Source organism: Escherichia sp. WS1450, assembly GCF_046487395.1.
Classification (GTDB): Bacteria; Pseudomonadota; Gammaproteobacteria; order Enterobacterales; family Enterobacteriaceae; genus Escherichia; species Escherichia coli.
In genome coordinates this window covers 1-57,671 of sequence record NZ_JBJQJO010000014.1, presented here as the reverse complement: position 1 = coordinate 57,671, position 57,671 = coordinate 1, and the positions used below count along the sequence as shown (strand labels likewise).

Annotated in this window: 52 protein-coding genes, 1 tRNA gene and 7 pseudogenes (1 of these 60 running past the window's edge); 18 read left to right on the top strand and 42 right to left on the bottom strand. The window is 48.3% G+C overall.

Annotated features, from left to right (window positions below):
* A protein-coding gene (paoD, locus tag ACJHYR_RS16935; protein WP_000122401.1) for a molybdenum cofactor insertion chaperone PaoD crosses the window boundary here: on the top strand, positions 1–815 show its 3' portion. It extends 142 nt beyond the left edge of the window; the window shows 815 of its 957 coding nt (coding positions 143–957); its start codon lies beyond the left edge, outside the window; its stop codon occupies positions 813–815.
* A gap of 180 nt (positions 816–995) precedes the next feature.
* On the opposite strand, the gene ACJHYR_RS16930 is transcribed toward paoD, so the two are convergent.
* Together ACJHYR_RS16930 and ACJHYR_RS16925 are read right to left on the bottom strand one after the other, a co-directional pair.
* Complete coding sequence (locus ACJHYR_RS16930; protein WP_000171079.1) at positions 996–2,123, bottom strand: MFS transporter; 1,128 nt, start codon at positions 2,121–2,123, stop codon at positions 996–998.
* A gap of 141 nt (positions 2,124–2,264) precedes the next feature.
* A complete protein-coding gene (locus ACJHYR_RS16925) occupies positions 2,265–3,323 on the bottom strand; it encodes an alpha/beta hydrolase (RefSeq protein ID WP_001586705.1) in 1,059 nt (352 codons plus the stop codon).
* Between the two features lie 264 nt (positions 3,324–3,587).
* Here ACJHYR_RS16925 and ACJHYR_RS16920 point away from each other — a divergent pair, with 264 nt between their 5' ends.
* Together ACJHYR_RS16920 and ACJHYR_RS16915 are read left to right on the top strand one after the other, a co-directional pair.
* Positions 3,588–4,472 (top strand): LysR family transcriptional regulator, encoded by an 885-nt coding sequence (locus tag ACJHYR_RS16920; RefSeq protein WP_001119037.1) that lies wholly within the window; start codon positions 3,588–3,590, stop codon positions 4,470–4,472.
* 229 nt (positions 4,473–4,701) lie between these two features.
* Positions 4,702–4,770: pseudogene (locus ACJHYR_RS16915) on the top strand (hypothetical protein); the annotation flags it as partial.
* Between the two features lie 153 nt (positions 4,771–4,923).
* Here ACJHYR_RS16915 and ACJHYR_RS16910 read toward each other — a convergent pair.
* From ACJHYR_RS16910 to ACJHYR_RS16900, 3 genes and pseudogenes are all read right to left on the bottom strand, one after another.
* Positions 4,924–5,808 carry a nucleotidyl transferase AbiEii/AbiGii toxin family protein gene (locus ACJHYR_RS16910; protein WP_001615045.1) on the bottom strand — a complete coding sequence of 295 codons (885 nt, stop codon included), beginning with the start codon at positions 5,806–5,808 and terminating at the stop codon, positions 4,924–4,926.
* Complete coding sequence (locus ACJHYR_RS16905; RefSeq protein WP_001134467.1) at positions 5,795–6,577, bottom strand: type IV toxin-antitoxin system AbiEi family antitoxin domain-containing protein; 783 nt, start codon at positions 6,575–6,577, stop codon at positions 5,795–5,797. Before ACJHYR_RS16905 ends, ACJHYR_RS16910 begins: the two co-directional genes overlap by 14 nt.
* 376 nt (positions 6,578–6,953) lie before the next feature.
* Positions 6,954–7,264, bottom strand: a pseudogene (locus ACJHYR_RS16900) (helix-turn-helix domain-containing protein).
* 68 nt (positions 7,265–7,332) lie between these two features.
* Here ACJHYR_RS16900 and ACJHYR_RS16895 point away from each other — a divergent pair.
* From ACJHYR_RS16895 to ACJHYR_RS16865, 7 genes are all read left to right on the top strand, one after another.
* Positions 7,333–7,563 carry a helix-turn-helix domain-containing protein gene (locus tag ACJHYR_RS16895; protein ID WP_001577779.1) on the top strand — a complete coding sequence of 77 codons (231 nt, stop codon included), beginning with the start codon at positions 7,333–7,335 and terminating at the stop codon, positions 7,561–7,563.
* An 80-nt stretch (positions 7,564–7,643) separates the two neighbouring features.
* Entirely contained in the window at positions 7,644–7,868 is a 225-nt protein-coding gene (locus tag ACJHYR_RS16890) for a helix-turn-helix domain-containing protein (RefSeq protein WP_024187424.1), read from the top strand.
* A gap of 276 nt (positions 7,869–8,144) precedes the next feature.
* Positions 8,145–9,794 (top strand): DNA phosphorothioation-dependent restriction protein DptF, encoded by a 1,650-nt coding sequence (dptF, locus tag ACJHYR_RS16885; RefSeq protein ID WP_001586703.1) that lies wholly within the window; start codon positions 8,145–8,147, stop codon positions 9,792–9,794.
* A gap of 4 nt (positions 9,795–9,798) precedes the next feature.
* Positions 9,799–11,124, top strand: coding sequence for a DNA phosphorothioation-dependent restriction protein DptG (gene dptG, locus ACJHYR_RS16880; protein WP_001586702.1), 1,326 nt, complete (start codon positions 9,799–9,801; stop codon positions 11,122–11,124).
* Positions 11,105–16,165 carry a DNA phosphorothioation-dependent restriction protein DptH gene (gene dptH, locus ACJHYR_RS16875; RefSeq protein WP_001586701.1) on the top strand — a complete coding sequence of 1,687 codons (5,061 nt, stop codon included), beginning with the start codon at positions 11,105–11,107 and terminating at the stop codon, positions 16,163–16,165. The genes dptG and dptH overlap by 20 nt, the downstream gene beginning before the upstream one ends.
* A complete protein-coding gene (locus tag ACJHYR_RS16870; RefSeq protein WP_001586700.1) occupies positions 16,158–16,697 on the top strand; it encodes a hypothetical protein in 540 nt (179 codons plus the stop codon). The genes dptH and ACJHYR_RS16870 overlap by 8 nt, the downstream gene beginning before the upstream one ends.
* A 2-nt stretch (positions 16,698–16,699) precedes the next feature.
* Positions 16,700–17,851 (top strand): DGQHR domain-containing protein, encoded by a 1,152-nt coding sequence (locus ACJHYR_RS16865; protein ID WP_001586699.1) that lies wholly within the window; start codon positions 16,700–16,702, stop codon positions 17,849–17,851.
* Between the two features lie 58 nt (positions 17,852–17,909).
* On the opposite strand, the gene dndE is transcribed toward ACJHYR_RS16865, so the two are convergent.
* The 4 genes from dndE to dndB are packed head-to-tail and all read right to left on the bottom strand — an operon-like array spanning position 17,910 to position 22,969.
* Positions 17,910–18,263, bottom strand: coding sequence for a DNA sulfur modification protein DndE (gene dndE / locus ACJHYR_RS16860; RefSeq protein WP_001586698.1), 354 nt, complete (start codon positions 18,261–18,263; stop codon positions 17,910–17,912).
* On the bottom strand, positions 18,263–20,263 hold the full coding sequence (gene dndD / locus ACJHYR_RS16855; RefSeq protein ID WP_001586697.1) for a DNA sulfur modification protein DndD: 2,001 nt from the start codon (positions 20,261–20,263) through the stop codon (positions 18,263–18,265). The genes dndE and dndD overlap by 1 nt, the downstream gene beginning before the upstream one ends.
* Positions 20,253–21,887 carry a DNA phosphorothioation system sulfurtransferase DndC gene (dndC, locus tag ACJHYR_RS16850; RefSeq protein ID WP_059327850.1) on the bottom strand — a complete coding sequence of 545 codons (1,635 nt, stop codon included), beginning with the start codon at positions 21,885–21,887 and terminating at the stop codon, positions 20,253–20,255. The genes dndD and dndC overlap by 11 nt, the downstream gene beginning before the upstream one ends.
* Complete coding sequence (dndB, locus tag ACJHYR_RS16845; protein ID WP_001577770.1) at positions 21,884–22,969, bottom strand: DNA sulfur modification protein DndB; 1,086 nt, start codon at positions 22,967–22,969, stop codon at positions 21,884–21,886. The genes dndC and dndB overlap by 4 nt, the downstream gene beginning before the upstream one ends.
* 1,113 nt (positions 22,970–24,082) lie before the next feature.
* Between dndB and ACJHYR_RS16840 the strand changes: the two are divergent.
* Both ACJHYR_RS16840 and ACJHYR_RS16835 read left to right on the top strand, forming a co-directional pair.
* Positions 24,083–24,966, top strand: a pseudogene (locus ACJHYR_RS16840) (integrase domain-containing protein).
* Positions 24,967–25,759: 793 nt separating this feature from the next.
* Positions 25,760–26,119: a hypothetical protein gene (locus tag ACJHYR_RS16835; protein ID WP_001371750.1), complete on the top strand. Its 360-nt coding sequence runs from the start codon at positions 25,760–25,762 to the stop codon at positions 26,117–26,119.
* On the opposite strand, the gene ACJHYR_RS16830 is transcribed toward ACJHYR_RS16835, so the two are convergent.
* The 5 genes from ACJHYR_RS16830 to ACJHYR_RS16810 form a co-directional block, all read right to left on the bottom strand.
* Positions 26,112–26,654, bottom strand: a complete 543-nt coding sequence (locus tag ACJHYR_RS16830; protein WP_001678051.1) for a plasmid pRiA4b ORF-3 family protein — start codon at positions 26,652–26,654, stop codon at positions 26,112–26,114. The genes ACJHYR_RS16835 and ACJHYR_RS16830 overlap by 8 nt on opposite strands.
* Positions 26,655–26,697: 43 nt before the next feature.
* Positions 26,698–27,132: a hypothetical protein gene (locus ACJHYR_RS16825; protein ID WP_032283080.1), complete on the bottom strand. Its 435-nt coding sequence runs from the start codon at positions 27,130–27,132 to the stop codon at positions 26,698–26,700.
* Between the two features lie 2 nt (positions 27,133–27,134).
* On the bottom strand, positions 27,135–27,590 hold the full coding sequence (locus tag ACJHYR_RS16820) for a Panacea domain-containing protein (protein ID WP_001371753.1): 456 nt from the start codon (positions 27,588–27,590) through the stop codon (positions 27,135–27,137).
* 321 nt (positions 27,591–27,911) lie between these two features.
* Positions 27,912–28,097 carry a hypothetical protein gene (locus ACJHYR_RS16815; protein ID WP_001371755.1) on the bottom strand — a complete coding sequence of 62 codons (186 nt, stop codon included), beginning with the start codon at positions 28,095–28,097 and terminating at the stop codon, positions 27,912–27,914.
* A gap of 296 nt (positions 28,098–28,393) precedes the next feature.
* Positions 28,394–28,675 (bottom strand): PerC family transcriptional regulator, encoded by a 282-nt coding sequence (locus ACJHYR_RS16810; protein ID WP_000617442.1) that lies wholly within the window; start codon positions 28,673–28,675, stop codon positions 28,394–28,396.
* A 271-nt stretch (positions 28,676–28,946) separates the two neighbouring features.
* Here ACJHYR_RS16810 and ACJHYR_RS16805 point away from each other — a divergent pair, with 271 nt between their 5' ends.
* The 3 genes from ACJHYR_RS16805 (at position 28,947) to ACJHYR_RS16795 (ending at position 30,827) form a co-directional block, all read left to right on the top strand.
* Complete coding sequence (locus ACJHYR_RS16805) at positions 28,947–29,390, top strand: hypothetical protein (RefSeq protein WP_001344215.1); 444 nt, start codon at positions 28,947–28,949, stop codon at positions 29,388–29,390.
* A 79-nt stretch (positions 29,391–29,469) separates the two neighbouring features.
* Entirely contained in the window at positions 29,470–29,691 is a 222-nt protein-coding gene (locus tag ACJHYR_RS16800) for a hypothetical protein (RefSeq protein ID WP_001378274.1), read from the top strand.
* Between the two features lie 521 nt (positions 29,692–30,212).
* Complete coding sequence (locus tag ACJHYR_RS16795) at positions 30,213–30,827, top strand: hypothetical protein (RefSeq protein ID WP_000087354.1); 615 nt, start codon at positions 30,213–30,215, stop codon at positions 30,825–30,827.
* Positions 30,828–30,846: 19 nt separating this feature from the next.
* Here the strand turns inward: ACJHYR_RS16795 and ACJHYR_RS16790 are convergent, their stop codons facing one another.
* The 18 genes and pseudogenes from ACJHYR_RS16790 to proB all read right to left on the bottom strand — a co-directional run bounded on the left by ACJHYR_RS16790 (position 30,847) and on the right by proB (position 46,281).
* Positions 30,847–32,952, bottom strand: a complete 2,106-nt coding sequence (locus ACJHYR_RS16790) for an injection protein (protein WP_072837337.1) — start codon at positions 32,950–32,952, stop codon at positions 30,847–30,849.
* Positions 32,952–34,418, bottom strand: a complete 1,467-nt coding sequence (locus ACJHYR_RS16785; RefSeq protein WP_072837338.1) for a phage DNA ejection protein — start codon at positions 34,416–34,418, stop codon at positions 32,952–32,954. The genes ACJHYR_RS16790 and ACJHYR_RS16785 overlap by 1 nt, the downstream gene beginning before the upstream one ends.
* Positions 34,419–34,422: 4 nt before the next feature.
* A complete protein-coding gene (locus ACJHYR_RS16780) occupies positions 34,423–34,596 on the bottom strand; it encodes a hypothetical protein (RefSeq protein ID WP_001018522.1) in 174 nt (57 codons plus the stop codon).
* Positions 34,597–35,169: 573 nt separating this feature from the next.
* Complete coding sequence (locus tag ACJHYR_RS16775; protein WP_001244106.1) at positions 35,170–37,926, bottom strand: TOPRIM and DUF927 domain-containing protein; 2,757 nt, start codon at positions 37,924–37,926, stop codon at positions 35,170–35,172.
* Between the two features lie 12 nt (positions 37,927–37,938).
* Positions 37,939–38,541, bottom strand: a complete 603-nt coding sequence (locus tag ACJHYR_RS16770) for a hypothetical protein (RefSeq protein WP_061356477.1) — start codon at positions 38,539–38,541, stop codon at positions 37,939–37,941.
* Entirely contained in the window at positions 38,534–38,755 is a 222-nt protein-coding gene (locus ACJHYR_RS16765; protein ID WP_000181940.1) for a hypothetical protein, read from the bottom strand. Before ACJHYR_RS16765 ends, ACJHYR_RS16770 begins: the two co-directional genes overlap by 8 nt.
* On the bottom strand, positions 38,752–39,015 hold the full coding sequence (locus ACJHYR_RS16760) for a hypothetical protein (protein WP_001024675.1): 264 nt from the start codon (positions 39,013–39,015) through the stop codon (positions 38,752–38,754). The genes ACJHYR_RS16765 and ACJHYR_RS16760 overlap by 4 nt, the downstream gene beginning before the upstream one ends.
* Positions 39,012–39,206: a hypothetical protein gene (locus tag ACJHYR_RS16755; RefSeq protein ID WP_001065738.1), complete on the bottom strand. Its 195-nt coding sequence runs from the start codon at positions 39,204–39,206 to the stop codon at positions 39,012–39,014. Before ACJHYR_RS16755 ends, ACJHYR_RS16760 begins: the two co-directional genes overlap by 4 nt.
* A gap of 203 nt (positions 39,207–39,409) precedes the next feature.
* Positions 39,410–39,604 (bottom strand): host cell division inhibitor Icd-like protein, encoded by a 195-nt coding sequence (locus ACJHYR_RS16750; RefSeq protein ID WP_001377265.1) that lies wholly within the window; start codon positions 39,602–39,604, stop codon positions 39,410–39,412.
* A gap of 26 nt (positions 39,605–39,630) precedes the next feature.
* A pseudogene (locus tag ACJHYR_RS16745) lies at positions 39,631–39,840 on the bottom strand (ash family protein); the annotation flags it as partial.
* A gap of 419 nt (positions 39,841–40,259) precedes the next feature.
* The gene (locus tag ACJHYR_RS16740; protein WP_000476150.1) at positions 40,260–40,442 is read right to left on the bottom strand and encodes a DUF4222 domain-containing protein; all 183 of its coding nucleotides are present in this window, start codon (positions 40,440–40,442) and stop codon (positions 40,260–40,262) included.
* Positions 40,435–41,268 (bottom strand): antA/AntB antirepressor family protein, encoded by an 834-nt coding sequence (locus ACJHYR_RS16735; RefSeq protein WP_072837339.1) that lies wholly within the window; start codon positions 41,266–41,268, stop codon positions 40,435–40,437. Before ACJHYR_RS16735 ends, ACJHYR_RS16740 begins: the two co-directional genes overlap by 8 nt.
* A gap of 12 nt (positions 41,269–41,280) precedes the next feature.
* Complete coding sequence (locus ACJHYR_RS16730; RefSeq protein ID WP_000412538.1) at positions 41,281–41,712, bottom strand: hypothetical protein; 432 nt, start codon at positions 41,710–41,712, stop codon at positions 41,281–41,283.
* On the bottom strand, positions 41,712–41,915 hold the full coding sequence (locus ACJHYR_RS16725; protein ID WP_000035054.1) for a helix-turn-helix transcriptional regulator: 204 nt from the start codon (positions 41,913–41,915) through the stop codon (positions 41,712–41,714). Before ACJHYR_RS16725 ends, ACJHYR_RS16730 begins: the two co-directional genes overlap by 1 nt.
* A gap of 427 nt (positions 41,916–42,342) precedes the next feature.
* Positions 42,343–43,557 carry a tyrosine-type recombinase/integrase gene (locus ACJHYR_RS16720; RefSeq protein ID WP_021511808.1) on the bottom strand — a complete coding sequence of 405 codons (1,215 nt, stop codon included), beginning with the start codon at positions 43,555–43,557 and terminating at the stop codon, positions 42,343–42,345.
* 165 nt (positions 43,558–43,722) lie between these two features.
* Positions 43,723–43,798, bottom strand: a tRNA-Thr gene (locus ACJHYR_RS16715).
* A gap of 114 nt (positions 43,799–43,912) precedes the next feature.
* The gene (gene proA / locus ACJHYR_RS16710) at positions 43,913–45,166 is read right to left on the bottom strand and encodes a glutamate-5-semialdehyde dehydrogenase (RefSeq protein WP_059327851.1); all 1,254 of its coding nucleotides are present in this window, start codon (positions 45,164–45,166) and stop codon (positions 43,913–43,915) included.
* An 11-nt stretch (positions 45,167–45,177) separates the two neighbouring features.
* On the bottom strand, positions 45,178–46,281 hold the full coding sequence (gene proB, locus ACJHYR_RS16705; protein ID WP_001285288.1) for a glutamate 5-kinase: 1,104 nt from the start codon (positions 46,279–46,281) through the stop codon (positions 45,178–45,180).
* A 287-nt stretch (positions 46,282–46,568) separates the two neighbouring features.
* Here proB and phoE point away from each other — a divergent pair, with 287 nt between their 5' ends.
* A complete protein-coding gene (gene phoE / locus ACJHYR_RS16700; RefSeq protein WP_000749881.1) occupies positions 46,569–47,624 on the top strand; it encodes a phosphoporin PhoE in 1,056 nt (351 codons plus the stop codon).
* Positions 47,625–47,662: 38 nt separating this feature from the next.
* On the opposite strand, the gene crl is transcribed toward phoE, so the two are convergent.
* The 3 genes from crl to gpt all read right to left on the bottom strand — a co-directional run bounded on the left by crl (position 47,663) and on the right by gpt (position 49,916).
* Positions 47,663–48,064, bottom strand: a complete 402-nt coding sequence (crl, locus tag ACJHYR_RS16695) for a sigma factor-binding protein Crl (protein ID WP_000174684.1) — start codon at positions 48,062–48,064, stop codon at positions 47,663–47,665.
* Between the two features lie 57 nt (positions 48,065–48,121).
* Positions 48,122–49,366 carry an esterase FrsA gene (gene frsA, locus ACJHYR_RS16690; RefSeq protein ID WP_000189541.1) on the bottom strand — a complete coding sequence of 415 codons (1,245 nt, stop codon included), beginning with the start codon at positions 49,364–49,366 and terminating at the stop codon, positions 48,122–48,124.
* A gap of 91 nt (positions 49,367–49,457) precedes the next feature.
* Positions 49,458–49,916 (bottom strand): xanthine phosphoribosyltransferase, encoded by a 459-nt coding sequence (gpt, locus tag ACJHYR_RS16685; protein ID WP_001291990.1) that lies wholly within the window; start codon positions 49,914–49,916, stop codon positions 49,458–49,460.
* A gap of 260 nt (positions 49,917–50,176) precedes the next feature.
* On the opposite strand from gpt, the gene pepD reads away from it, so the two are divergent.
* Complete coding sequence (gene pepD, locus ACJHYR_RS16680) at positions 50,177–51,634, top strand: cytosol nonspecific dipeptidase (protein ID WP_072837340.1); 1,458 nt, start codon at positions 50,177–50,179, stop codon at positions 51,632–51,634.
* Between the two features lie 56 nt (positions 51,635–51,690).
* On the opposite strand, the pseudogene prfH reads toward pepD, so the two are convergent.
* From prfH to lafU, 7 genes and pseudogenes are all read right to left on the bottom strand, one after another.
* Positions 51,691–52,043 (bottom strand): annotated as a pseudogene (prfH, locus tag ACJHYR_RS16675) (peptide chain release factor H); the annotation flags it as partial.
* Positions 52,039–52,245: pseudogene (locus ACJHYR_RS16670) on the bottom strand (RNA ligase RtcB family protein); the annotation flags it as partial. The pseudogenes prfH and ACJHYR_RS16670, both read right to left, overlap by 5 nt.
* 245 nt (positions 52,246–52,490) lie before the next feature.
* Positions 52,491–52,943 (bottom strand): GNAT family N-acetyltransferase, encoded by a 453-nt coding sequence (locus ACJHYR_RS16665; protein WP_001059899.1) that lies wholly within the window; start codon positions 52,941–52,943, stop codon positions 52,491–52,493.
* Between the two features lie 9 nt (positions 52,944–52,952).
* Complete coding sequence (yafO, locus tag ACJHYR_RS16660) at positions 52,953–53,351, bottom strand: type II toxin-antitoxin system mRNA interferase toxin YafO (RefSeq protein ID WP_001521903.1); 399 nt, start codon at positions 53,349–53,351, stop codon at positions 52,953–52,955.
* Positions 53,352–53,353: 2 nt separating this feature from the next.
* The gene (yafN, locus tag ACJHYR_RS16655) at positions 53,354–53,647 is read right to left on the bottom strand and encodes a type I toxin-antitoxin system antitoxin YafN (RefSeq protein WP_000554758.1); all 294 of its coding nucleotides are present in this window, start codon (positions 53,645–53,647) and stop codon (positions 53,354–53,356) included.
* A gap of 51 nt (positions 53,648–53,698) precedes the next feature.
* The gene (gene dinB / locus ACJHYR_RS16650; protein ID WP_001226177.1) at positions 53,699–54,754 is read right to left on the bottom strand and encodes a DNA polymerase IV; all 1,056 of its coding nucleotides are present in this window, start codon (positions 54,752–54,754) and stop codon (positions 53,699–53,701) included.
* A 70-nt stretch (positions 54,755–54,824) separates the two neighbouring features.
* On the bottom strand, positions 54,825–55,610 hold the full coding sequence (gene lafU / locus ACJHYR_RS16645) for a putative lateral flagellar export/assembly protein LafU (protein WP_000207556.1): 786 nt from the start codon (positions 55,608–55,610) through the stop codon (positions 54,825–54,827).
* Here lafU and ACJHYR_RS16640 point away from each other — a divergent pair.
* A pseudogene (locus ACJHYR_RS16640) lies at positions 55,576–57,294 on the top strand (flagellar biosynthesis protein FlhA); the annotation flags it as partial. The gene lafU and the pseudogene ACJHYR_RS16640 sit on opposite strands and share 35 nt — an antisense overlap.
* Positions 57,295–57,671: the final 377 nt, after the last annotated feature.

The following is a 57,671-nucleotide window of genomic DNA, read 5'->3' as shown; positions in this document are numbered from 1 at the left end:
AGATACGCGGCGGCGCGGCGCGCCCGCTCGGGGCGCAGATGGTGGTGCGCGAAGATGGCCGTTACTGCGGTTTTGTCTCTGGCGGCTGCGTGGAGGCCGCTGCCGCTTTTGAAGCGCTGGAGGTGATGGGCTCAGGCCGCGATCGCGAAATTTGCTATGGCGAAGGTTCGCCGTGGTTTGACATCGTTCTGCCCTGCGGCGGTGGGATCACGCTGACGCTCCATAAACTACGCTCGGCACAGCCTCTGCTCGCCGTGCTGAACCGCCTGGAACAGAGAAAACCGGCGGGTCTGCGCTACGATCCGCAAGCTCAATCGCTGGTGTGCCTGCCCACGCAAACCCGGACGGGCTGGAATCTCAATGGCTTTGAGGTGGGGTTCAGGCCATGCGTCAGTCTGATGATTTACGGACGTTCTCTTGAGGCGCAGGCAACCGCGAGTCTTGCAGCAGCCACAGGCTATGACAGCCATATCTTCGATCTTTTTCCGGCCTCAGCCAGCGCTCAGATCGATACCGATACGGCGGTCATTTTGCTGTGCCATGATCTCAACCGGGAGCTGCCAGTGTTGCAGGCCGCGCGAGAAGCAAAACCCTTTTATCTCGGCGCATTGGGCAGCTATCGAACCCACACTTTACGTCTGCAAAAGCTCCACGAGCTGGGATGGTCCAGGGAGGAGACAGCGCAAATCCGGGCACCCGTCGGGATATTCCCCAAAGCCCGGGATGCGCATACTCTGGCACTCTCCGTGCTGGCAGAAGTCGCCTCTGTACGTCTCCATCAGGATGAGGATTCATGCCTGCCCCCGTCGTCCTGATCCTTGCGGCCGGGCGTGGAGAGCGCTTTCTCGCCTCCGGGGGAAATACCCATAAATTAAGAGAAAAAATCTGCAGTAGCCGTTTTAGAAAATCACCTAAATCGTTTAAAAGAGCGCCCAACCCATAGTGGGCGCTCATCGCCTTGTGTAACTTATTCAGCAACGCGCGCCCTCGCCGGACTAAAGCGCACCGGCCTTCTGGCGTGCGGTAACAAAGGTCAGTACGCCAGCGCAAAGGAGCAGCACGCTACTCATAGCAAACGTGCTCTGCCAGCCAAGGCGGTCAAACACAATGCCTCCTGCCGTTGATCCAAGGGCGATGGCGAGCTGAATCACCGCGACCATGAGCCCGCCTCCAGCTTCGGCGTTGTCAGGCAACGTACGCGCAATCCATGTCCACCATCCGGTTGGCGCGGCGGTGGCCAGCATGCCCCAGAGTCCTAACAGCAGCGAGACCGTCCAGACGTGATGCCCGGTAAGCATCAGACCGATGGCAATGACGGCCATCAGTCCGGGTATGGCCATCAGCGTGGGGTAGAATTTTCTGTTGAGAAATGCCGAAACAACCAGCGTGCCAATAAAACCGGCCACGCCGATAATCAGCAAAATCGACGACAAGCCTAAGGAATTAACCCGTGTCACCGACTCCAGAAACGGGCGCACATAGGTGAATAGCGCAAACTGCCCCATGAAAAACAGGCCACAAGCTATCATGCCGACCACAACCATGCGGCGGCTAAATAAGCGGAATACCGCGCCACATGAAGTGTGGCTTTTATTCGCATCCATGCTTGGCAGGCTGATGCACTGCCAGATAAAGGCGACAACCGCGATGGGCACCAGGCACAAGAAAGCGCCTCGCCATCCGACCGTAGCCCCCAGATAGCTTCCCAGCGGTGCGGCCACGACCGTCGCCAGCGCATTACCGGCGTTGAAAATTGCCAGCGCACGCGTGACCTGATGCTGCGGCACCAGACGAATCGCCGTTGCCGCTGACATCGACCAGAATCCGCCAATAGCCACACCAATCATCGCACGACCGACCATATACATCAGATAACTGGAAGCCAGCGCAATAATAAGCCCCGATACGGCCATCAGAACCGTCATCCCCAGCAGCAGGAACTTACGATTCATCTTTCCAGCTAGCGTTGAAAGCGTCAGGCTGGTCAGAACCGCCTGCGCGCCGGAGATAGCAATCCCCTGCCCTGCAAGCCCCTCCGTCACGCCTAAATCGCGGGTAATCGGCGTGAGCAGGCTGACGGGCATAAATTCAGAAGCAATCAGCACAAACACGCACAGGGTCATGGCAAAAATACCGCCCCAGTATGCGCGCTGATGATGAGGTGATAGTGTTTGGCTTAGTGTCGACATAGTGAAATTTCACAAAGATCAGGATAAAAGCCACCAGCCTATGGCCGGTGGCTTTGCATCAATTCAGGAGAGGTTTTATTTCAGTTTGGTCTGGAAAAATTGTTCGAACTTCGCGAAAGGTATTTTTCCGGCCACGTTATCGTACAGGTCCACGTGATTTGCCCCTGGTACCACCACCAACTCTTTGTCTTTACTGCCAACCGCCTTGTAAGCATCTTCAGCAAAATAGCGTGAATGTGCTTTCTCACCGGTCACAATCAGCGTCGGAATGGTGATTTCACTGGCGTAGCTCAACAGCGGCATATTCATAAATGACAGCGGCATCGTTGCCGTCCACGCCCCGGTAGAGTTAACGGAACGTTCGTGGAAGCCGCGCGGCATGCGATAGTAGTCAAAGAACTCTTTCAGTACCGGATGAGGATTTGCCGGCAGCGTTTCTGGCAGAATGCGCTCGCCCGCACTGACCTTGCCGTTGCTATCGACATTAATATCATGACCACCGTGAGCGAACGTTCCGCTCTGCGCATCCTGCCAGCGCTGTTCATTCAGATATTGCAGAACGGCACGACGGTCGGCGGTAGAATAACGGTCTTTGCCATCCCCCACACCATGACCCATCGCCCGGCTCATGTCATACATCACGCTGGTAGCTACCGCTTTAACGCGGGTATCCATCGCCACGTCGTTCAGCGCCATGCCGCCCCAGCCACAAATACCGAGCAGCCCGATACGGTTGCGATCTACCTCTTTTTGCAGCCCTAAGAAATCCACCGCCGCGCTGAAATCTTCAGTGTTGATATCCGGTGAGGCGACGTTTCGCGGATAGCCGCCGCTTTCCCCGGTGTAAGAAGGATCGAACGCCAGGGTAACAAACCCTCGTTCCGCCAGCGTCTGCGCATACAAGCCGCTGGATTGCTCTTTCACCGCGCCAAATGGCCCACTGACCGCAATCGCCGCCAGCTTGCGATCGCCACGGTCTTTAGGCAGGTAAAGATCGCCCACTAAGGTGATGCCATATCGGTTCGGGAACGAGACTTTACGGTGATCGACTTTCTGGCTCTCGGCGAACGTTTTATCCCATTTATCTGTCATGGACACAGGGGCATTAGGATTGGTTGAATCAGCATAACTCATTGTCGTGACTCCACTTAATGATGCGAAAAGCAGCATGGTCGGCATCACGGTTTTTAGCGTGCGGGTGAAGGCTTTCATAAAAATCCCCATAAAAAACAACAGAGAGATACAGGTTTCCGACGGACAACGCTGCGGTACTTTACTTTGATGGGGTCATTATAGTGAGCAGAATTAGTGCTGATTAGGGGGCGATTAATGCTAAGATTAATACCATATTGTTATAAATTAATGTGGAGATTGCCGGCATGAAGGGGGGATGTTTCAATGGCGAAAAGGGAGAACTACAACGAGCTGTACCTGTTTATGCAGGTGGTGCGGGAAGGCAGCTTTACCGCAGCGGCTCAGCGGCTGGGTCTTGCTCAGTCAGGAGTCAGCCGTTCTGTTCGCGAGCTTGAAGAAAGGCTCGGCGTCCAGCTGCTGGTGCGCACCACGCGTAAACTGTCGCTGACACAAGCAGGCGAGCAGCTCTACCAGAAGACGGCATCTGGATTTGAAATGTTAGATCTTGGGCTTGCCACGCTGGCGCACTATCGAGAGACGCCCTCCGGCACGGTGCGTATCAATGCCAGCCAGCACGCGATTGATAAATGCCTGCTGCCAAAGCTGGCGGTATTTAAACAGAGATATCCTGATATCCGGCTTGAACTGATAAATGAGAGCCGGTTCGTCGATATCATCGAGGAAAGATTCGATGCAGGTGTCCGCCTGGGGCCTGAAGTCGGCCAGGGTATGGTCGCGGTACGCATCACGCCCGATATGGAGATGGCAATTGTGGGGACTCCGGAACATTTTCGTCGCTATGGTTTTCCGCAAACCCCGGCGGATTTAAAGGCGCATCCCTGTATCGCCTATCAGTTTGCCGACGGCAGCGTATACCAGTGGGAACTCAATCAGGATGATAAAAAAATCACTCATCGCCCTGAAGGGCAATGGGCCCTATCCGACAGCTATATGGAAGCAGAAGCCGCCCGGCTGGGCCTCGGATTGGCCTATGTTCCTGTTGAACTGGTCGCGGATGATTTAGAACACGGTAAGCTTATCAGGGTGTTGCAGCGTTACAGCCTGCGAATGGAGGGATTGTTTCTCTATTACCCTCATCGCAACGTCTCCCCCGCCCTGCGGATGGTCATTGATACATTGAAAATCTGAACGTTAATAACGACCGACTCTTCACTGTGCAAAATTGTGTCAGGTAGTCCCTCTGCGTTCAATTCCAGGGTCTGCTTTGAGCGAGAAAGAGCAGGCTTATCTGTACAAGGGGACTATCCAGCAATGGAGATCACCCAAAAGAAAAAACCACCTGGCTCCCTCGACAACCTTCATCCGGGCATTTAGCCTCAATCAACATTTTTATATCTGTCAGGTTACTTCATTATGAAAACTGATCATCATCGTTGTTTTTGTTGCAATAGTCGAATACGCGTATTTATTCCTCCATCTCTATTAATAATGGCAATAAACTGTTCACTTCACTGATATTTAAAATATGTATCCTTTTCAAGTTGTTCAGCGGCGAAAGAAAACGTATTAAATATGAATTCGACGATTTAACCATTTCAGTCTGATTGGTAATCATCTATGATTAATGCTGGTCTATTGATTACGCCAGCACCCTCTCTAGCTTATTCACCGCCGCCACATACTTCGCCGGATTTTTATCTTTCAGCACCGCCAGATTACGTTGCTTCCAGCGAATAGCCGGAAGATGCTGAATTTCAGGATAGCGATACCGCGACCAGTCAGGGCTGTTTTGCTTAAAACTGAGCGAGAACTCGCGATCCAGATCCGTAAGATGTGACTTCAACGCCTGCGGCAGCAAAGTCGTTACTGACAGCAGCGATTCCAGCGACGTTTCCTGCTGAGTCATCCCCGAAAATTCCTGAGCATACAGCGTCGTGATCCGCTCTGTATCCCAGTTTGGGGCCAGCAACTCGGCAATGGGGCGGGGATGGCCTGCCAGATAACAAAGAAAACCGTCAAAGATCTCCCGCATCACTCCCGGTTTCTCCAGCATATTCAGCACATCAAACAGATCGCGCGGGTGCTGACGATCAAGCGCTGCGCAGATTTTACCGCCATAAAGATCCGCCAGCGAGACGACACTCATGGTGGTGAAGCCATACTCCATTTCCACACGTTCGCACACAGGCATTTCTGCCGGAGGCAACAACAGCCCGCGCCAGACCGGGCTAACCTCGATCTTAATCTTTGCATCAGCGGTATTCACAATGATGCGCTTTTCATCCGCTTTATTTTCCTGCCGAATCGCGGTGATCCCCGGTCTGCCGTTCAGCGATGCAGTAATCCTCTTCAAAGCGTCGTTGATAGCCGCCAGATCAATATCCACCGACAGACGGGGAAAATCCTGCACAAACAAATTGATTGCCGTGCCGCCTTTCAACGCGAAACAGGACTCCTTCGCCACATGCGGCAGAGCAGCCATCAACAGCTTAACCTGCCGGGCATAACTATCACGCAGATCCATCTTCGACTCCTTCCGGTTTAAATGCGCGTGGAACAGTAATTTGATAATCCGGCTCCAGCCAGCCGCCGGGTATGATTTGCCGCTTTCCCGTACCTGTTTCTATACCGCTTTGATCAATATACTGAAAATAAGGGTGTCCATTACGCCGGGCAAGGTAAAGCATCACCCGGTTGGTTTTAACCGAATGACTGGCGCAGAGTAACGCCTGCAATTTACGCGGGCTGAGAAGATTCATCCCCTGAAACAGAGCATCGGCATGTTCGAACGATATCAACGAAGGAACGCCGCAGGCGATCTCATACGCGGCCAGTTCCGGGGCACTGCCTGCTAACTGGCGGTCGCCAATTTTCAGTTCCGTAGTCAATGACGTTACATCTACGGTAAGCCCCGATGTATACAGCGTGATAAATGTTGCAGATTGTTCGAAGGCAGCAAACCATCCCGGCAGCTTAACGTAAGCCGGAAGCGCGAGCCAGACCTGCGGCTTACCCGGTTCGGTATAGTGCGCATGGCCCTGAAGCGCAAGGCTGGTTAGCCCCGCCACCCGAACAGGCTTTTCCCACTGTGTTTGAAGGCAGTAAACCGCGTCTACCCAATCCGGCTCACGGCCCGTCCGGCAGTATACGCCGTGAGCGATCCGCCTGAGCCAGCCATTCTTCACATAGAGATAAGAGAGCTTACGATCTATGCCGTTGCGGGTAAGCCATGACTGGAGCAGCACCTGGCCGGGTAGCGTGTGCTGCATCAGCCAGTTTAGATAGTTTGGCAACTGTCGCCTCTGAATAGACATTAGTACAAATATTTAAACCAGTGTAGATTCAGGGATACGCCACAGCAAGAAATAGTTTACTTATTCCTCATTTTGTCGACTAAAAATCGACATTAAACAAAAAATTCAAACCTACCCATATTCGGGCAAAGTGCGACAAATAGACTCGGTCGGTTTAAAGAGAATATTTAACATAGATGCATGCCAGCCGTAGCGGGGTTGTGGGGCGTTGCATGGTTTGAGACGTGAAAACTGGCAATGTTAATCCCGTTGCGAATCACGCCAGTAACATTATGCGTTAAGCTGTGCGTGGAACTTAACGCACTAGCGAAGATGTATTCCGGCGATGACAGTCCCACATAAACAACAAGTGGCGTTAAGGCGTCTTTATTGTGGGCTTTGGGTAATTACGTATCAGGGTTTCGCGAGCCAGTCGCCTGCCACTATCATCGTAATAACGCTCCGGCCAGATAATGGCTGCATCCACACCAATCGCGCGGGCGATCAGAAACTCCCCTTTCTGCCATGGTTTTATCAGTGCGTTCGCCAGTGTGGAAGAAGACAACCCTGCCTCACGCGAGACCGCAGCCAAACTTGTACCACGTTTGCGCAGGCGGCAATGATATCGGCGGGATGCCAGTTTTTTGGACCATTTCTTTTACTCCTACATGTTACTTTTTTATCGATTATCCTGTTTTGGGATAATTTTGTAAATCACTGATATTCGATTTTGGGATTAAAATCGGACATCAACCATGTCATCAATTTATTCTGAAGAATATCAATTAGTTATAAAGTTACTACGATCTACCAGGATTGCTAAAGGCCTGACCCAGGCTCAACTGGCTAAGGCGCTGGGAAAACCCCAATCATTCATTGCAAAAGTTGAAAATGGAGAGCGTCGTCTGGATGTGATTGAATTTGCGCATATGGCACGGTTGCTTTCTCTTGATCCGGCCGATGCTCTGAGAATAGTCATGCGGTGAGTTAAGATAATTATCCTTTTTTGGGATATTTGTTGAGTCATCGGATAGTCAATTTTTTACATATTGTCGGGGCTATCGGGATGACTTCCGTCTATTCGAACGAATATCGAATGGTAATAAGAACACTGCGCGAAGCGCGGATAGATAGCAACATCACTCAAGACGCACTTGCAAAGGCATTCGGCAGACCTCAGTCATTTATTGCTAAGGTTGAAAGCGGTGAAAGGCGGTTGGATGTCGTCGAGTTTGTTCGCTTCTGCCGCCTGGTAAACATTGAACCCGCCAGTATTCTGAAGAAGTTGTGAAAAAATCCAATGGTTGCTCTTGTCTACGCCTGAAACCAGCCCGACTGGCGCGTGGACTTTCTTAAAAGCGCTTAGTAATGGCGGCAGACATTGATGAATTTTTTGCCATTACCGCTTAACCACTGTGAAGACGGCGTACATAAACCAAGGAAGGAGGCGTGAAAAATATGCAAAAAAGAAACATATAACCAGGCCATATGACAGTAAAAGGCTTATAGAGATCAAGAGATAGCTTGTATAAAATAGACGAATTATTACTTTAGAGAACATGAAGTTATGAGCGCAATCACATTACGTAAAGCGTTGGGTGTACTTGCGAAGTCATCTTCGTTTTCCGTAACCACGATGACGCATCGTCAAAAGGATGAGTTCGATCAGTTAAAAGAACAACTCTTTGTAAAACAAGAGATTGAAACTGAGCTGCAACGTTATCTGGATGTTGCTAAGCCCGGTGAAATCATCTTTTTGTGCGGCAGTAGTGGTGATGGAAAGTCCGAAATTTTGACCCGTTGTAAGTCAAATCCTCGTTATCAGCAACGCTTTAGTTTTCATCTGGATGCGACACACAGCTTTGCCCCCCGACAATCAGCTATTGATGCTTTAAATGATTTATTTAGCAATCATCACCAGCACTCATATCCTTTGCTTATAGGCATCAATACCGGGATGCTCGCCAACTTTGCCAGAGAAGGTGCTGAATGCCATCTGGCGATCCGCACTGCGATCGATTCTTTCTTGTCAGCAGATCAGGAAGAAAGCCGCCCATACCGCAGTGGGAATTGTTCTTTTTTTGACTTTGAGCATTACCCTAAATTCCAGTTTAATGAAAAAAAACAGTATTCATCGTTTATTAAAGCATTACTGGATAATTTAACCCGTGATGATGATAGTAATTTGTTTCAGTTTATTTTTCGACATGATGAGACCGTTAACCCTGAGCTGAAAGAAGTTGCTAACTATAAATTACTTTGTCTGCCGGGTGTTCAGAATGTCCTCATCACTCAGCTCTTTAAGGCCCGCCTGATTAAAGATCAGTTTGTGACAACCCGAACTCTACTGGATTTTCTGCATCATTTGCTTATGGGGCCGGGGTATTTATTTGATAATCTTTTCACTGGGGCAGAAAACGACCTGATTAAAAAAGTTTCTGATTTTGATCCTGCCAGGCTGCACACCTATGAAATCGACCAGTTTATTTTGCGCTACGAATTGGGCCTGGTAGATCCTGAGCTGGATGATTTTTTAGCTGCACTCGCGCCATTACACATTAGATTTGATCGCCAGTGCGTTAATCCAGGTGATGCGGCCTCGTTAATCAGGCTCTTTTGGTTGTTGCAGGATGAATCTCTGGGGAATAATTATCACCAGAAATTTTCCGTATTCTTTAATGAATCCTTATTTGAGCATTATTCAGAAATCTGGCATCTGCACAAAAATTACACCGCTGACTCAGAGCAGAAAAAAGCACTGAACCGGTTTTATACATCGGAACTTATTGCTGGTATTCAGCGCTATGCAAACCGCAAAGCGCCGGAATTAAGTATGCAAAAAGAAGAGTTCTTTTTGGGTGAATATGGCGGGGTAAAAATAACTGCGCCAGTCGAATTGAAACCTGACTGGGAGGCCATCCGCAATAAAAATACGGCCCACCCTACTGGCTTCGACGTGCATTTAAAAGTTGGGCAAAACTCTCTGTTACCTGTTCGTATCGGACTTAATTTATTTGAACTTCTGAACAAATTAAACAATGGCTATCGCCCCAATAAATACGATAAAAATGCCATTGTTCTACTGGACGAAATCGTTGAGTTGATTACTGAACAGGCCAAATCCAGCAGCGAAATCAAGTTTTATGCTGGTGGGCAGCGAGTTTATCGCGCTAAAGCGGACGACGACATGATTACCATTAGCGGTATGGAGGGTTAGTGGAATGTACCCTATCGCAACGACGTTAAAAGTGGGTAACAATCAACTGGATAGTTATCTGCCGATACGTAACAAAAACAATGATATTAACTGGCAATTTGTCACCGGATTGGTGCTTAGCTACGCCCTGAAGCGTAAAATTGATGCCTATACTCCCAGTCAATTTCGCGATGATTGCAAGGCTCATTTGCAAGAATTGCTCGATGAACCAGCATTCTGGACTGTACTGGAGCGGATGTATTTTTCCAGTGAAGATATCTTTCGTGTATCTCCGCTTTTTTTACTATTTCATGCTCAGTTTGATGGCGAAAAAATAAGTGGCGCTTCAATGGCCGATAAACGCCTTGGTACGCTGTTTGCTAATCTGATGGGGGATTTCAGTCTGGAATATCCCATCCAAGATAAGCTGAACTTCATTGAGCAGCAAATGCTAAATAAGCTCAATGAAAAAATAAAGTTACTGGGAAAAGGTCCATTCACCGAAGAACAACCCTATCTTCCCTATCTGGTGACTTGTTTTCAGTCTGATCTGGCATTTTTGGCAGAACACCCTCAATATTTGTTACAAGAATTGACCAATACTCTGCGTTTATATGCCTTTAGCTGGTGTGCCCAACTGGCGCTCAATCTGGACAACTGGCAGGACGGCGAGCCACAAAGTAAGTCGCTTTTCTTTATTCTCGACACTGAAAAAGCCAGTTCTGAACGGGATCAAATAAAACGCTTTGGTTATAAGTGGTTCGCTCGTCAAAGTGAAAAACTTTTCCCAATACTCTCCGCGCTAGAAGTTCTACAAATAAAAGGAGATAAGAAGCGTCCGCTCTGGCAGGTCTATCAGGATTGCTTAAATTTTTCCGATAACTCATCTCGATTGCTGCAAGATCTCAATAATTATTTGCAGGAATTTATCGAAAAGCGCGAGCTTTCGGCATCGAAGTATACGCAAGCCGTTACGCTGGAAGAAGCTTTTAAACAATTATTAACCGTTGCTGTTGAACAGTTTCAGGATAAGAAATCTGATCGTGCGACAGTTAACCGGAAATACATCAACGAGCTTGAAACCCAGATCTGCACCGATTTCATTCAGGTGCGTGGTCGGGCGGGAAAAGTACTGGTACTGAATCAGGATCGTCTGCTGCTGTTGACCAATCTCACTGTGGGTAAAAATGACAAACTACGCCTGCATGAGTTGTTGCGCGGTTTTGAACAGCGCGGATTTTATCTGGATAACCAGTCGGCACAAACGCTGGTAGCGTTTTATGAACGTATGGGAAATGTGGAGCGAATGAGTGACAGTGGAGACGCCGTGTATGTCCGTAAAACAGTATGAAACCTATCTGGCGGAAACCTTTATTGAATGGGTAAGTGGCATTATTCAACCTGGTGAGCGTTACCAGTTTAAATCTCCTGACCCTGACAATGCCCTGCAACTCTGGCAGGCTTTTGTTGATCTGGCAGGTGACAATCAACTGGAAATTGCGCCAGAGCAGCGCCTTGCCTGTCTCTCCTGTAATGGTATTCAACTTATTCCGGTGCTGCACGGAGCCGCAGCGCCAGCATTCACGGAAAACTACATATCCCATTTGCGCGATGAAGTTGCTGGCCGCAGCGGGGTGTTTGCCAAATCTGCACTGTTGATTATTCATAACAGCATGCTGGACACCCTGATTAACAGCACAAAAGACGTCGCGGCACCGGGAGCTATCTGGCATCCCGAAACCTTCAGTCATGAACTGGAAAAGTTGATCACGACGGACAACAACCGTTCAGAGTTGTCGCGTTGCTTATTAAAGGATCAACGAACAACGGTACTGGATGAAGGTGCGACCGTATTTGGCTTCTCGTCGTTGTATCGCCTGCTGGACGACGGCAATCTGGATTTCTCCGAGCTATCGCTGTTTAAAGATGATGAACTACTGAATTTTAGCCAGAAACAGCTCCATACCCGACTGAATGAAAACAGGAAGTTATTTCGTCAAATCGAGGACAGCGTTGAACGCTACAGTGGGCAACTGGAGAACGTATTAACTGAATTCAGCGCCAAATTTATTCAGGAACATTTCAACGATAAAGACGACTGGCGCGAGCTTGATTTCGCTGTTTATCTAAACGAAAAAGAACAGAACCGCGAACAAAAACTGGTACTGGATGATATCACGGTCGAAAATGGCGTGATTTGGCAACGGGCGAAAAGTGCAAGTAAAGCTGGCAAGCGCGACATCAGCCTGCTGGTACAGGTACCACCAGAACAATCGCAAACTGAGCTGGAGTTTTGCTTTCAGGGCAACGATCTTCAGGATAATCAGATAAAAATTGCGCATCATCGTCAGTTAAAAAAAGAGCGTTTCTGGCGAATTAGTCGTGCAGGGGGAAAAAGCTCCCGTATTATGGCGTCGGTTCCTTTCGATGGGAATCCCTGCTTCTTTAGCCTCGAACTGACTAACCGCAATAATTCTGCCGAAGAATACAAGTTCCGCCTGTTGCTGGTCAGGCAGGGACAATTCTGGCTAGACGATATTCAGCATTGTTTCCGTATCGAGCCAGGTAAACCACAAATCACACTCCAACGTGAAGACAACGAACTACGAATCGCTGAGTCGGGTAGCCAGGTCTGTATACTGGATGAAGAAAATGGTGATATTGACTGCCAGCATTATGCATTGGTGAATTTTGAAACACTGGCAAATCAAAGCGATCTGATCCAATTTAAGCTTGTTTCAGGTGATTCTTGTCTGGCATTCAATATCGAAGGGCCGGGAGCCGAAGAAGGGTTAACCTTACCGCTACTTTTTGACCAGAGTCGTTTCAATAAACTGTTCAAAGAAGACGGGAATGCGTCCTGGAACCGGTTGAAGGGCCGTATCATTCTTGATAATACCGAACACAAGGTTGTCGGTGTTCGCCAGCAGTTACTGACGCTGGAAGCCTCATTAGTTGATCAACGTCTTTTGGGGACAGGAGATGATGATAGCGCGTTTGCGCTGGATGAACTCGTTGCCAGCCACCCCGATCTTTATAACGCCTACGACCAATTATTCCTCTACTACCAGCGCTGCGGTACTTTACCTAGCCTGGTATCGTGGTCAGCAGAATACTGCGCGCTGGTAAGCCATATAGTGACGACCTTTGAACAGGCGCTTCAACAAATCGAGTTGAGCAGAGCGTTAACAGCGCAGGAAAAGCGCCTGCTCCATCTGGGTATTTGTAACGTCGATAGTCATGAACGTCTCTCCCCGTTGCATCCCCTGGTGTTGGCCTACCATTTACAACTGGTACAAACTATCTGCGCAGAGCAGGAACAATACGACTCAGCGTCATTTGCCACACTACCGACCATTACGCTTAATCGTCTGGTGGTGTCCGGCTTGATGCCGTTCGTTTACCACAGTGAACACGAATACGCACAGTTGCAACCGGTGGAAGAAAATCGCTTCTGGATCGATGTCGTTCCCCAGCGCCAGGTGAGCCACGATTACGTAAAACGTTTGGTAAAAGACAAGCTCAATGAATTTACCGAAGCCTACGCCCGGCTATTTCAGAGTCCCGGAAACAATGCATTGATTATTAATGCTATTAATCAGGGAACAGCGAAAGAACTGTTTCTGGGGTTAGTGGAATATTTTAAGCAGGAAAAAGAGCATGCTATTTCGGTGCATGTAAATTGCTACGATGAACGCCTGCTGCCAAATATGTTTGATCGATTTGCCGAGAGTGGCAGCTATGAACAGCTTAAAAACGACCTTGACCTGAACAGCGGCGCGTGGCGAGCTGAGGCCGATATGCTGATTGACTTGTTGCGCAGTCGGTTAACGTTTAGCAAATTTGTCCTGCCGTCAGAAAACGACAAATTGGCCTATGCACATCTGGCGTTTTTCACCAATACAGCTCCGGTGGATTGCCGCCAGATCCGCATTGAGGATGCAGCCAGCGGTGTACTGTGTCATGGGTTGATTGCCGGAGAAGGAGCTGAAACACAGGGGGATGCTTACTTTACCGCGTTTGGCCTGCGGAATGTTGATACTGAATCTTACTGCGCTCTACGACTTGCCAGGTTAGTGGGCTGCCTGTGGCAGCCAGCGCGTCAGAGCAACAGTCAATACCACGGACAAGGGATTGGACTGGCCGTAAGCGGCAATTTTAAACAGCTACTCAATTATTCTTACAACAGTGCGCTCTGGACCACCATTATTGACCCCAAAGTTACTCTCGACTTCTTTACTAGCCAAAAAGATGTTGTGCTAATCCACTATTCCGATCAGTACACCAGTTGTGCAGGCTACGATGCGGTGACGGTAACGAAGCAGGTCGATCTGTTCCTCCGCTTGCTCCAGACCGAAAGCCAGTCCGGGCAATCTGCCGTTGATAGCCAGCATCTACTTGCCGAATTTAATGCTTTTAACGGCGAGTGGTTGCTGAAGATGTTGCGCTCCAGTGAAAAAGAACGCAAAGAGAAATATGGCATCATTGGCGCATATAAATTTGTACAGTCCATGCTGAGTGAGTCTGATATCTGCTGGGTACCGCTATCTGTAGCCGAAATGATTCGCGTATCTGGTAACGTCGGGCTAAAGATGAAGGAAAGCGATTTATCCAGAAATCTACAGGGGTACCGTAAAGGCGCGATCTCTGATGATGTGCTCTTTGTTGGTTTTAAAGAAAACCGCCTCTATTTACTGCCGCTGGAAGTCAAAACCGGCGCTCGACCAGATTACAACTATGCGGGCCAGCAGGCAGCTGAGCTTAAACGTTATTTACAGCAGGATATTCTGGAGCCGCATACACTGGCATCGCAACTTTATCGAGCGCTCTTTATTCGACAGGTGCTGATGCAGGTAGAGAAACTTCGTCTGTACGGTGTGCTGGACAGTCATAAGCTGGCTCCCCTGTTGGATCGCCGCGAATGGTGGTTGACGGGTGACTATCAGTTGGGTGAGTTAAAAGACTATGCTAATGGCTTTGTTGTTGCACATGTAGACAGCGGATCTTGCTTCGATCTCTCCTATAAAGAGACGACAGGGAATATCTTACAGATCGAAATTCCTTATTCATTACTACCCTCGTTAATCACTACCCGTGAAGGTGAATTGCCATTGGCTGAACGCTACCGGGTACCAGATAAATACCGTCTTAAGCCAGAGTGTGATGAGCGCCCATCCCCATCTACATCGGGTGTGCAGGTAATTACACCGCCAGACACACGGCCTGATACTCCAAAGCCGACACCTGAGGTCAGCACTGTACCCTTACAAGTATTATTTGGTCATGACGCTACACGGCAAACCCCATTGTTCTGGGAACCGACCAACACCACGAAGTTTATGAATACCAACACTGGCATCATCGGTACGATGGGAACCGGGAAAACGCAATTTACCAAATCGCTGGTGACACAATTAATGCGTAACCAATCCTGTAACATTGATGGAAAATCGATTGGTTTACTGATCTTTGATTATAAATCTGACTATGTGGACGAGGCTTTTCTGAAGGCTACTGGCGGTAAGAAATATCAATTATCGTTACTACCTTATAACCCTTTGTCACTGTTTGGTGATATGCCCATGTTACCCAGACATACGGCAATCGCATTTTCTGAAACAATGGGGAAAGCCTATAACCTGGGTGTGAAACAGCGTATGAAACTGGTTACGCTAATCATGGAGTGCTATGAATTAGCAGGAATAGTGCCTCATGATCGCTCAACCTGGAATCGTGTAGCACCGACCATAGAAGATGTGTGGCAGCGATATCTGGCTCAGGAAAAAGTAGAAGAAGACTCATTGTACGCCGCGCTTTATAACTTAGCTGGGTTTCAGATATTTGAAACAGACCCAGAGAAAATGACCAGTCTGTATGATCTGGTGGATGGTGTCACTGTTATCGAATTGGCTGGCTACTCATCAGAGATTCAAAACCTGGTGGTTGCGCTAACTCTGGATCTGTTTTATGCGCAAATGCAAAAACGCGGCAAGCCAGTGATTCAGGGGGATTATCGTCAGCTCACCAAGATGATTCTGGTGGATGAGGCAGATAACTTTATGCGTCAGGACTTTGCCAGTCTGAGGAAGATCCTTAAAGAAGGTCGTGAATATGGTGTTGGAGCGATCCTGTCAACGCAGGAGATTACCCACTTCAAAACTGGAGAAAATAATTACGCTTCATATATTCTAACCTGGGTTATCCATCGTGTGTCAGAAATTAAGAATGCGGATATCAAAGCTGTATTCAACGTGGATGATAAGGGCGAACAGGAATCGTTGATGGGGCAGATTCGGCAGCTTGAAAAACATTTTAGTCTGTATATTGATGGGTATAAGCGGGTTAGGAAGATGAGAGACCTAGCGTTTTGGGAGTTGCTGACGAATGAGTGAAAAAAGACCTGAAAGTATAATCGTGCTAATTTCAGAAGTTTGGCGGCGGATCAAATTGATCAGCTCAAATCATTTTTTTTACATCTATTTTATCTTGATTATTGTTCTCGCTGGAACTTTTGGAATTTGGTATGTTATTTTCTCTTCAGGAGAGTCATTGTGGACACGACTGCTAAATAATATGAATACGATAAATCTTGTTTCATTTTCGGTTCCATTATTGGCTACAACAATATTCGACAAACTAATGGTAGAGAAAACCAGTGAGGAGCTTGAGGAGGATTGTATCCCTGTACAGCGTTGGTTAAAACTAGGTTCTCTTTTTATGTTTATCATCATTACTATTTTTTATGGAATTGGAGCTGGTAGTGGTTCTGTATTTTCATTTTGGTCATTCGCAGCTTGGTCTCTGTCTCTATTGTATTGGGTTTTATCTAATATTGAAAATCCTAATTATTCAATGAACATTGATCTAAAATCATCATCAGGTGGTACCAAGATCGGTTCTGTTGACAATTTAAGGAGAGGGTGAAGATGAGTTTTTATACAGGTAAAACAATAAAAGTTAGGCAGCCATTTGGTGATTTTTATATTGCATCAATTCCTGCCAAACTATTAATTCAGGTATGTTACTCATTCGCAGCCCAGTATGGTAATGAAGTATTAACTGGAGTACAGCGGGGAATCAACGAAAATAGAGTGAAGGCAATAGCTCATTTTTGCTCCACAAATGACGCAATGTTTCCAACATCCGTTATATTATCTGCTAATTTAGATGCTAATGGAGAAACAGTAAGTAAACCTTGGTATATAGATACTGATTCTAATCTAGTAATACCTTCATCAGAAATAAATGCATCAATTGTGGATGGTCAGCATAGAATAGAAGGATTAAAAAAAGCAATCGAAAGCGGTGAACTCGCTGCTGATTTCGATCTTGTATGCGCTATTTACTTTGAGCTGCCAGCACCTAAGCAAGCAGAAGTATTCGCCACAATAAACTTCAATCAACAAAAGGTTGATAAAAGTCTTGCCTATCAATTATTTGGATATGACCTAGATTCTGTTGATAGTGAGTTTTGGTCTCCTGATACGTTAGCTATTTATTTGACGAGACTGCTAGATAAAGAAGACAATTCACCTTTAAAAGGGAGAATTGATTTTGGCATGAAGAAATTAGACCTTAGCCATCAAAACAAAAATTTTTTCGATAATGATTGGTATATTTCAACATCTACCATCGTTCAAGGTATTACATCTTTAATATCAACAAATGCCTCAAAAGACAGATATTATTTGCATAAACGCCGTTTGTTTAAAAAAGATCGAAGCATTTTAAAAGATATACCATCGAAAGCCCCATTAAGAGATGATTATATAAATAATAAAGATGGGCAATTGTATGATCTTATCAGTGATTATTTTAAATATTGTAATGCATTTTTTTGGAATTCAGAAAACATAAATTTTATGAGAAAAACCATTGGCATTCAGGCTTTGTTTGATTTATTAAAAGCGATTGTAAGTGACATCAAAAATAAGAAAGGTATTATTTCATTTAATGAAATATGTACTTACCTACGTAACATAGACATACAAAAACTTAAAGACCTGAATGTTAATTATTCAGGAATTGGTCGTTCGCAAATTAGAGACCATCTTAAAAAACAATGTGGTATAGTTTAAGTTGAAAATCTATTAGATCATCCTGATCCCCCTTTTTCATATGAAAAGGGGGGATCAATTATATTGCTAAACTTAGCTCCTTCAAGCTTCTATAATTTCTTAATGCCGCAATCCCATCCTCCACATGCGCAGCCCATGCTTTAACCATATCCTTCTGAGCTAACTGCGGATAAAGCATCTTCAATACCAGTTCCGTAGTCTGTAATGTCTCCCCCAGCCACGTAATTTTATCCAACACCAGCGAACCATCCAGTTTCCGATTATCCCGTTCCGGTGAATAGCGAAACTCACTCTCCACCGAGCGAAAAAATGCCAATCGGGCAGCGACGTTAGGAGTGATCCCTGTATACCCTTTCAATCTTTTAAGCTGCTCTTCAGTCTGACGACTCAGCACCATTCGATTCGGGAGCATCAGACAGCCTCCTTAGTTAATTCCCAGAAATAACCGGGCTTCAACGCTGATGATTTAGTATGCGTGTTAAATACTATCTCGTAAGCATGAGAAATATCATCGCGTAATTGGTCAACAAAATAACGTTCATCCACTTCCGTATCAGTAGACAATAGCACCACTTGATGGCTGGCAAATGGGAAATAATGGTTAATTAGTTTATCCCGATGTTGTGAATCCAGACGTCCTAATGGCGTATCAATAATCACCGGCAAATCACGACCAGAAGTTTTTGCCAGCGCCTCAAGAATAGCAATGGCATAAATTTGCTTTTCACCGGCAGATAGTAGCTTACGATTAATGACAGCTCCCTTCTCATCAATTAACTCAACATCAAATGTCTCTGGGTTAATATGAGCACTCAGTTGCATATCTTCTTTACGAGCCAGTTTGCGATAGGCAACTTCAAAGTTAGCAGATAGCGTCTTTACTCTCGCCTGAGTTAATACGTCGCTATACCGATCGAGTAAATTGATTGTTTCCTGCGCATTTTTAAAGGCGCTACTAAAGCCATGCTGACTGCGGGCCGCATCATGCAGTTTTTGCACCTGACGGACACAATCCAGTTGCTGTTGCTTAACCCGTTTAGCGTCTTCCAGCAATGAAAGATATTTTTGCCGCTGATTTTCACGCTGCTTATCCAGATCGCGCAGCTTTTCAAAAAGATCCATTAACTGCTCATCTTCCGGAGCACGGGCAATATTGGCAGCGGCTTGCTCTAGTAGCTGTTCAATTTCTGCTAACTGAATACGGTAAAGATCGAAGCGCTGCCATGCCTTTTTACTGTCCTGCTCTATTGATTGCTGGAGCATGCCGGCTTCACGTTCAGAAATATCAAACAACAAATCGCCCTTCGGCTTAGTTGCCATATATTCTTTCAGATTATCAGTAATCGCCTCGGCTGCAATTTTACTGGTAGTACTAGAGCGTAATGCAATATCGTTTCTGAGCTGGGCCAAAAATAGCCTTAACTCTTTTTCAAAGCTTTGAGCTTGTTTGATCTGTGTTTCATCAGCAATTTTTTCCAGCAACTCGGATAAAATATTGGGAGCCAGTGCATAAGGTAATGATCCATCACATTCCTGACGCAGTGCTTTTTCCAGGCGCTCCTTATCTTTTAGCAGTGTTTCAACTTTCTGCTTTTCCTGCGCTTTTGTCTGCGCAAATGCACCGCCCTGCGCATTCAACAAGCCTTCATAGCGAATAATGTCTTTAGACAGAAACTCGATTCTAGATTTGGCAAAATCAGCTTTTTCCAGCAATGCTTCTGTCTGACAAGCTAAGTCTCTACTTTGTTTTTCCAGCACTTCAATCTGCTGTTGCTGAGTTTCCGCTAACTGGCTGGATTGTTGGCGCTTAACGAAAATCATTAAGTCATTACGCAGTTTGGATATCAGATCCAGGCCCAATAAACGGCGTACAGCGGTGCGCAAAATATTGCCAGATTCATCTTCTGCCAGTTCTGCAATTTTCTCGCCATCAAAAAAGAACAAATCAGCAATACCATGAGGAATTAATTCATTAAGAAACCCCTGGCACTGATCATAATCCAGTTCACTGAGTGGTTGGCCATCCTTTTGTAAAGAAAGGCGATCTTTCTTGCCCTTTTTCCAGGTTCGCGTAACGGTAAACTCTGATTCCTGCCCCCCCTTATTATAGGTAAAGGTCAGTTCAACAGCCGCCTCTTCCGGTTGCTCAATATAGTACGCACCTTTGTGAATCAACGAACTAAGATGCTCAATATAATCCTGTTGCTGAGTCGCGAGCCCAAATGCCAGCCGCCCATACAATGCCAGTCGGATAGCCGACAGAATAGACGTTTTTCCTGCACCATTTAAACCGCCAAACAGCACAATCGGACGAGGGTTTACTTCATGTGGCCGCTTTCTTGGAGCCAGATCAATCGTGTGAGTACCGTTAAATACCCGAAAATTATGTAATACCAGTTGTTTAATGAGCACGTTCGTTTTCCTCGCCGACCAATACAGAGGATTCGCTGGCATCGACAATTCTGCGCTGTAAAACCTGAAGTTCAGCCTCCAGCTTGGTGATTTCTTCCTGGTGAATATCCCGGTCGTTACGTTTTTGTAGCGCTGCCTGCTGTTGCTTAATCTCTTCGAGACTACCCCAATCCTGTTTTAAAATGGTGCCAAGTTTGTCAAAAATCCCCTGACGGCGACTTAATCCTTCCATTGAAACTTCCAGCTCAATCAATTTCATCACCATCTCTGGCACAACATCAAACCCCTGAGCTATCTGCACCAGCAAATCGGCATCGCTGGCGTCAAAACGTGATTGATCATCTACGACCCAATCCAGATCCCGCTGGTACACCTCACGGTAAATACCTGGTAGTGTGTCGTACCAGTCTGGTTCATTAGGATCTTTCAACCACTCCTGGCGGATAGCGTGAAGCTCCGGATGCGTAATCAACGTGATGGTGTGGCCCTGAGCATTCAAATCTCGCTCAATCTCCAGCAACTCTTTAAGCCACTGCTGACGGTATTTGAGCCAGTAAGGACCGGGAACATGCTTACGCTCTGCACTAATTTCTTCGCCATCTTTTGCATATTGATAACTGACTTTGCCAGTACGACGCTTATAGTTGCGAAATGTATCCTTATTTGCGGGATCTGTAGTGAATGCTAGCAGGTCGCGGTATTTCAGCAACGGAGCCATCCACTCTTCGCCATTTTTAATCAGGCTCTCCATCGCTTTATCTTTGGTGACAACGGTACAGGTCCAGCAACCAAAGCGAGAATTACCACAGGAAGGTGTGCTTTCATCAATCACCAATGGGCATTCACCCTGTGCGGAAGAGTCCATATACAACGTCCACAGAGGGCGATTATTGCCCCCCCACGGACTTTCCCATTCATCAATATCTTCAGGAGCATATCGGAATGCGCCGCGCAGCAACTTCCAGACATCTTCGACATCCCAGCTATCAATGGGCGTATAAATAAAGGCATTCGCCAGGGTAGTATGCCGGGCAAGTCGAGACCCATCAATTTTGTGTTTTGCGATCACCTGAGCACGAGAAGCACTTTCGCTGCTGCGCGATCCCAACACCACAATCACTTCATCGAACTGGCTGACTTTATCTTTAATAAAGTCGCTAACCGGGTTGATTTTCATACGCTCGGTACACCAGCGAAAACTACGGGTAGGGGCAGGATAGCCTTTACCCAGCAAATTAACCCAAAAGGTTTCATTGGTTTTCGGCGTTACCGCATGTTGAGTAATTGGCAAGCCATTACGTTTAGCGCCGGCTTCGATCTGCAACATGGTTTTCTTAATGAGATCCACCACTACCGGTGTTTCTACCAGCGTATCGGACGACACAACAAAAACATCTTTACTACGCATTTCCGGAGGCAAGCCCAGCAAAGCCAGATACACCAGCGTAATAACCGCTGATGAGTCTTTCCCGCCACTGTAGCCAATCACCCACGGACGTTTATCAGCACAATAAATCCGCTGAACTTCAGCAACATATTCAGCCAGAGGACGCCCGGCGAATAGCTCCTGATTAATAAAATCTTCGTACTCGGCCAGATCGAAGGCCTGAACTAATTTACTCATGAGACAACCATTTGAGCTTCAAGCTCCTGTTCTTCAGGAGTGAGGGGGATAGAGAGTGCGATTTTCAATGCATTGCAGGTTAACTGAATAGCAGTACTGGTCTTGCTTAGTTTACCGTGCTGCATTGCTCGTTTGATGAGATCAGGGTTATTTCTGCGCCAGTTGAAGGTTTTGAGCGCAGTAATTTTCTCCGGCCACTCTTCAGGATAATCCGTTAATAAGGTACAGCCCAGTTGGCCGAGCGCCTGCAACCCAATGCCGTGAGCATGGATATAGTCCTGTCGTAACTGAACGGGAGAAACTTCCTTTTTAGCTGCCAGCTGCCAATCCGGCATCACATGAAAAATAGCCTGCCAGTAGCGACTTGCTAACTGAACACATTCGTCAAAATTGCTCTGTTTGGGATCTTTACCCAACAATGCACGAGTAGCCTGCTTGATGCTACTTAATGTAAATAATTTATTAGACCGCTGACTGATACCCGATTTTTCCAGCTCCGTCATCCCGATAAATGGTTCTACTGACATTGCCAGATACCGCGCCAGGTTTGAACTAGCGTCACGATGATCGTACAGCGATGCCAGTGAAGGACTGGGGCGAATGGCGTATTTATTTAGATCAGCGAACATCTGCTGGCTGCGTTTTAATCCCTCATCGACAAAAAACAGCACCGGAATGTTATCCTGCCCCAACTCCGGGCGAGCATCTAAAGCGTCTTCAATCGCTTTACGGCGATGCTGACCATCATTGATCAGAATTTGCGCATCCATTGGCACACATAACATACCAAGGTTGTTAGAACCAGGAAACTCATCAAACTGAACATCAACGGCAATGGACGCCGTTAGCGCTGAAAATACATAATCTTTAGGATTGTCCAGCAGATAACGTACCATTTCGGGGATGCGTGATTTATTTAGCGTACGTTGAGCGCGTAATTCTGGGGGGACATCATTTTCATCAAAACTGAAAATTTTGGGGATAATCCTCATTGGGCATGTGGCGATGTAGAAGGGGCGACCAGCCTGTATGCCACGTATAGCTGGAAACGAGTAACAATAATCTGCATCAACACTAGCCATACTGTAATCCGTCTTAAACATAGGGTGAATTGAGTAACGTAATATTTTACGTAATATATGATTCAATTTGTAGCTTTTTTACGTAATTTTTTGCGTACTTCATTCCATTTCATCCTCAAATTATCACCAACTTTTCAGGGCTAAGTTTTCAGACTGATTAACGTGAGAGAATGAGATTTTCCCCCTTCTGGGCCGTGAGCGTTTCCTTTGTGGCTCATTTTGCGAATCGACTGTCATGGCAGGTATTAGCAGGTAAGCTTATGATATTGTCTATTCACAAATTTACGATAAATTCAAGGAGAAACTCAATTTCCAAAAAATGAGTTCCCCTTTCTGCGCCAGAAATTACGGTGTAATCTCCCTTTTGCAAAAAGCTGTCGGTTGACAGCCCCTTTGGCTTCATGGTCTGCAAGAAGCCCCTGATTTATCAGGACGACCAGCCCACTACCGGTACGACCTCCGCAATACCGGAACGCGAAAGCGTTTGAGGCCAGGAGTACATACACCGGACGGCTCCATCGTCATCGCTTAACGGCAACAGTCTTCACCGGATGCACGGCTTCTCTTTGCCTGAATTTCTCCCGGCCCATTTATACCCTGCTGATAACCAGCGCCCTTTACATGACGGGCTGCGGCCTGCATTGCCGCCAGACTTTGCTGCCGCGTGACCGTCATCCTGCACCAGAGTGTTAATTTTCAGCTCCTGCGGCAGACCAGGACGTCAGTCGCTCACGCAGAGTGAGAGACTGACGCCCGCAGAAATTTTCATCTGCACCAGTCATATCAACTGTTCCAGCCACAGGCGAGCTTCTGACGTCGCTTTTCAGCAATTATCTCAACAATTCATTCACAAAAGGAGAACATGAGCCAGTGCCGGAGGGGGACCACCAGGACGGTCCGGGGGATGACCAGCTAACGCTGGCGGCTGCTCTGAGAGCACAACCGATACCCCGCAAAACCTCAACAGCCGTCGCCCCGGCGCTCAGGTACTGCTCGCGGCCCCGACAAAAATCAGGGGCTATCGGCCTATGCGCCGGGGAAAGCTGTACTGCTGTATCCGTTGTTTGTTGTGGTTTTGTGAAAATCAGGAGCGAGAGAAGAGGAATACGTAAAATGGGTATGCTGGAAAGAGAGATGAAAAACCTGGCGCGGCAGGCTGGCGGGTCGCACAAGATTGTCCATGACCGTATCGCCACGGCAGGACGGTTCTGTGGACGCCTGATGGAACTGAACGTTCAGATACGCTATGTCCACCATTTAAAGACGAAGCATATTGAGGCGTATATTCAGGTGCGGCTGGCGCAGGGGATTCAGAAACAGACGCTGCATAATGAAACGGCGGCCATCCGTAAAATACTGACGCAGGCCGGGCGCGAAAAGCTGGCGCAGAGTGAGCGGATATCGAATAAATCGCTGGGGCTGGCTGGCGTATCCCGCAACGGTACGCGGAAAGCCATTACGCCGGAATATTATCAACAGATGGCAGAGACTGCCCGGCTGAAAGACGCGGGACTGGAGGCAGCGCTGGAGCTGGCACGGCTGATGGGGTTACGTTCACAGGAAGCAGTACGCTGTTCCGGTTCACTAAAAACCTGGCGCGAAGCACTGGCGCACGGCGACACCCGGCTGACCGTGGTACTCGGCACCAAAGGCGGACGGCCCCGCGGCACCCTTATTCAGGATACTGGCGCAGTTAAACGGGCGCTTGAGACTGCCATTGCGGTGACAGAACGGCGTAACGGCAGGCTGATTGATACGGCGAGCCTTAAACAGGCAATAAAATACTGGCGCAACCACACTTTGCGTATGGGCTGACGGACAAATACTCCCCGCACTCACTGCGCTACGCCTGGGCGCAGGACGATATCCGCCGGTATCTGGCGCAAGGATTCAGCGAAAAAGAGGCGCTGGCAATGGTGGCGATGGGCCTGGGGCATGGCGACGGGCACGGTCGCTGGGTGAAGCAGGTGTACGCACACGAATGGAAGAAGGAATAACAGCTTTCATGGCTGGCGCAAAATAATACATTATGCAGTAACGGCGGTAATTTCTCTGATGCAGCTGTCAGGGAAAATCAAACCGGATAGCGCCGTTACTGCGTAACGCCAGCAATTTACCACTCCCTCTTTACTGGATATGGCGCAGAGAGCAATGGGTATTGATTATACAGATCCAGACTACAATAACGCTTCTGGTGCAGGCTCTCATGATACCTATCTGAATAAGCTGACTCCGTCAGAAAGGGAAAGGGTTATAAAGGTTAAAGGTGGCTAAGGGTAACAGCCCTGGCCGGAAAAGGCCGAAAACCAAAGGGCCACAAACTGGCGCAGTCCTGGATAGTTATGGTAGTTGAATGCAGGTTTGGTTGATCACAATACAGCCTGGTGTGTACAGCTTGTTCATTAACTGACCACACTGCACGTTCACAACACCCCATCCAAAGAACAAAATGAATGCTTCCGGACTAACATCCTCACAGGCCGCTATATCGTGCCAAACAAGTACGCCAGTAAGTACGCGAGAGGAAAAATGAGAAGATCTTTATGAGAGGAAAAATTGTAACTCTTTGATTTAATGGTGATAATAGGAACAATACACATAGGCGATAAGCTTTGTTTTTGTTGCCTTTTTTATTGTTCATTTTTTATAGATACCCCCAAAAGTACCCCCATATCTTTTTCCGCCCCTGAAATTTGGTTGTTATTCATACAGCATATCAGGCGGTAACGCTCTCCCTTTAACCCACTTATTGTATGATAGTGCTATCCCACAATAAGGAATCAGCCAGCCATGAGAATGACCAGCCGTAAAAAAGAGATACTCAGTTATTTTGAGCCGGATAACCTAGAATGGGTGACAGGTGAGATTGGTGCGCCGCCGTTCGATGTGTCGGGCGTGGCCTACCTGCTTCATGGCATGGTGTCGTTCGATAAGCGCCACCAGCTCGAATCAACCCGGCGCACACTGGAAAGCATGGTTGCTGGTGGACTGCTTGAGCGGGTGACAGTGTATGAATCGCGTCAGGTACGGCGCGGCGGTGAGACTAACGCAACGGTCGTGCGCTACGGTTTACCCGGTCACTGCGCTGTTATGCGCGATACTGGCGGCGCTGATAACGCAATATCAGGCGAATACATGCGGGTCAGTTAAGAGCCTGCAATCTGTCGTTAATGTTGTTCAGGTCGTAAACCCGGCGTTCAATATCCAGCATCAGGAAATCGTGGATCTCGGCCTGTTCAGGATTATCAGACTCTCTGGCCTGTAAGAGCAATTCATTGTAACCATGCAAACCACCCGAATTTTCCGCCGGGGTAGTGCCCTTCCCGCGCAAACAGCTAACAGGCTGGATACTGGTATCATGTGTTTGCTTCTCCAGCACAACAAGGCAATCCCACCAGTCGCCAAAGTCATACGTGTAAACCAGCTTGTCACCCTCATTCTGGAGCGCCGCCCATAGTGGCGTGATTGCCGCGTTACCCATGCTTTCATCCTCACCCCATACGCGATACTCGCTACCTGGATCACCTTTACGCCCTTTCTCGAACATATACAGGTGTTCGTCATTCCAGCCAAAAGCTAACTGGATCACGGCATGAAGTTTACTAAAGGGGATTTGCTCTGGAACCAGCACACGCCGCCATATTGGTGGTTTGCTGTCTCGGATGGTTATCTTTATCTGGTACATGCGTCGTGAACCAATAGTGTACGTTTAGGTGGGTATTTTTCTGCTACTGACCAGGATAGAGCTGATGTGCCGGGTCAAGCCAGACAATATGGAATACATTACCGATGAAAAATCCATGTATGCGACCATATTCATTGCGCGATATGGCAAATTGATAAGGTGTATAACTCTGAAACTGTTCATTCAAATGCTGAAATCCCTTAGGTTCAGATGTAGTTTGCCAATCAATCGGATGTGACTTCAACGAACCACCGCGATCGGTGGTGAACTCTCGTTCAGTCATAGTGGAAAGGTCTTTGAGGCGGTCTAACACCTTGCAAAAATAAACAGGATTCTGAGCGCTGAAAGTAAATTTCTCATGCGCCGCATCGATATACCGAAAAGAAAAGTTGATGGTCGTTATGCCTGAACCTGTTCCCCCAGGCACTATTTTTGTTTGCGAGGGTGCAATCTTCGACGCCCTGATTCTTTTCGCCATATTTAGGAAGCCATCGAACGATAAAACTCAGCCGTTACACTTTTATCAATAACATTCTTGCACGGCGCATCTGATGGAACCCCTTCACGTGCCTCCAGCCACGGCTTTTCTTGGTGCGTCATCTGCTCCAGCTCATAAGCTGTATAACCGCCAAATACCTCATAGATTTCCTTTAGATGCTTTGACACATTCGCAGGTAACTCAGGGCAGGCAATCTCTTCGTCTATTGAGCGCCATTTGTAATCTGCAAATCTGGTATACAAATCTCTGGCTACAGGGCCATGTACCCATGCTTCAAACTTGTCAGCAACCAGTTCTTCGCCATCATTCAGCGCCATGAACCAAGCATCAGCATAGAACACCATTTTTTGCAGTTTCAGCGGCGTCATAACATCCCCATGCTCTTGAGCAAAGCAAAGCAGGTAATCCGCTACGCTGTTAAGGGTTGTAACTGCCATTATCCAATCTCCTGCCGTATGTTTTCGTCTATAACTGTCCACTACCGTTAATAATCGCATATAACCACGGGTATTGCCCATCGTAAAATGCCATTTAAAGATTCTGCGTGATGGCTCACCATCCACCGCGCAAGATACCCGGTGCGTTTGGCTGATAATCCGCAATTTGGTTGAAACCGTCCTGGAAACCTCAAGTTTGGAAACCAGCGACTTGCATCGTAGCTTTGCCATTCGGCGGTCATAGTTACTGCTATATCCCTTTATTGGCGAGACCTGCGAGAGGTTTTGTTGTTCGAATATATAAAGGTGAATAAAGGTAATCTACCTGCGCGGCGCAGGCTTCTTCCACTGGTAGGCGGGTGATCGCATCATTTCGCGAAATTTGTCACGCCGGGCTATATTGGCATTAACTGAGCGTTCTATCTCCCGTTGATCTGCCGGGGTTAGCTGGTGGCCTTCGTGCTCCAGTTTGGCGGTGGTCAATAAAGCTATTTCGCGTGGTGTCATACGTCATACCCTCTGGAAGGATGAAACACGCCCGGATTAAATTTCATTTTTCGCGGGTATAAAAAACGATGGGGCGGGCAGTCCCGGATAGTCAGGGCTGTAGAGATTTGACTACCCCCTCCCCACTGGATTCAGGTTACTGCTATTCCGTTAAGCGCTGCTTACGGGGATAGCTGCGTTGTGATTTTGACCATTCAGGTCGCCGCTATTTCCTCACCGATTGGGTGCTACGCGCGCGCGTACTTGTCCCGAAATACCAGAAACCGCCAGCCAGAGGATGATTTCCCTCTGGTGGTCTACCTTTGCCTCTTGCCGCCATTTAACCGGAAGGCGTTACCGTTCGGTTGCGCTATCCCCATGCGGTGTTGCGTTTCGGTAACAGCTTTATGCAGGTCGCCAAATTCCTCAACCTTCACGGGCGGGCGCTTCACGTTCTCCAGACACGTTTCACGGCGGCGCTTTATCCATTCCCGATCATCGTCCTCGCTGCATAACAGCATGACTTCCATCCATCGTGCGGCAGCTCTCCGGTATAGCCCTTTTGACTCCAGCTCTTCAGCTTTCCTGTCCCTTATCATTTCTGCCTCTCAGATTATATAGATAAGCAAAAAGGTGTTGGTTCAGTTGGTTCAGTTGGTTCAATTTGTAAAGATCGTTGTTTTTATTATGTTTTTTCTAAAATATTGAACCAACATCAACTCATTTTGAACCAACACAGCCCAGCTCTGAACCAACAACACAGCGATAGCTTTGTGATTGGCCCGTTATTTTCTGGCTGATATTTGAGCGTATAACAGTGTTATACAGTGATATACTGTATGGATATTACTCACTGATATGGTCTTTGCAATGAGCAAATCTAATCTGGTCGCGTTCCGCATCCCATCTGAATTGCAGGATGAGTTTAATCGGTCTGTTCTCGCTTCTGGAGGGGATAAAACCTCCTGGCTTGTTGATGCGATTCGCATGAAGCTGGGACAGCCGGAAAAGTCTATTGATTCACGAATGCTTGGGCTGGTGGAGCGCATGGAAAAAGCTGCTGCGTCGCTTATTGCCGGAAAGCCGAACATCCCACCAAAGCCATATAACGAAACGGCAGTTATAAAGATCATTGCCGATACCATCCGACAGGGATTTGATAATGGGCGTGTGATAGCTGAACGGATCAATGAAGCAGGCTATCAAACAAAAGCTGGTAAAGCGTGGGATAAAGATATTTACAGCGCGTGGAAGCGTCAGGGAAGCAATGCTGAAAAGTTAAAAGCGGTGATTGATTGTAAGGTCAGCGTATAAACATGAGTGCCCATTGGAAAGCTGCTTGGGCCAATACCTTTATACACCAGCAGGTGGTGACGATAGGTGAGGATCAGGAATGAAAGGCAGAACGCCACACATTGAACATCAAGCCAACCACTTCTCGGATGTTCGCAATGAGATGATTGCCATTCGCGGTGATATGCACGGCTTGGAGCGTCGAATTATTGATAAGATTGATGAAAATAGAGATAAGGCCAGTGAAAATCAAAAGTGGATCATAGGCCTGTTGATTTTATCAATTCTTATCCCGCTACTTATCGCATTGGTCACAAAATGAATATCCAATGTGTATGCTGTCGATGCTACGCGCGCGTACTTGTCGCAAAATATCAGGCAAAGGCCAGATTCAGAACGTCGTGATAACCACCAGCACAACATGAGATGTCATGTAACGCGATTTATCACATCAGATACATGTGATTGGTGTACCCGCATAAAACATCGTCATAGCGCGTCCTGTGCGCATATACGCCGATAATCAACACATCACCACCACTCTGTCTCGTGTAGAGAACAGTTTCATGGTATCCCCCGCCATCGTGTGCGTACTGGTCGGACGTAGTTGCAAAATTTTTTGCAACTGATACCCCTCGCGCGCGTACTTGTCTCGAAATTGGAGTTTTGCTGTGGCAGTGATATCAGAAAAATCTTCCTGTTTCACATAAAGCGGATATGCGCGTACTGTAACGGCCCCATCAACGGGGATCGGATTTGAAATCCCGACCCAAGCTATGTACCAAATGCCATGTCTTGGATATATGATGATTGCCATTCTAAACAACGCTAAAGGGGGTTGGTGTGAGCAGAAAAGATACTAAAGAATTGCTAACTATCTGCATGGTGTACTTTTCAATTTATTTTTGTGCATACATGATAGTCCCAGATGAGTTTGAACATGGCAGTATTATTTATTCCATAACATTCTATTTTTTAGAGCTAACACCAATTTTGGCTATCCTTTTGGCAATACATATTTATTTTTCCTTAAAAAAAGAATCGACTAATTGGGAGAAGGTATGGAGAGATAGAGGATTTCTAACATCACCTAAAGATGATGCATATGAGAGTGATTTTTCTGACTTTATAACAAACTACTACTCCAGCGAAAAATTCAAAAATAGACTGTCTGATGTTTGGGAAACAGCAATGTATTCCATAGGGATTATATTATTGATACTTACTGGTATTGCTCAATATGTTTTTAACATTGACTTATCATTAAATCCTGAAAATTTAATATCGCCATTGATTTTTGGTGAGATATTGATCTTCTCATTCGGAATTTTCTTGAGTGTTGTTCTCTGCTCATTATGCAAGCTACTGACTAACAGGTATCCAGGTGAAGCAAGGAGAGCAAGAAAGGCAAATCCATATTATCTTTTATTTCCTAATGGAGACAGCAGAGATATCTAAGCCATCCATGGCTAACCAGTTATTGAGATTCTTTTTGTGATGCCTGTGCGACTCTGGTGAGCGATTGTGTGACCGTACTGATCGCTCTGTCATATGCTGTGCTACCTTTTGGCGTATTTGCCAGACGTAACAAGGCATTTCGTATAACAGGGCTTTCGTATGCCTTCGCTGCTCCGCCTACGGCACCAGCAGCAGGAACAACAAACGCAGCCGTTTTTAGCATCCCCGCTAATACTGCTGCGTTTATGATGCCACCACCAACTAACAATCCATAAAGCTGCTGACCATTTAAGTTTTGAACGTTCGCTTTTGCCGCGTGTCTTGTATCGTTGAGGTATTTAATAACGCCGTCCAGTTCCTTTCCATGTACGCCTTTAAAGAAAGTTGCTGATTGCTTCCTGTTCCGGTGTAACGCATTAATAAACTTCTCAACACTGATATTTCCAGACGGATCAGTCGCCTTATCTACAGCATTCTGAACTATGGCTGCTCGTGCGTTTTGCCTACCATTGTCATCCAGAAGCCTGTAAAGCTGAGAACGTTCTGATGGGCTTTGGCTAAAAACGAGTTTTGTTACATCCTCAGGCGTGGCCTTGCCGCTGGCTATTGCCTTTTGAACGCGCGTTCTTCCCATCATGTCATTGAATTTAGACCATGAGCGATCAACCCTTGCCATATTAATGGCTTCGTCTGCTCCAAGATTTTTGGCTACGGCTTTTTTCATATCCGCCGTATATGCCTTGTAGATAATATCGCTGGCTTTCTGGAGCGTATCTTTATCAACAGTGTCAGATGACGCCATAAATCGCTTTCGAAGATCGGTTCTGTTTTCCCTCGCCAGACGCAGGTCATTTGGTCCGCTGGTGATATCGTCTTTAAATTGCTGCAAGACTTTTACCGCGGCTCTATCCTGAGATTTGCCCGGGCGGCTTAACACGGCAATCTGATTGTCGATAGCTTTTACCGTGTTTGAGAGATCGACAGGGGTATCCCCCATAGCGTCAATTATGCGGTTATATCGCTTTCCTGCTGCCTCAATGAATTTTTGTTGCCCTTTAGTCGCAGATTCATAAAGCTGTTTATCAGAAATGCCACCCAGACCATCGCTAAATGTTCTGACTAAATTTTCTCGTGCTTGTTGTTGATTCAGCCGATTCTTACCGGTTCCAAAAAAAGGAACTCTTTCGCCTAATGTCTGAGCCTGACTCTGCATAAAGGTTTTATCTTTCAGCATGTCACTGGTCATTAACGGCAGATTTCTTTCCGATGCAAAGTCGACAGCAGCCTTTGCTTCAGGCGACATATCACCACGAACAGCCCTCGAAACCGCACTCGCTGTATTTTCCAGCCCCTTACCAATACCACCAATGCCAGCAGAAATTACCGTTTGTAACGGATCAATATCTTCTCCACCAGCAAGGCTGGTGGCTCCCTGTAGTGCTAAATCTGTAGCTGCTGATTTTCCTATGGCACCAAGCACCGTTCCAGCCCTGCCCGCTGGTGTAAACGCCAGCGCATTAGCCAGAAACGATGCCACGTCTTGCGGTGATAAACCCGGCTTGTTCAGAGCATAATCACCGGATGGTAGGGAAACGATAGTGTTACCCTTCTCATCCTGCCTTAATTTCGCTCCCATGCTCTGAAGAATCTTTTCCTGAGATGCGTCAGAGCCGAAAAGTTGAGACCATCGAGCTTTTAGAGCATCCATGCTGAGTGAGGTTAACTCTGGGGCAAGGTCGACATTTTGCAGTCTCTCCATCTCTGGAGTCATTCGGCTTTCGCCTGTTATAGCATCGCGCATCGCAGCCCCAAGACTGGCTCCCTGTTCTGCTGAACGTTCAAGCCCCTCTCTTTGCTGAGTCGCTAACTTTGCATACCCTGACGCAAGAGAATTATCAGATGATGTATGTTGAATATTTTGAGTTGCTGATTGGGCTCGGTCTATTTCATTCGTTGATGGTAGTGGATAGGCAGCATAAAAAGCCTGCTTAGCCTGCTCTACACTTTCTCCGGCTTGCGGGGCAACGACTTCGTTGAAGTATTGCTCCTGAGCCTGCGCTTTTTGTTCTGGTGCTAACGCCTGATACTGTGGAGAGGCGATAACATCTTTCCATGCTTTAGCCATTAATCACCCCATAGTGAAGAAAAGTTACTGCTGGCTGCTGGCTGTGATACCTGCTCAGATTGCGGCAATGTCTGCGACGAAGAAGAAGTTCCTCTGTCAACTGCTGAAATAACCCGCAAAGCATCATAAGCTCGACCAGAAGCAGCTTTCAGCGAATTGAACTGGTTTTCCATCTTCCGGCGCTTGGTATCAATGGTTTTTGTGGAATCACCAGGCTGAGGGAAATACATTTGATAATATTTTGACATTTCAGCAGGTACGATAGCTGCCCCTGTTTCCTGACGGAGTATTGCCATTATTGCGTCATTAGCATTAACAACGTATTGCTGCTCTGTTGGGCTGAGCGTTAAGTTAGCCAGCGTCCCATTACCCAAAGCATTATTAATGATCGCCACTCGCTGTGGGCTAATCTGGCCTTTCAGTGTATCCATTGAATCAAGAGCATCCCTAACTCTGTATGCAAATCCAGCAGCTTTTTTAGCCCCTTCTGGCGACTTTTCCATGATCTTTTGAGCTGTTGGCAAAGCTATTGGACGAAACCCATCTCCAGATATTGGCTGGTTTAGTTTTCCCTGCTCTTCACTTCCGTCTGTGTAGTATTTTGTGACAGTGCCATCATCGTTTTCCCTAACACTCATTAATTTTTTGGCGTTTGTATTAATTCCAGCCGCTGCCGCAAATGCCGCCGCCCCCTCTGGATCCGCCTTTAACATTTGAGCGTACTGATTGTAATTCTGCATTGCTGCTGTTGGTGCATATGCTGACGTTAACGCATTTGCTCGGCTAATATCCTGCCCTCTCGCCTGAAGTGCTTCGCCAGCCTGATTGCTGCGGATTGTCTCTGCCAACTCGCCGCGCTCAATATCCCGACCTTCCATTTGATCTTTGATATCGAAATACTTCTCATGACCGAGAGAAAACAGCGCCAGATTACCTGCGAAATGCTGGAAGCCCTGCGGGTCATTAACCTGCATTTCAGCAATAGTTTCTGGAGGGATACCTAAACGACGCATCTCCTGCTCATTATCCATCATGAACCTGCCAAATGCGCCCGGACCAAGCGATGAGGCTACCTGTGCTTTGAGCGCCAGATTGCCATAATCATCCCTTTGAGCATCATCGACATAACTCATCCCTTTACGGACTTCCTCAAACTCTTCGGGGAATGCTGTAATAAGATTACGCATCTGCTCCCTGTCGCCGGACGCATAAGCATCTGCATAACCTTTCTGGAATGCCGCTTTACGCTCCTGCTGTTGCTGCTGCTTATAAATGTCAGCAACTCCAGCCAGACCACGAAGGCCTGTCAGAGCAACGTTATTTGCACCTGATCGAGCCAGTTCATTGTTTTCGCGGATCAGACCAAGCGTTGTGTTAATGTCGCTTGCCTTTGGCGCATTCTCGTTTTGCGCACCAATGCCAGCCAGAAAACCACCAGAATTAATACCCTGTTGCCACGTAGCCATAAATTTACCCACGTCCAGTTAAAGTGTAAGCCAGCGCCTTATCCATTAATCCCCGAGCAATTTCGTGGATCGTTGGCGCAACTCCTACCTCTGATTTTTTACGCTGCTCCTCCTGAATTTTCTTTATCGCTTCCATTTGCTTCTCACTTATCAATACTGGCTTTACTGAAATAGCCATAATGCCCCCTTAGAACTGTATAAAACAACAGTCATTATAGTTTCATAAAACGCAACATTCATCATTATGATTGCAAAATATGAAACAAATAGAACAAAAAAATGCCACCGTTCAGTAGCTGGTGGCATCGTTCTGTATGTCAGGTTTTTTATGGACTCTAAAAACTATATTTATGGTGTCGCATTACTCTTCACGGCAGGCGCTTTTCAGTTCTGCCCTTGCTTCTGGCTCCATTGGTAATTTGATTCGCGATCAGCTATGCGGATGGTTTGCTGAACAGGCATAACAACTTCTCAGGGGCTGTTTTCTGAACTACGAAAATTTCGTATTGCTCACTTTCAAAACGTCACGCCCTTGTACACAGGATTTTACGAAAGTCTCGTAAAACACTCTCTGATGCCAGCCAGGTGTTGTGCGCATCAATTCAGTCACATTGTGTTGGTTCAAAATACCGTGTTGTTGGTTCAGTGTTGGTTCAATAAAAAGAATAAAATCCTTATAAAACAATACTCTTTACAAATTGAACCAACTGAACCAACTGAACCAACACCTTTTCTACGCACATGAATAAGCTCATTCTTCAGATGAGTTGTAATCTCCTGGCTGGTAATTGAGTACATAAACGTTTATTTGTCGTCCCTGAATACGTGGTGATTTTCTTTGGTATCCACGACCGCTGTTTGGTGGGGTTAGCATCCCGGCTTTTTTCAACACTTCAGCAAACTGTTTTGCGTTGAAACCACATGCGATCTCCTTTTCAAATGTGGCCGGGAATGTGTAGAAAATCATTGGACTTTCGTCATGTTCTCCACGCTGACGGTATCCGGCTAAATCTTTGATGGGCAAATCTGCCGGGCTGTATGGAAATGGTGCAAAACGGCTAAGCCCATAGGCATTAAGAAATGCCTCCGTTTGTTCAATAATCTGCTGATGCTCTTTGTTACCTGTGCCGAACTCGCGCAACCATGCGTTATAGCTGTGCTGTATCGCATCACGGCATGTCTGAGCATCCCAGCCTGTTACAACCTCGCCTAACAACAATGCGGCCTCCAGAATGGCAAATCGCGCGGCTACACGGTGAACCTGCTCACCATAATCGGATGGGATCAGGCTTCTCCATCTGCTTTCGCAATCACGAACAGTTTTAATAGCCTGTTGCTGGTGGTCTGCCAGCCATTTAATCCACTCACGCCCGGCTGCGCCATGGTGATGCTGGTAAGCGTCTTTCAGTGCGTCTGCGTGCTGTTTTCCGTTCTGGTAATCGTGAAAGCGTACTGCTTTACTCAACGGAATATTCAGCAGTCGCACCAGTTGCCCGGCTTTGGTTTTTCGCCCGGAAGTAGCGATAAATGTTTCTAAATCCATTTCTCCGGTGCTGATTGCCACTGTACGCCAGCGTTTTAGATCCCGGTTTCCACCATCTTTAGCGCCTTGCAGTTTCCCTACACCGTTAAATAACGCATAGGCAGACTGTGAAACACTGACAGGATCAGCGCCCTGACCAACTTCATCAAGCGGCATTAGTCCGTCATTGTGGGCGGCGGCTTCATTTGCCAGCCCCAGCGCGGTTCCGTACCACGTCAGCCGCAGTAAATCAGGGTTGCCGTATAAGCTGCTCGCCACGTTTGCCGTGGTGGTCTTACCTGCGCTCGACTGCTCATAGAAATGAATGCCGAACCCGTCAGCGCCCACCAGCCCAATCAATGGCGCTGCCAGTGCTGCGCCGATCCCGGTCATCATTGAATAGTTACCAAAGGCCAGACGCGCCACGTTATCACGCCAGCTTTTCGCGCTCCCTGAGACGGTATATCCGGCTGCGGCTGAGCTTCTCCCGCTGAACAGCACAGGATTTTCAGGTGTTCCGATGATTTCCCCATCAGGCATGATGTACGCTCCGCATTGCCAGCCAGTGGCATGAGCAACACGCCACAATTCACGAGAGCCACTGCGTTGTAGCCAGTCTGCCAATATTGCTCTGAGGCTGCTTTTGGTCGTGACATTTACCCCACCAGCTTTAAGTGTGCGCCATCCTTCACGTTCACCAATATCAGCCAGTGGAATGGCAGCGGTTGTCGGCGTTTCAGAACCAAACGACAGCCAGCGAAGAATGAGATACTGGTCTTTATCGTCTCTGCCAGTACCGATAACGCTTAACGGAGAACATAACCAGCTTTCGTTATTGATGATTTCTCCACTCTGGCTGTCAGCTCTCGGAGATACCCAATAAATACCATCCTCGCGGCTTTCTATTCTTGGTTTCAGTGGGTCGGTATCCATAACCTTAAAATCGCTTCCCTCAATGGTCTGTGGCTCCTGTTTCACGCCATTACCCTGTGGTTGGTACATTGACTTATTGAACGCTTCTGTGGCGCATTTAATGCCGTGTTTTTGGTGGTAATCATTCCAGTCTGCTTTGTGATCTGTCGGGGGTAATGCCACCCATCCAGAAACAGATAAAGCTGCTTTTTCTGCTGCTATTCTCCCCGTGTTTTGTCTTCCTTCGCTGTGGTCGTTATCCGCAGCAATGATGATTTGTGCTGAAGGAAATTTATCCCGCAGTACCTGGGCGACATATAACAGGTTCCCGGCATCAATCGCCGCCACTGTCAGCGCTTCTGGACGAATTAAATGGGCAGATAATGCCGTTGCCAGCCCTTCTGCGATTAAGATGCTCTGTGTTGTTTCTGGTGCGTTTATGGCGTGATATGCCCCTCGCTTTGCTGAACCTGTCAGGAGTCTTTTTTCACCATGTGAGGTAATAGTCTGTGCTGCTGTGACTGCGCCGGATTTATCCACCAGCGCCAGCAACAGAGATCCATCGGGCAACACTGGGAATGTAAAATCACCTACCCCTTTCGCAACCAGATAATCAGATTTGCCGTTTACAGCCTTTCTGCGCATGTCATCAAACTGACGGGAAAACGTATCCCGTCTTTGTTGTTCGTCCTTCTCTGCCCTTTTCAGGCGCTCCTGTTCGCGTCGCTGGCGCTCGGTTTCCAGTTGTTCCCGTTTCTGGCTGGTGGCTTCTGGTGTTTCCGTTGTCCGGTAATCAATACCCAGAACATCAGCGGCAAGAAGCGCCGCCTCTGTTGTGTCGCAGTTATTTACGCGTTTAATTAAATCCAGCCCATCACCAGCGCCGCACTGATTACAGATGAAGCTACCGCGCCCGTTGTCATCGAACCGGAATCGATCTTTGCCCCCACATGCAGGGCAGGGAGCATGACGGCGCGGAGAGTCAGGGACATTTATGTTCAGGCAGCCCAGCACATGAGGCCAGTTGTTTTCAGACGCACTGATAACCTGACGGATAAGATCAATGTTTCGCATTCTGGCCCCCGTTTAGTGCGTCACTGGTGCTTCTGGGATGCCGTTTTCGTTTCGTTCGGCAATAAAGCTGTTGTGAAGATCGGCAAGCACTTCTCGCCCAAACGAAGTGAGTGTTCCCTGTTCGACATCGAACATGTTGCTGTAAAAAATGATGGCATTATTTGTTCCGACATCAACACCATATTTCTCGATCATTGCGCCCTCAATGTTGTTTGCCATAGCGAGGCGCTCTGCTACTGGATACAGCGGCATGGCGACGATGCCATTGGAATAAACAGAAACCACGGAATGATTGCCACTGTCATCAATAATGCTGACGGTGCCGTTTTCCTTTCTCATTTCATTGATGAATGCTGTTGCTATCAGCCAGCGCCACATAATCACGTGATGCTGTGATGTGTAATCGAAATATCCCTGGTTGCCGCCACTGGCAATAGCGAGATGTATAAACATGCCTTCATCTGGTTTATCGTCATAATCCCCGGCATCCAGACGATTTACGGCATCAATATATGAGACGGCCTCAACGCGTTCTGTCATGCCATCGTTGCTGCGGTACATGATGTTTACGCCGTCAGGCGTTGCTTCTGCATGGAAAGTTAAGAAATTATTCATGTTTCGCCTCGCCTGAATGATTCTGTAACTCATATTTGCCCAACAATTCGTCCGCTTCCTGAATAGCTTCTGGTACGCCATTGAGCAGTGACATAACCGCGCCAATCATTAACTTGTCTCTGTTGCTGGGGCTGGCCCCTTCAAGCCAGAACCCTAAAACAGTCTGAACCTGTTCGATGCGACATTGCGCTTCAATGAGCTGGATGTTGGTCATTTCGCACTCTCCACATCGATTAAACCGATATCTATCAGGGAGGTAACTTTTTGTAGCCAGCTATTGATTACTGTCGCCTGTTCCCCTCCCACCGAGGGAACAATCTCATTCATCACATGAACCAGACCTGTGCGCGCTCTGGTAAGCCGTTCAGTCGCGCAATCTGCGGGAGTGAATGTGTCTGGATATGGCTCTTCACGCCCCAGCAATGATTCAATTTCCAGCTCACACGGATGACGATAAATTAAGTTGATATTCATTTTTCACCCCCAAGAATTACCAGCTCGGCACGGGCATCGTTAACCAAAGATGAGCACGCTTTAATCGCATCCACGACATCAGCAGCGTCCATTTCTTCAGCCGAAAGACTGACAGCAACCAGGACAGCCGCTGCTTGCTCGATTAATTGAAGTGCGGACGTAAGGCGAGGGGTATTAATTGAGTTATTCATTGGTTGCCCCCGTTTTTCCTGGCATTTCGCCACCTTCCAGCAGGAAATGAACGTCACGAACGGCGAGATCCAATATCGCGAGTAACGCCTTCAGTCTTTCGTCTCGTGAGGGAGAGTTGCTCACCAGAATGTCGTTAATCACTTCTGTCAGTGTGATGATCTGGCTTGTGCGTTCGAGGGGATCCATATGCACATCGTAGGTTTTAATCATGTGCCACCTCCATGCGGATACGACCAGCAAAAAAGCAGATGTGATCGCGCACCAGAGAACGGCGAGCATCGCGTTCAGACTCGGCAGCAATATGATGAATTTTGGCGGTAATTGTCGGGCAATCGCGGCGAACTGCGGCGATAATCCAGATAAATTGCGGTTTTTGGGTAGGGGTAGTAGCCAGCATGTGGCAGCCTCCATTCGATAGCATGTAACGCTACCACCGGAAACGCCAATTTCGCTGGTGGTAGCCCAGACAGGGTTGGCGTAACCGGCTCGAATGGATACCGGCGCTTCCGAAGAAGCCCCTGCCTGAGCCACCATTGATTGACAAAGGCGCTGGATTATACACCAACGCCCAAAAAATGGGTGAGTCAGACCTACGACATAAAAAAAGACGCTCGGCGCGTCATATGTCGCCATTCGATTTACCAGGACGCCAATCCCGGCACCCGTTTTATGAGGTGCCTTATAACCATAAACCGTGTTGCCGCATAACGGCAAGCTCTTTTTTATGGACTCCGAAAACTCACTATTGGAAGAACCAGAAGCACAGTACATCGCGCTCATTTCGTTAACGTCACGCGCGTGGACGAATGTTTTTGTGGAGTCACTACACGAGCTGAAGACATCATCTACGACCAGAAATTTTCTGGCGCAGCCGCTGACCTTCTCAATGCTAATATCATCGCCCGAGATTTCTGGTATGGTTAAGGCATCCGTTCCGACCACCAGCAAATGATAAACTTTGCTTGTATCTGCTGTATTAATGTCTGACTTTGCTGTCATATTGCTGGATTTTGGCGACATACCAGCCAGTGAAAATATCTTCTTCTGGGCGGTTAGCATTTGTTAACCTCCGCGAACTCCTTCATGAAACGTGCCAGCGGTTGTACGCATGGCGATTGATACCCGTCGCGATAAAACGTCACTCGGTTGTGAGACACGCTTTCGACAGTAACGAGTGCTCCGTGGGCATCTTTGTAGCGTTTTTGAGGTTGTGGTGTTCCTGTCGGCTTAAACATGGACCGCCTCCAGACGCTTGGCGAGCCAGCGTTGCGACAGGCGGGTGAGTTCTCCTTTGCGCTGCTCATATTCCATGCCCATATCAATTAACGTGATATTGGTGCTTTCGAGATATGAGAGGTGCTCAAGCTGTTCTGCGTTCATATGGTCGCGAGGTTCGCCAGAATAGCCATTTATCCGCGCCCACTGCTTAGCAGTTAGCCCACCAAGAACGATACGAGAAATCATATTGCTCTCGTTTGTGTAGTGGTGTTGCTGCGTCGTTTTCCCCTGCTCGGCACGGGCCATATTCAGCGCATCGCACATTGGCTTAAAGTTGTTTGCGGCACTAATACGGGCTTTTAGCTGGCGACGATAGCGGGCGGCGATTTCAGGCACGCTACGCTGTAATTCTTCCTCGCACTGGATGAAATAACGACGGATAGCGCGACCCTGATCATTGCGTTCGATCATTGCCAGTTCTTTCGCCATTCCGACACTTAACAGATAGTCTTTGCCGGGTCTGCCAGACTGCTTAATCTTGCTGTAAGCCGCGCCATTCGGGCTTTTCCCCAAATTTGGGGAAATTGTTTTATGGACTGAGTAATCGTGCCCAATGGTGAAGTCATATTCAGAGATGCGATCAGTGATCCATGTAGAGAAGTCTTTTCCCACGCCCAACGCTTTGTGTAACGCTTTTGCGCTAACAATATTGGTTTCACGCCCACCGATATGACCAGGAATAACCGGGACAATTGTGGCAAATTCATTACCGTTAATTGTGCCCAGAGAGGCGTTCAGATGAGGGGCAGCCTCAGAAATTAATCTGCTTTTTTCGATGTTCATTTTCAGTCTCCGTTAGGCGGCGTTAAACGCGTCCGGGTAGAGTTTCAGAATGTCGGCAATTTCCTGCTGAGAAAGTCCGTTGTGATCATTTATGTTCGCAAGATGGTTAATATGAGTGATCACTTTCAGAACATCACCACGGCAGGAGAAACGGTAGCGAAGGTGTGTTCCGATACCATCAGGATTCTTTTCGTCGATACGCTCCAGAGTGATTCCAAGCTGGCGTTCTAACTCTGTTGCATAGTTACGACCAGAAGACAGACGGCAGTAGCGAAGAATGTCATTTTCTGTCCATCCCTCTATACCAGTACGCAGCATATAGACTCTGGCACGATGCTTTTTCGGTGTGCGCTTTGGTGCTTGAAGGGATTTTGTAAGGGGCGTAACATCAGATACACGAATATCTGAATTAGCCGCCTGTAATGGGCGGTTTTTCTTTTCCATCAGGCCACCTCGTCTCTAGATTCTAATATACACTTCTCAATCCATTCATCTATTTCAGACTCAACAAAAGCAATTGCCCGACTTCCAATTTTTACCTGTTTAGGGAACCTCCCCTGACTAATAAGACGATAAATCCATGCTTTGCTATAACCAGTTCGCCTTTGAACTTCAGAGAGACGAATTAATGAATTGTAATTAGCCATTTATTAATATCCTGTACTAATGACGCAATAACCCCCTCCTGCAACGAATGGCGAGAGTTTTATTTGCGTCAAATGTCGAATACGCCAAAGACCACAATATGAAAAACATATTGCGGTCTTTTATAAAAGATAGTCAGATTGTTTTGGTTTGTTTGCTCCACAAGGGTAGAGCTACCCTGCATTTCGGCAGGATCACGCTATTAGGCGTGACATCCAGTAGTTTTAAAGAACAATTGCGCTTTGTCAGCGCCAAAGCCTGTTAAAGAACATTCCGCTTTTCAGCAGCGTAGAAGGCTCAATACACCTTCGTTTATAAAAGAGCGATTGCCCTTCTCCAGGGCTAACTGTTAAATAGCAATCCTCTGTGAGTTTTTATCAATCTACTCCCCTATACTTTAGTAAACCTCTGTATACTTGTCCAGTTGTTTCATGCGTGTTTTTCAAACACCATATGCACCACATTTCCGCCATGCTCGAGAGAATCCATATAGTCGGCATACCATTGAAGCATCTCCCGCCGTCCATCCAGATATTGCGCATGGTTGTATGTGCCACGAATTGAGTTCTTATCAACGTGAGCGAGCTGCGTTTCTATCCACGCGGTGTTATAGCCCTGCTCATGCAAAATCGTGCTCATAGTGTGTCGGAACCCATGACCAGTTACACGTCCAGCGTAGCCAATGCGCTTAAACACTTGGTTTATGCTGGCCTCACTCATTGTTTTCCTTGGATCATTGCGCCCGGGAAACATAAGAGGGTAATTGCCTGTTATTTCTCTAATCTTCCCAATAAGCGAAAGAGCCTGCTCAGACAATGGCACAATATGAGGCCGCCGCATTTTCATACGTGAAGCGGGTATCTCCCATATAGCCTTGTTGAAATCAATTTCATCCCATGATGCGCCACGTAGTTCGCCAGTTCGCAAGCCGGTGATAATCAGTAGACGAGCCGCCATAACAACCAATGCGCTTCCTGAGTAACTGGACAATGCCTTGAAAAAATCAGGTAATTCTTTGGTCGTAAGGAAAGGGTAATGATTAGATTCATGGCCTTGCATCGCGCTAGTAAGGTCTGGTGCAGGGTTATACTCTGCGCGACCAGTGACTATTGCATAGCGGAAAACTTCCCCGCACCGCTGCCTCACTTTTTTGGCTTTTTCTGTCGCACCGCGCCCCTCGATGCGCCGCAGCACATTCAGAAGTTCAAGTGGTTTGATTTCGGCGATTGGTTTTTTGCCAATGTAAGGGAACACATCTTTGTTGAAGGCTTCGAGGATGTCTGAAGCATAACCAGCAGACCATTTTTTTAATTTGCTGCTGTGCCACTCAAGGGCAATATCTTTGAAGGTGTTGTTTAACTGCGTTTCCCGGGCAATCTTTTCCTCTCGTTTCGCTTCCATCGGATCGATACCACCAGCGATACCTCTTTTCGCATCTTCACGTTTTGCCCGAGCATCGGCTAGAGTAACCTCAGGATACACACCTAGTGCCAATAGCTTCTCTTTACCAGCTACACGATATTTAAGTCGCCAGTATTTACCTCCATTAGGTTTTACCAAGAGATACAAACCGCCACCATCGGCCAGCTTGTAAGCCTTCTCTTTTGGCTTGGCTGTGTCTATTTGACGGGCATTGAGTTTCACTTGGGGGTACCTCCACTAAACCGAACAGCAAATACCCCCATAAGTACCCCCATCTGACCGTAGATTTTGAGGGACTTTAGTAGACGTCAAAAGACGAGCGGGGCTTTAATACGCGGATTATAAGGGGTTTTGAAAGACTTTAGTAGACTTGGGGAGATGTTTGAATGGTGCCGATAATAGGAGTCGAACCTACGACCTTCGCATTACGAATGCGCTGCTCTACCAACTGAGCTATATCGGCCCTGAAAGGACATGTTCACGAACGTGAATCACGGTGGACAAGGTTAAAACTAACCGGGCGATGCGTCAATGGCCTTGTGAATCAAATGGCTACTTTTGCATCACCCGGTTTTATTTACGCACGAATGGTGTAATCACCAATGCCGATCCACTTGTAAGTGGTCAGCGCTTCCAGCCCCATTGGGCCACGCGCGTGGAGTTTTTGTGTGCTTACCGCCACTTCCGCTCCCAGACCAAACTGGCCGCCATCGGTAAAACGCGTAGAGGCGTTAACGTAAACAGAGGACGAATCCACTTCGTTAACAAAACGCTGGGCGTTGCGCATATCGCGGGTCAGGATCGCATCGGAGTGTTGTGTGCCGTGTTCACGAATATGGGCGATGGCATCGTCAAGATCGCTGACGATTTTAACGTTCAAATCTAATGACAGAAACTCATCGTCATACTCTTCGGCTTTAACAGCCACCACCTTCGCGGGGCCTGCCTGCAACTGCGCCAGCGCAGCTACATCTGCGTGTAATGTCACGCTGCTTTCCGCCATTTGCTTGCTTAATGCGGGCAGGAAGCTATCGGCGATGTTTTTATTTACCAGCAACGTTTCTACCGTATTACATGTGCTCGGACGCTGAGTTTTTGCGTTAACGATTACTTTCATGGCTTCAGCGATCTCTGCACTTTCATCAACGTAAATATGGCATACGCCTATACCGCCTGTGATCACCGGGATTGTCGACTGTTCGCGGCACAGCTTATGCAGGCCAGCGCCACCACGCGGGATCAGCATGTCGATGTATTTATCCATACGCAGCATTTCACTTACCAGCGCACGGTCAGGATTATCAATCGCCTGCACGGCACCCGCCGGTAAGCTGCAGGATTTCAGGGCGTCCTGAATCACCGCCACCGTTGCAGCGTTAGTGCGACAGGTTTCTTTGCCACCACGCAGGATCACTGCGTTACCGGTTTTCAGGCACAGGGAAGCAACATCAACCGTCACGTTCGGGCGCGCTTCATAAATCACGCCAATCACCCCCAGCGGTACGCGACGACGCTCCAGACGCAGACCGCTGTCCAGTACGCCACCATCAATCACCTGCCCCACCGGATCGGCGAGGTTACACACCTGACGCACATCATCGGCAATGCCTTTCAGCCGTGCGGGCGTCAGAGCCAGACGGTCAAGCATCGCTTCGCTAAGGCCATTGGCACACGCGTCAGCAACATCCTGCGCGTTAGCGTTGAGGATGATTTTGTTTTGTGCTTCCAGTTCATCGGCGATTTTTTCCAGCACGCGATTTTTTTCGCGGCTGGAGAGTTGCGCTAATTTATACGAGGCTTGCTTCGCGGCAATGCCCATTTGTTCCAGCATCAGCCTGCTCCTTAACGGGTAATCATGTCATCACGGTGAACGGCAACCGGGCCGTATTCATATCCCAGTATTGCATCAATTTCTTGCGAGTGGTGTCCGGCAATACGGCGTAATGCATCGCTGTTGTAACGACTGACGCCGTGGGCGATATCGCGACCTTCGAGGTTGCAAATGCGGATGACTTCACCACGCGAGAAATTGCCAGTCACGCTTTTGATGCCTTTCGGCAACAGGGAGCTGCCGCGTTCAAGAATGGCGGCGGTTGCCCCTTCATCTACCGTGATTTCACCCGCCGGCGGCGCACCGAAAATCCAGCGTTTGCGGTTTTCAAGCGGAGTCGCCTGGGCATGGAACAACGTACCGACGGAGATGCCTTCCATCACATCACCAATAACGCCCGGCTTGCTGCCCGCGGCAATAATGGTGTCGATACCCGCACGGCAAGCCACGTCCGCGGCCTGCAATTTGGTACTCATGCCGCCAGTTCCGAGGCCTGAAACGCTGTCACCGGCAATCGCGCGCAGTGCGTCATCAATGCCGTAAACATCTTTAATCAGTTCTGCCTGCGGATTGCTGCGCGGGTCAGCGGTATACAAACCTTTTTGATCGGTCAGCAGCAACAGTTTATCGGCACCCGCCAGAATCGCCGCCAGCGCAGAAAGGTTATCGTTATCGCCGACCTTAATCTCTGCAGTCGCGACAGCATCGTTCTCATTGATTACCGGAACGATATTGTTATCGAGCAACGCACGCAGGGTGTCGCGGGCGTTCAGGAAGCGTTCACGGTCTTCCATATCAGCACGGGTCAGCAGCATTTGCCCGACGTGAATGCCATAAATCGAAAACAGCTGTTCCCACAGTTGAATCAGTCGACTCTGCCCTACCGCCGCCAGCAGTTGTTTCGAGGCGATAGTCGCTGGCAGTTCTGGGTAACCCAGGTGCTCACGTCCGGCGGCAATCGCGCCCGACGTCACAATAACAATCCGATGCCCGGCGGCATGTAACTGCGCGCACTGGCGAACGAGTTCAACAATATGGGCACGGTTCAGGCGGCGCGATCCGCCTGTTAGCACACTGGTGCCGAGTTTTACCACCAGCGTCTGGCTGTCACTCATGATTCTCTGCCATTCAATTTTAGGAAAAATGATATCAAACGAACGTTTTAGCAGGACTGTCGTCGGTTGCCAACCATCTGCGAGCAAAGCATGGCGTTTTGTTGCGCGGGATCAGCAAGCGTAGCGGCAGTTGTTTACGCTTTTATTACAGATTTAATAAATTACCACATTTTAAGAATATTATTAATCTGTAATATATCTTTAACAATCTCAGGTTAAAAACTTTCCTGTTTTCAACGGGACTCTCCCGCTGAATATTCGCGCGTTAATTAAAATCAGGAATGAAAATGAAAAAGAGCACTCTGGCATTAGTGGTGATGGGCATTGTGGCATCTGCATCCGTACAGGCCGCAGAAATATATAACAAAGACGGTAATAAACTGGATGTCTATGGCAAAGTTAAAGCCATGCATTATATGAGTGATAATGACAGTAAAGATGGCGACCAGAGTTATATCCGTTTTGGTTTTAAAGGCGAAACACAAATTAACGATCAATTGACCGGTTATGGTCGCTGGGAAGCAGAGTTTGCCGGTAATAAAGCAGAGAGTGATACTGCACAGCAAAAAACACGTCTCGCTTTTGCCGGGTTGAAATATAAAGATTTGGGTTCTTTCGATTATGGTCGTAACCTGGGCGCGTTGTATGACGTGGAAGCCTGGACCGATATGTTCCCGGAATTTGGTGGCGACTCCTCCGCACAGACCGACAACTTTATGACCAAACGTGCCAGCGGTCTGGCGACGTATAGGAACACCGACTTCTTCGGCGTTATCGATGGTCTGAACTTAACCCTGCAATATCAAGGGAAAAACGAAAACCGCGACGTTAAAAAGCAAAACGGCGATGGCTTCGGCACGTCATTGACATATGACTTTGGCGGCAGCGATTTCGCCATTAGTGGGGCCTATACCAACTCAGATCGCACCAACGAGCAGAATCTGCAAAGCCGTGGCACAGGCAAGCGTGCAGAAGCATGGGCAACAGGTCTGAAATACGATGCCAATAATATTTATCTGGCAACTTTCTATTCTGAAACACGCAAAATGACGCCAATAACTGGCGGCTTTGCCAATAAGACACAGAACTTTGAAGCGGTCGCCCAATACCAGTTTGACTTTGGTCTGCGTCCGTCGCTGGGTTATGTCTTATCGAAAGGGAAAGATATTGAAGGTATCGGTGATGAAGATCTGGTCAATTATATCGACGTCGGTGCTACATATTATTTCAACAAAAATATGTCAGCGTTTGTTGATTATAAAATCAACCAACTGGATAGCGATAATAAGCTGAACATCAATAATGATGATATTGTCGCGGTTGGCATGACCTATCAGTTTTAATGGATATTGCCGGATGTGATGCATCCGGCACATTTCACTCACGCCGTTAACTTCACCGGTTCATCACGAAAATCATCCGCCGGTTCCAGCTTCAGATTCAGCGTCGCCAGCAGCTCACGCAGCTTCTCGTGAAATTCACGCAGGGTGTGCTCCAGTCGTTCAACCACTTCGGCATCTTTTATCTGAACACTCGTCCAGTCGCCTGCTTTATCGAACAGACCAAACTGGTAACTGTAGGTAAAACGGGATTCCTGCGCTTCCAGTTCCATCCACCAGCCCCAGAACTCACGCACTTCCGGTGCCGGTTTCACGTTGACGCATACAGCCAGACAATCGAAAAAGAATCGATTATCTTCGCACTTACCTTCACGAATATACGGGCCTAGTGCGGTAAATTTTTTGATCAATCTGCTCTTCGGGTGTCCACTCGGTAACGTCATTGCAATCTCCTGTTGTGATGCAACTGTTTTACCAAATTGGCAAAATTTAGCAAATTTTTAACACAATCGTTTTTCAATCCAGTCTGTGATTTCCTGAAGGCCTTTGTCAAAATTCCGATACACCGGGTTAAATGGGATCTCTAATAATTTACCGTCAGCAGATGATGAGGTGATTAAGCGTGAGTCCTCTTCCGGGCTGAACGGATCGTTCTTCCAGTAGCCTGATAACATTGGCGTTGGGCAACGACGTCCCAGCAATCCTTGCACTTTTAATGAATAGCGATTCAACTCCACGCGTAACGCTTCGTCGGAAGCATCATGCATACCCAAACGACTCGCCAGAACGTCAAGATACATTTCCGGCACCTGTTGCTGGCACTTAAAATCACTCAACAGGGTATGAACTACCGGACCAAGACAGGCAACCGCTTTCAGACGCGGCGATTCAAGGTATGCCAGACGTACGGCAACGTTAGCGCCGAAACGGAAACCAAAGGCCGCGACGCGAGTGTGATCTACCCACGGTACGTTAGGCAGCGCCTTTAAGACGTGCTGATGCAACAGGCTGGAGTCCTGGGTGAGCTTCCATTTTGAAGAAAAGCCCACCGACGGCATATCAATAGTCAGCATCGCAATGCCGCGCGGCGCAAAATAACGTTCATACAGGCTGTAATAGTCCGTCTGCATCGCATCCAGACCACCACACATTAATACTGTCGGGAACGGGCCATCCCCTTTCGGCATATGCAAAAAGCCGGTGATGGGCGCACCGCCGGGTACGGTAAACTCCATCTGCCGCATGGTGCCCGGCAGACGCTGGGCGGCCTCTTCATAGGCGCGGTTTGACAAAGCCTGCGCTTGCTCGGCCAGGTCATCTCCTTTCAGATGAGGATAGGCGGCAATGTTGTACAACGTAGCCGCATGCAGCCAGTGACGACCACTGAGTTGCGGATCTTCTTCCGCACAGGCTTTTTGTTGCCACACCATCGCCTGGGTAGCCCACTCATAAATCCAGTTGCCGCCGCGGTAGCCAATCACCGTATCGTATAAATCATCGTCGGTACGTTCGGCATCGCTCATCACAATACGCGCCTGGACGTCGAGGATTTCACGTGGGTCAATGCCGCGCCAGATCCACATCAGACGGTTAATCATGCGATACCAGTGAGGGATGGTTTTACCATCAAGGGCCGACTGCACAGGCGGTTGTGCGCCGTGATTAAAGCGGCGGACTAGCGTCGAGGTTTCAGGATGTTTAAAGCGGGGTTTGAACAGGGTTTCGCTCAGGTTTGCCTGTGTCATGGATGCAGCCTCCAGAATACTTACTGGAAACTATTGTAACCTGCCTGAAGTTAAAAAGAACAACGCCCGGCAGTGCCAGGCGTTGAAAAGATTAGCGACCGGAGATTGGCGGGACGAATACGACGCCCATATCCCACGGTTGTTCGATCCAGGTATCTTGCGGGATATCAACAACATAATCATCAACCAGCGGACGACCAGCCGGTTTTGCGAAGATGGTGACAAAGTGCGCTTTTGGATACATTTCACGAATCGCAACCGCAGTGCCACCGGTATCCACCAGGTCATCAATAACGATGAAGCCTTCGCCATCGCCTTCTGCGCGTTTCAGCACTTTAAGCTCGCGCTGGTTGTCGTGATCATAGCTGGAAATACAAACGGTATCGACATGACGAATACCCAGTTCACGCGCCAGTAACGCACCCGGTACCAGACCGCCACGGCTTACGGCAATAATGCCTTTCCATTGTTCAGAAGGCATCAGTCGGCTTGCGAGTTTACGTGCATGGATCTGCAACATGTCCCAGGTGACGATGTATTTTTCGCTCATGTGAAGTGTCCCAGCCTGTTTATCTACGGCTTAAAAAGTGTTCGAGGGGAAAATAGGTTGCGCGAGATTATAGAGATCTGGCGCACTAAAAACCAGTATTTCACATGAGTCCGCGTCTTTTTACGCACTGCCTCTCCCTGACGCGGGATAAAGTGGTATTCTCAAACATATCTCGCAAGCCTGTCTTGTGTTGACAACATTTTCTGCTAACCCTGTGACCTGCAATAATGTTTTGCGGGTGATCGACAAGGAGACTTAACGTGTCTGAACTGTCTCAATTATCTCCACAGCCGCTGTGGGATATTTTTGCCAAAATCTGTTCTATTCCTCACCCGTCCTATCATGAAGAGCAACTCGCTGAATACATTGTTGGTTGGGCAAAAGAGAAAGGTTTCCATGTCGAACGCGATCAGGTAGGTAATATCCTGATTCGTAAACCTGCTACCGCAGGTATGGAAAATCGTAAACCGGTCGTCTTGCAGGCCCACCTCGATATGGTGCCGCAGAAAAATAACGACACCGTGCATGACTTCACTAAAGATCCTATCCAGCCTTATATTGATGGTGAATGGGTTAAAGCGCGCGGCACCACGCTGGGTGCGGATAACGGCATTGGTATGGCGTCTGCGCTGGCGGTTCTGGCTGACGAAAACGTGGTTCACGGCCCGCTGGAAGTGCTGCTGACCATGACCGAAGAAGCCGGTATGGATGGTGCTTTTGGCTTACAGAGCAACTGGTTGCAGGCTGATATTCTGATTAACACCGACTCCGAAGAGGAAGGTGAAATCTACATGGGTTGCGCGGGGGGTATCGACTTTACCTCCAACCTGCATTTAGATCGTGAAGCGGTTCCAGCTGGCTTTGAAACCTTCAAGTTAACCTTAAAAGGCCTGAAAGGCGGTCACTCCGGCGGTGAAATCCACGTTGGCCTGGGTAATGCCAACAAACTGCTGGTGCGCTTCCTGGCGGGTCATGCAGAAGAACTGGACCTGCTCCTTATCGATTTCAACGGCGGCACACTGCGTAACGCCATCCCGCGTGAAGCCTTTGCGACCATTGCTGTCGCAGCTGATAAAGTCGACGCTTTGAAATCTCTGGTGAATACCTATCAGGAGATCCTGAAAAACGAGCTGGCAGAGAAAGAGAAAAATCTGGCCTTGTTGCTGGACTCTGTTGCGAACGATAAAGCTGCCCTGATTGCGAAATCTCGCGATACCTTTATTCGTCTGCTGAACGCCACCCCGAACGGTGTGATCCGCAACTCCGACGTGGCAAAAGGTGTGGTCGAAACCTCCCTGAACGTCGGTGTGGTGACCATGACTGACAATAACGTAGAAATTCACTGCCTGATCCGTTCTCTGATCGACAGCGGTAAAGACTACGTGGTGAGCATGCTGGATTCGCTGGGTAAACTGGCTGGCGCGAAAACCGAAGCGAAAGGCGCATATCCTGGCTGGCAGCCGGACGCTAATTCTCCGGTGATGCATCTGGTACGTGAAACTTATCAGCGTCTGTTCAACAAGACGCCGAACATCCAGATTATCCACGCGGGCCTGGAATGTGGTCTGTTCAAAAAACCGTATCCGGAAATGGACATGGTTTCTATCGGGCCAACAATCACCGGTCCACACTCTCCGGATGAGCAAGTTCACATCGAAAGCGTAGGTCATTACTGGACACTGCTGACTGAACTGCTGAAAGAAATTCCGGCGAAGTAATTATTTGATTTGCTGCCGGATGGCGTTTAATCGCCTTCCGGCAGTTTCATCCTTCATTATCCTTCGATAAAAGCCATCCCTGTAAATGTCCGTCTCGGGTTGCCACGTTCAATCTGGTGATGGAACATTCGCCGCTGCGATTTCAGCACCGCGCTATTTTCCTGTTGCTGTTGTTCCAGCTTCCAGGCAATCAGCAATCGCGCCAGCCGCTTGTTAGCATGCCCAGAAACAAGTTTTTGCGCCCATGATGAGGCCGATACGGACTCGGACAAATCCACTGGATAGTGCCGCACCAACTTTCGCTTAATGCCCATGCGTTATCGCCATCCAGAGAAATCAGCGCCGAACGCAGCGTGTCAGAGTAGCGGCCCGTTTCTGTTTCCAGCACCGTTACCGCGACGTCTTGCCGGGTAAAAACGACCAACAGAGAATAACGCTGCGCCAATCGGGTAGCCGCGTCCGGGGTGTAAATCTGGCATCCCTACTACGCGCTGCATGTTGGGTAAATTTGCCGTGGTGTGTAATTGTTGGATCGCTAAACTCTCGATCCACAGGTCATCAGATGCGATGGTAAATACCGCATCGGATAAGTGACGAATATATTTGCCCATGTATCATTCCATTTATACTCGTCATACTTCAAGTTGCATGTACTGCGACTCGAATTATTTAGAGTATATAAATATAAAAATCAGGAAATGGCAGACGAATCCAGGGCAAGAAAAAAATAATTAATCCTGGAAAGGTCTGCAAAGAGTCATTGATAAAGGATTTGTCATGATTTACCTCCTTGCAGTTTGTGGAATAAGAAAACGCGCACATACCAGGCGGGTGTTATTTTCATTGCAAGCTGAATTTAATGTTGCGGTTTATATCGCATAGAAAAATTAGTAAACCACGCTCCCCTGCATTCAACGCGCTGCTGCTTAACTGTCTGAAAACCATAACGTTCAAAAAAGGGTTTTGCGGTTATGCTGGCGTCCACCGTAAGTTCGGATTCAGACTTAATCAAAGGTTTTAACAAAGCGCTGGCAACCCCACGGCGGGTGTATTCAGGGTCAACAAATAACATATCGATATAATGTTCAATGCGGGAAATAAAACCAACCGGTTGTGCATTAATGATCGCAACCCACACTTGTGATTTCGCGAGTTTCTCCTTCCAGCGAGATTCGTCAATCTGCGCCCAGGCGGCAATTTGTTGTGGTGAATAATGCTGACTGGCGGTCATCGTAACCGCTCTAAGGAAAATAGCGCATAGTTGCTGAAAATCGCCAGGCTGATAGTTTCTTATTTGTATGTTATTCATAATATAAATTCAAAAACGCATGCGAAACGCTTCTGCCATTTTTCCAATTTTATGCATTTGGTTGTTATCTCGAGCCAGTTTATGAGGTTCAGGCTTCAGAATGGCAATGAGCAACCATGCTTGCTCATCAAACGCCCCCTGACAATATACCAAATGCGCTTCGTCATTCGTTCTGCTGAATTGGCGCAACTGTGGCGGAAATGGATTATTCACATTTGCCAGATGAATATGAGCAACTCGCTCAAATTTGATTAATGGCCAGGTAAACGAGTCGTCGTAGAGTGCATCGCGACCAAATATATCTGGCAAAATACCGTCACGCTTATAGGAAATAAAATCCGCCGTTAACGCATCAAGTTCCTCTGCTGTAAGTTGCAGGCGAATAAGTTTTGTTTTGAATACCCGCATCCTTATTCCTTAAAGTCATTGAAATCATCATCCGTCATATCATTAAGATATTGTTCAGCGCGGCGTGTAATTTCCTCTAATCTTGCAGCACTCGGACGGAAGCGCGCCTTTATGGGCTTTTTCTCCTCTTGTTCAGCAAGCATGTCCATTAACGCTTCGAATGCGCTGGCACTTAAGAGATATCCTGCGGGGCGATTATTAGAAAGAACCGCAACCGGTTGATCAATAAAGTATTTAGCTGGGTTTTTACGTAACTCAGTGATATTGACCGATTTTTCAGCGAGAATTCGATGCATACAGTGATCCCCTCATAATAATGCACACCAGAATAGACATAATAGTATACATCATAATCCCAGCACCAGTTGTCTTTCCATTTGAGGGTCAAGCAACGTCACATGCAGCCCCACCAGTCGCACACCGCGCCCGCCGCGGCGTTCATCCCAGGTTTTACGCGCGGTGGCGATTAGATCAGCTTTATTCAGCCGCGGCCAGACGTGCTCCTGAGTAGTTTGCTGAAAATCGTCGAACTTTAATTTCACCCCCTGGCGAGCAATCAGTAAATCAGGTTTTACTTTTGCCAGACGACGTTCAAGTTCCGGATACAGCCGCTCGATAATCGCTTCACATTCAGACCAGTGATGAATATCTTCCGCCATCGTGCGTTCCACGCCGACAGATTTTCGCAACCGTTCGCTGTTAACGTCGCGCTCGTCAATCCCCTGACTACGCTCCCACAAAATGCGGCCAAATTTGCCAAAACGTTTGAGCAGAGTCACCAGATCACACTTTTGCACATCACCGCAGGTCCGCAGCCCCATCGCTTCCAGTTTTGCCGCCGAGACTTTGCCGACGCCGGGGATTTTTGCCAGCGGTAAGGTTTGTAAAAATGTCGGAACTTCTGCCGGCGTAATCACAAACTGGCCGTTGGGTTTATTCATGTCGGAGGCGATTTTGGCGAGAAACTTTACTGGTGCCACGCCCGCAGACGCCGTCAGTTGCAGCTCGTTGAAGATTGTCTGGCGGATTTCCTGGGCGATGAGGGTCGCAGAACCGTGGCAATGGACGCTATCAGTGACATCGAGATAGGCTTCATCCAGTGACAACGGTTCAATACGCGAGGTGTAGCGCGAGAAGATTTCACGGATATGATTTGAGGCTTCTTTGTAGGCGTCAAAGCGCCCCGGAAGCAAGGTGAGATGTGGGCATAATTTGAGCGCCATCCCTGTCGGCATAGCGCTACGTACGCCAAATTTACGCGCGGGATAATTGGCGGTGCTGATCACCCCCCGACGTTCGCGGCTGCCGCCAATAGCAATAGGGATATCGCGCAGGGCGGGATTGTCGCGCATCTCCACTGCGGCGAAAAAGCAGTCCATATCCACATGAATGATTTTACGCATTGCTCACCTCTCAACACTGGTAAAGTATACAGTGATTTCAGGGTTTGAGAAATGCGTAAAGATTCAGCATCTAGCGCGTTCGCTGCGAAAGCACCTGCTGCTTATCCAGCTTTTGCACCAGCGGCTGCACCACTTTATCCCCATGCTGACCAAAGTATTGATACAGCGTATCGGACGCACTTTTGGTCAGCACCATAATCTCAATGCGTCGGTTGCCCGCGCTTTGCGGATTTTTGGCATCCAGCAGCATCTGGTCCGCCATTGCGCTTACCTGCATCACTTTATCTTCCGGCATTCCAGCCTCTTCCAGCACCCGACGGGCCGAAAGCGCGCGATCGCCCGAAAGGTTCCAGTTGTTGTAGATATTGTTTTTGTAGGCCATCGCATCGGTATGCCCGGTGATGATGATCTTATTGTCGAGCGAATCAAAAACCGGCGCTAACTCCACCAGCAAAGTTTTAAAGAACGGCATAATCTGCGCGCTGCCGCGTTCAAACATATTGCGGTTCTGGTCATCTTTAATCAGCACGCGCAGTCCCTGGGGAACAATCTCCATCTCCAGATTCGCTTCCATATGCGCATCACGGGCGATGGTGTTGATACTGGTTGCCAGCTCACCAAGCTCAGTAGCGGATTTCTTCTTCAGCAGCGCCGTTTTCTCATTGACGTCACGCGCTTTTTTCTCCGTCTCTTCCGGCACCGCCACGGTGGCAGGTTTTGGCGGATGAGACGGGCTGATTTTATTTAACGGCGACAACCCGCCGCCATTGAAAATCGACTGCCCGTGCAGCGCGGCGATAATGCTTTCACGCTCGGATTTACTGACGCTGTTGACAATCAACTTTATCGTCGTCACCAAAGGGGCCGAGCGTATTTCCGAGGTTTCTGCCCGCTTTACCCTGGACGCGATGCCCGGCAAACAGATGGCGATTGACGCCGATCTTAACGCTGGGTTGATCAACCAGGCGCAGGCGCAAACCCGGCGTAAAGATGTTGCCAGCGAGGCCGATTTCTACGGCGCGATGGACGGGGCATCGAAGTTTGTGCGCGGGGACGCCATCGCCGGGATGATGATTCTGGCGATCAACCTGATCGGCGGCGTCTGTATCGGCATCTTCAAATACAACCTGAGCGCCGATGCCGCCTTCCAGCAATATGTGCTGATGACCATCGGCGACGGCCTGGTGGCGCAGATCCCGTCCCTGCTGCTTTCCACCGCGGCGGCGATTATCGTCACCCGCGTCAGCGACAACGGCGATATTGCCCATGACGTGCGCCACCAGTTGCTGGCAAGCCCGTCGGTGCTCTACACCGCCACCGGGATCATGTTTGTGCTGGCGGTGGTGCCGGGGATGCCGCATCTGCCGTTTTTGCTGTTCAGCGCCCTGCTTGGTTTTACCGGCTGGCGGATGAGCAAACGCCCGCAGGCGGCGGAGGCGGAAGAGAAAAGCCTCGAAACACTGACCCGCACCATCACCGAAACCAGCGAGCAACAGGTCAGTTGGGAAACCATTCCGCTGATCGAGCCTATCAGCTTAAGTCTCGGCTACAAGCTGGTGGCGCTGGTGGACAAAGCACAGGGTAACCCGCTCACCCAGCGGATTCGCGGCGTGCGGCAGGTGATTTCTGACGGCAACGGCGTGCTGCTGCCGGAGATCCGCATTCGGGAAAACTTCCGCCTCAAGCCCAGCCAGTACGCCATTTTCATCAATGGCATTAAGGCTGATGAAGCGGATATTCCGGCGGATAAACTGATGGCCCTGCCCTCCAGCGAAACCTACGGCGAGATTGACGGCGTGCTGGGGAACGACCCGGCGTACGGGATGCCGGTGACCTGGATCCAGCCCGCGCAGAAAGCGAAGGCGCTGAATATGGGGTATCAGGTGATCGACAGCGCCAGCGTGATTGCCACCCATGTGAATAAGATTGTGCGCAGCTATATTCCTGATTTATTTAACTATGACGATATTACGCAGTTGCATAATCGTTTGTCGTCGATGGCACCGCGACTGGCGGAAGATTTGAGCGCAGCGCTCAATTACAGCCAGTTGCTGAAAGTGTACCGTGCATTACTGACCGAAGGCGTTTCCCTGCGCGATATCGTCACCATCGCCACTGTGCTGGTCGCCAGTAGCACATTGACCAAAGATCATATTCTGCTGGCGGCCGATGTGCGCCTGGCGCTGCGGCGCAGCATTACCCATCCGTTCGTTCGCAAACAGGAGCTGACGGTGTATACGCTGAATAATGAGCTGGAAAATCTGCTGACCAATGTGGTGAATCAGGCGCAACAGGCCGGCAAAGTGATGCTCGACAGCGTGCCGGTTGACCCGAATATGCTCAACCAGTTCCAGAGTACGATGCCGCAGGTGAAGGAGCAGATGAAAGCAGCGGGGAAAGCCCCTGTGCTGCTGGTGCCGCCGCAGCTGCGTCCTTTGCTGGCGCGTTATGCAAGGTTGTTTGCGCCGGGTCTGCATGTGCTGTCGTATAACGAAGTGCCGGATGAGCTGGAGTTGAAGATTATGGGGGCGTTGAGTTGATGGCCTTTGGGGCGAATCCGGCATCGGTGCACAATTGCCGGATGCGGCGTGAACGCCTTATCCGGCCTACCGATCCGGCACAAGTTTGTAGGCATGATAAGACGCGTCAGCGTCGCATCAGGCATCTGCGCACAATTGCCGGATGCGGTGTGAACGCCTTATCCAGCCCACCGATCCGGCACAGGTTTGTAGGCATGATAAGACGCGCCAGCGTCGCATCAGGCACCGGTGCACAATTGCCGGATGCGGTGTGAACGCCTTATCCGGCCCACCGATCCGGCACAGGTTTGTAGGCATGATAAGACGCGCCAGCGTCGCATCAGGCACCGGTGCACAATTGCCGGATGCGGTGTGAACGCCTTATCCGGCCCACCGAT

Bases quoted from the DNA above. Each gene is read 5' to 3' on its own strand.
- dndB (WP_001577770.1), bottom strand. From the start codon at position 22,969: ATGGCTAGTGTTGATGCAGATTATTGTTACTCGTTTCCAGCTATACGT.
- ACJHYR_RS16810 (WP_000617442.1), bottom strand. From the start codon at position 28,675: ATGATAAGGGACAGGAAAGCTGAAGAGCTGGAGTCAAAAGGGCTATAC.
- dptF (WP_001586703.1), top strand. From the start codon at position 8,145: ATGAGCGCAATCACATTACGTAAAGCGTTGGGTGTACTTGCGAAGTCA.
- ACJHYR_RS16665 (WP_001059899.1), bottom strand. From the start codon at position 52,943: ATGAATAACATACAAATAAGAAACTATCAGCCTGGCGATTTTCAGCAA.
- ACJHYR_RS16825 (WP_032283080.1), bottom strand. From the start codon at position 27,132: ATGGCGAAAAGAATCAGGGCGTCGAAGATTGCACCCTCGCAAACAAAA.
- dndE (WP_001586698.1), bottom strand. From the start codon at position 18,263: ATGCTCCCGAATCGAATGGTGCTGAGTCGTCAGACTGAAGAGCAGCTT.
- ACJHYR_RS16835 (WP_001371750.1), top strand. From the start codon at position 25,760: ATGAGAATGACCAGCCGTAAAAAAGAGATACTCAGTTATTTTGAGCCG.
- ACJHYR_RS16815 (WP_001371755.1), bottom strand. From the start codon at position 28,097: ATGACACCACGCGAAATAGCTTTATTGACCACCGCCAAACTGGAGCAC.
- ACJHYR_RS16730 (WP_000412538.1), bottom strand. From the start codon at position 41,712: ATGGAAAAGAAAAACCGCCCATTACAGGCGGCTAATTCAGATATTCGT.
- ACJHYR_RS16930 (WP_000171079.1), bottom strand. From the start codon at position 2,123: ATGACCCTGTGCGTGTTTGTGCTGATTGCTTCTGAATTTATGCCCGTC.
- ACJHYR_RS16725 (WP_000035054.1), bottom strand. From the start codon at position 41,915: ATGGCTAATTACAATTCATTAATTCGTCTCTCTGAAGTTCAAAGGCGA.
- ACJHYR_RS16775 (WP_001244106.1), bottom strand. From the start codon at position 37,926: ATGCGAAACATTGATCTTATCCGTCAGGTTATCAGTGCGTCTGAAAAC.
- yafN (WP_000554758.1), bottom strand. From the start codon at position 53,647: ATGCATCGAATTCTCGCTGAAAAATCGGTCAATATCACTGAGTTACGT.
- ACJHYR_RS16870 (WP_001586700.1), top strand. From the start codon at position 16,158: ATGAGTGAAAAAAGACCTGAAAGTATAATCGTGCTAATTTCAGAAGTT.
- ACJHYR_RS16920 (WP_001119037.1), top strand. From the start codon at position 3,588: ATGGCGAAAAGGGAGAACTACAACGAGCTGTACCTGTTTATGCAGGTG.
- ACJHYR_RS16910 (WP_001615045.1), bottom strand. From the start codon at position 5,808: ATGGATCTGCGTGATAGTTATGCCCGGCAGGTTAAGCTGTTGATGGCT.
- ACJHYR_RS16735 (WP_072837339.1), bottom strand. From the start codon at position 41,268: ATGAACATCGAAAAAAGCAGATTAATTTCTGAGGCTGCCCCTCATCTG.
- ACJHYR_RS16890 (WP_024187424.1), top strand. From the start codon at position 7,644: ATGACTTCCGTCTATTCGAACGAATATCGAATGGTAATAAGAACACTG.
- ACJHYR_RS16760 (WP_001024675.1), bottom strand. From the start codon at position 39,015: ATGAATATCAACTTAATTTATCGTCATCCGTGTGAGCTGGAAATTGAA.
- ACJHYR_RS16805 (WP_001344215.1), top strand. From the start codon at position 28,947: ATGAGCAAATCTAATCTGGTCGCGTTCCGCATCCCATCTGAATTGCAG.
- dptG (WP_001586702.1), top strand. From the start codon at position 9,799: ATGTACCCTATCGCAACGACGTTAAAAGTGGGTAACAATCAACTGGAT.
- ACJHYR_RS16750 (WP_001377265.1), bottom strand. From the start codon at position 39,604: ATGCTGGCTACTACCCCTACCCAAAAACCGCAATTTATCTGGATTATC.
- ACJHYR_RS16895 (WP_001577779.1), top strand. From the start codon at position 7,333: ATGTCATCAATTTATTCTGAAGAATATCAATTAGTTATAAAGTTACTA.
- ACJHYR_RS16770 (WP_061356477.1), bottom strand. From the start codon at position 38,541: ATGAATAATTTCTTAACTTTCCATGCAGAAGCAACGCCTGACGGCGTA.
- ACJHYR_RS16765 (WP_000181940.1), bottom strand. From the start codon at position 38,755: ATGACCAACATCCAGCTCATTGAAGCGCAATGTCGCATCGAACAGGTT.
- ACJHYR_RS16755 (WP_001065738.1), bottom strand. From the start codon at position 39,206: ATGAATAACTCAATTAATACCCCTCGCCTTACGTCCGCACTTCAATTA.
- dptH (WP_001586701.1), top strand. From the start codon at position 11,105: ATGTCCGTAAAACAGTATGAAACCTATCTGGCGGAAACCTTTATTGAA.
- ACJHYR_RS16830 (WP_001678051.1), bottom strand. From the start codon at position 26,654: ATGTACCAGATAAAGATAACCATCCGAGACAGCAAACCACCAATATGG.
- ACJHYR_RS16785 (WP_072837338.1), bottom strand. From the start codon at position 34,418: ATGGCTACGTGGCAACAGGGTATTAATTCTGGTGGTTTTCTGGCTGGC.
- crl (WP_000174684.1), bottom strand. From the start codon at position 48,064: ATGACGTTACCGAGTGGACACCCGAAGAGCAGATTGATCAAAAAATTT.
- dinB (WP_001226177.1), bottom strand. From the start codon at position 54,754: ATGCGTAAAATCATTCATGTGGATATGGACTGCTTTTTCGCCGCAGTG.
- yafO (WP_001521903.1), bottom strand. From the start codon at position 53,351: ATGCGGGTATTCAAAACAAAACTTATTCGCCTGCAACTTACAGCAGAG.
- ACJHYR_RS16925 (WP_001586705.1), bottom strand. From the start codon at position 3,323: ATGAGTTATGCTGATTCAACCAATCCTAATGCCCCTGTGTCCATGACA.
- ACJHYR_RS16820 (WP_001371753.1), bottom strand. From the start codon at position 27,590: ATGGCAGTTACAACCCTTAACAGCGTAGCGGATTACCTGCTTTGCTTT.
- dndC (WP_059327850.1), bottom strand. From the start codon at position 21,887: ATGAGTAAATTAGTTCAGGCCTTCGATCTGGCCGAGTACGAAGATTTT.
- ACJHYR_RS16780 (WP_001018522.1), bottom strand. From the start codon at position 34,596: ATGGCTATTTCAGTAAAGCCAGTATTGATAAGTGAGAAGCAAATGGAA.
- ACJHYR_RS16800 (WP_001378274.1), top strand. From the start codon at position 29,470: ATGAAAGGCAGAACGCCACACATTGAACATCAAGCCAACCACTTCTCG.
- proB (WP_001285288.1), bottom strand. From the start codon at position 46,281: ATGAGTGACAGCCAGACGCTGGTGGTAAAACTCGGCACCAGTGTGCTA.
- ACJHYR_RS16790 (WP_072837337.1), bottom strand. From the start codon at position 32,952: ATGGCTAAAGCATGGAAAGATGTTATCGCCTCTCCACAGTATCAGGCG.
- gpt (WP_001291990.1), bottom strand. From the start codon at position 49,916: ATGAGCGAAAAATACATCGTCACCTGGGACATGTTGCAGATCCATGCA.
- ACJHYR_RS16865 (WP_001586699.1), top strand. From the start codon at position 16,700: ATGAGTTTTTATACAGGTAAAACAATAAAAGTTAGGCAGCCATTTGGT.
- ACJHYR_RS16740 (WP_000476150.1), bottom strand. From the start codon at position 40,442: ATGTTTAAGCCGACAGGAACACCACAACCTCAAAAACGCTACAAAGAT.
- phoE (WP_000749881.1), top strand. From the start codon at position 46,569: ATGAAAAAGAGCACTCTGGCATTAGTGGTGATGGGCATTGTGGCATCT.
- proA (WP_059327851.1), bottom strand. From the start codon at position 45,166: ATGCTGGAACAAATGGGCATTGCCGCGAAGCAAGCCTCGTATAAATTA.
- frsA (WP_000189541.1), bottom strand. From the start codon at position 49,366: ATGACACAGGCAAACCTGAGCGAAACCCTGTTCAAACCCCGCTTTAAA.